The organism is Limnobaculum xujianqingii, assembly GCF_013394855.1.
Lineage (GTDB): Bacteria > Pseudomonadota > Gammaproteobacteria > Enterobacterales > Enterobacteriaceae > Limnobaculum > Limnobaculum xujianqingii.
On record NZ_JABMLK010000002.1, the window covers coordinates 633,625 to 691,295 of the forward strand.

39 protein-coding genes, 4 tRNA genes and 1 pseudogene (2 of these 44 only partly in view) are annotated in these 57,671 nt (G+C 44.6%); 20 read left to right on the plus strand and 24 right to left on the minus strand.

From position 1 onward, the window contains the following. The 8 genes from GOL65_RS16790 to GOL65_RS16825 form a co-directional block, all read right to left on the minus strand. Nucleotides 1-1,542 carry the 5' portion of a hypothetical protein gene (locus GOL65_RS16790; protein WP_140918308.1) on the minus strand. Its footprint begins 36 nt before the window's first position, so the window shows 1,542 of its 1,578 coding nt (coding positions 1-1,542); its start codon is at nt 1,540-1,542; its stop codon lies off the left edge, out of view. Further along, the gene (locus GOL65_RS16795; RefSeq protein ID WP_140918307.1) at nt 1,527-2,378 is read right to left on the minus strand and encodes a type II secretion system F family protein; all 852 of its coding nucleotides are present in this window, start codon (nt 2,376-2,378) and stop codon (nt 1,527-1,529) included. Before GOL65_RS16795 ends, GOL65_RS16790 begins: the two co-directional genes overlap by 16 nt. An 8-nt stretch (nt 2,379-2,386) precedes the next feature. Then, a complete protein-coding gene (locus GOL65_RS16800; protein WP_140918306.1) occupies nt 2,387-3,289 on the minus strand; it encodes a type II secretion system F family protein in 903 nt (300 codons plus the stop codon). Beyond that, complete coding sequence (locus GOL65_RS16805) at nt 3,286-4,572, minus strand: CpaF family protein (protein WP_140918305.1); 1,287 nt, start codon at nt 4,570-4,572, stop codon at nt 3,286-3,288. The genes GOL65_RS16800 and GOL65_RS16805 overlap by 4 nt, the downstream gene beginning before the upstream one ends. A gap of 72 nt (nt 4,573-4,644) precedes the next feature. Next, nucleotides 4,645-5,784 carry a hypothetical protein gene (locus GOL65_RS16810; protein ID WP_140918304.1) on the minus strand — a complete coding sequence of 380 codons (1,140 nt, stop codon included), beginning with the start codon at nt 5,782-5,784 and terminating at the stop codon, nt 4,645-4,647. Nucleotides 5,785-5,811: 27 nt separating this feature from the next. Next, the gene (locus GOL65_RS16815) at nt 5,812-7,269 is read right to left on the minus strand and encodes a type II and III secretion system protein family protein (protein WP_228723144.1); all 1,458 of its coding nucleotides are present in this window, start codon (nt 7,267-7,269) and stop codon (nt 5,812-5,814) included. A gap of 79 nt (nt 7,270-7,348) precedes the next feature. Then, nucleotides 7,349-8,212 (minus strand): hypothetical protein, encoded by an 864-nt coding sequence (locus GOL65_RS16820; protein WP_140918303.1) that lies wholly within the window; start codon nt 8,210-8,212, stop codon nt 7,349-7,351. A gap of 247 nt (nt 8,213-8,459) precedes the next feature. Further along, nucleotides 8,460-8,696: a Flp family type IVb pilin gene (locus tag GOL65_RS16825; protein WP_140918302.1), complete on the minus strand. Its 237-nt coding sequence runs from the start codon at nt 8,694-8,696 to the stop codon at nt 8,460-8,462. Nucleotides 8,697-9,175: 479 nt separating this feature from the next. Between GOL65_RS16825 and GOL65_RS16830 the strand changes: the two genes are divergently transcribed. Together GOL65_RS16830 and GOL65_RS22650 are read left to right on the plus strand one after the other, a co-directional pair. Beyond that, nucleotides 9,176-9,715 (plus strand): winged helix-turn-helix domain-containing protein, encoded by a 540-nt coding sequence (locus tag GOL65_RS16830; protein WP_140918301.1) that lies wholly within the window; start codon nt 9,176-9,178, stop codon nt 9,713-9,715. A gap of 1,406 nt (nt 9,716-11,121) precedes the next feature. Beyond that, entirely contained in the window at nt 11,122-11,304 is a 183-nt protein-coding gene (locus GOL65_RS22650) for an IS1/IS1595 family N-terminal zinc-binding domain-containing protein (RefSeq protein ID WP_456152047.1), read from the plus strand. A 231-nt stretch (nt 11,305-11,535) separates the two neighbouring features. On the opposite strand, the gene GOL65_RS16835 is transcribed toward GOL65_RS22650, so the two are convergent. From GOL65_RS16835 to GOL65_RS16865, 7 genes are all read right to left on the minus strand, one after another. Further along, nucleotides 11,536-13,527, minus strand: a complete 1,992-nt coding sequence (locus tag GOL65_RS16835; protein WP_140918300.1) for an O-linked N-acetylglucosamine transferase, SPINDLY family protein — start codon at nt 13,525-13,527, stop codon at nt 11,536-11,538. Between the two features lie 601 nt (nt 13,528-14,128). Then, nucleotides 14,129-15,298, minus strand: coding sequence for an MFS transporter (locus tag GOL65_RS16840; protein WP_140918299.1), 1,170 nt, complete (start codon nt 15,296-15,298; stop codon nt 14,129-14,131). 32 nt (nt 15,299-15,330) lie between these two features. Then, a complete protein-coding gene (locus tag GOL65_RS16845; RefSeq protein ID WP_140918298.1) occupies nt 15,331-16,602 on the minus strand; it encodes a hypothetical protein in 1,272 nt (423 codons plus the stop codon). A 39-nt stretch (nt 16,603-16,641) separates the two neighbouring features. Continuing rightward, on the minus strand, nt 16,642-17,826 hold the full coding sequence (locus GOL65_RS16850; protein ID WP_140918297.1) for an ROK family transcriptional regulator: 1,185 nt from the start codon (nt 17,824-17,826) through the stop codon (nt 16,642-16,644). Between the two features lie 211 nt (nt 17,827-18,037). Beyond that, nucleotides 18,038-19,288, minus strand: a complete 1,251-nt coding sequence (mdtM, locus tag GOL65_RS16855) for a multidrug efflux MFS transporter MdtM (protein WP_140918296.1) — start codon at nt 19,286-19,288, stop codon at nt 18,038-18,040. Between the two features lie 163 nt (nt 19,289-19,451). Beyond that, on the minus strand, nt 19,452-20,561 hold the full coding sequence (locus tag GOL65_RS16860; protein WP_140918295.1) for an acyltransferase family protein: 1,110 nt from the start codon (nt 20,559-20,561) through the stop codon (nt 19,452-19,454). Then, the gene (locus GOL65_RS16865; protein ID WP_140918294.1) at nt 20,558-23,104 is read right to left on the minus strand and encodes a penicillin acylase family protein; all 2,547 of its coding nucleotides are present in this window, start codon (nt 23,102-23,104) and stop codon (nt 20,558-20,560) included. The genes GOL65_RS16860 and GOL65_RS16865 overlap by 4 nt, the downstream gene beginning before the upstream one ends. Before the next feature lie 193 nt (nt 23,105-23,297). Here GOL65_RS16865 and mltB point away from each other — a divergent pair, with 193 nt between their 5' ends. Then, on the plus strand, nt 23,298-24,407 hold the full coding sequence (gene mltB / locus GOL65_RS16870; protein WP_140918293.1) for a lytic murein transglycosylase B: 1,110 nt from the start codon (nt 23,298-23,300) through the stop codon (nt 24,405-24,407). 669 nt (nt 24,408-25,076) lie between these two features. Beyond that, nucleotides 25,077-25,820, plus strand: a complete 744-nt coding sequence (locus tag GOL65_RS16875) for an SDR family NAD(P)-dependent oxidoreductase (RefSeq protein WP_140918292.1) — start codon at nt 25,077-25,079, stop codon at nt 25,818-25,820. Between the two features lie 89 nt (nt 25,821-25,909). Here GOL65_RS16875 and GOL65_RS16880 read toward each other — a convergent pair whose 3' ends face one another. The 3 genes from GOL65_RS16880 to GOL65_RS16890 form a co-directional block, all read right to left on the minus strand. Then, on the minus strand, nt 25,910-27,346 hold the full coding sequence (locus GOL65_RS16880; RefSeq protein ID WP_140918432.1) for a 6-phospho-beta-glucosidase: 1,437 nt from the start codon (nt 27,344-27,346) through the stop codon (nt 25,910-25,912). Nucleotides 27,347-27,370: 24 nt separating this feature from the next. Beyond that, nucleotides 27,371-29,344, minus strand: a complete 1,974-nt coding sequence (locus GOL65_RS16885) for a beta-glucoside-specific PTS transporter subunit IIABC (protein ID WP_140918291.1) — start codon at nt 29,342-29,344, stop codon at nt 27,371-27,373. Nucleotides 29,345-29,516: 172 nt separating this feature from the next. Next, nucleotides 29,517-30,251 (minus strand): MurR/RpiR family transcriptional regulator, encoded by a 735-nt coding sequence (locus tag GOL65_RS16890; protein ID WP_140918290.1) that lies wholly within the window; start codon nt 30,249-30,251, stop codon nt 29,517-29,519. Between the two features lie 830 nt (nt 30,252-31,081). Here GOL65_RS16890 and GOL65_RS16895 point away from each other — a divergent pair. Continuing rightward, complete coding sequence (locus GOL65_RS16895) at nt 31,082-32,365, plus strand: maltoporin (RefSeq protein ID WP_140918289.1); 1,284 nt, start codon at nt 31,082-31,084, stop codon at nt 32,363-32,365. A 283-nt stretch (nt 32,366-32,648) separates the two neighbouring features. Then, nucleotides 32,649-33,222, plus strand: a pseudogene (locus GOL65_RS16900) (hypothetical protein). On the opposite strand, the gene GOL65_RS16905 reads toward GOL65_RS16900, so the two are convergent. Beyond that, on the minus strand, nt 33,219-34,106 hold the full coding sequence (locus GOL65_RS16905; RefSeq protein ID WP_228723145.1) for a LysR family transcriptional regulator: 888 nt from the start codon (nt 34,104-34,106) through the stop codon (nt 33,219-33,221). The pseudogene GOL65_RS16900 and the gene GOL65_RS16905 sit on opposite strands and share 4 nt — an antisense overlap. A 102-nt stretch (nt 34,107-34,208) precedes the next feature. On the opposite strand from GOL65_RS16905, the gene GOL65_RS16910 reads away from it, so the two are divergent. The 10 genes from GOL65_RS16910 to GOL65_RS16955 all read left to right on the plus strand — a co-directional run bounded on the left by GOL65_RS16910 (nt 34,209) and on the right by GOL65_RS16955 (nt 41,776). Then, complete coding sequence (locus GOL65_RS16910) at nt 34,209-35,396, plus strand: MFS transporter (RefSeq protein ID WP_140918430.1); 1,188 nt, start codon at nt 34,209-34,211, stop codon at nt 35,394-35,396. Between the two features lie 216 nt (nt 35,397-35,612). Continuing rightward, on the plus strand, nt 35,613-36,101 hold the full coding sequence (gene pncC, locus GOL65_RS16915) for a nicotinamide-nucleotide amidase (RefSeq protein WP_140918288.1): 489 nt from the start codon (nt 35,613-35,615) through the stop codon (nt 36,099-36,101). A gap of 105 nt (nt 36,102-36,206) precedes the next feature. Beyond that, nucleotides 36,207-37,262, plus strand: coding sequence for a recombinase RecA (gene recA, locus GOL65_RS16920; RefSeq protein ID WP_140918287.1), 1,056 nt, complete (start codon nt 36,207-36,209; stop codon nt 37,260-37,262). A 37-nt stretch (nt 37,263-37,299) separates the two neighbouring features. Next, a complete protein-coding gene (locus GOL65_RS16925; RefSeq protein WP_179038465.1) occupies nt 37,300-37,752 on the plus strand; it encodes a regulatory protein RecX in 453 nt (150 codons plus the stop codon). A 139-nt stretch (nt 37,753-37,891) separates the two neighbouring features. Further along, nucleotides 37,892-40,519, plus strand: coding sequence for an alanine--tRNA ligase (alaS, locus tag GOL65_RS16930; protein ID WP_140918285.1), 2,628 nt, complete (start codon nt 37,892-37,894; stop codon nt 40,517-40,519). 278 nt (nt 40,520-40,797) lie between these two features. Next, entirely contained in the window at nt 40,798-40,983 is a 186-nt protein-coding gene (gene csrA / locus GOL65_RS16935) for a carbon storage regulator CsrA (protein ID WP_027275176.1), read from the plus strand. 288 nt (nt 40,984-41,271) lie between these two features. Beyond that, nucleotides 41,272-41,364, plus strand: a tRNA-Ser gene (locus GOL65_RS16940). A 21-nt stretch (nt 41,365-41,385) separates the two neighbouring features. Continuing rightward, nucleotides 41,386-41,462, plus strand: a tRNA-Arg gene (locus GOL65_RS16945). Between the two features lie 80 nt (nt 41,463-41,542). Beyond that, nucleotides 41,543-41,619: transfer RNA gene (locus GOL65_RS16950), tRNA-Arg, on the plus strand. An 80-nt stretch (nt 41,620-41,699) separates the two neighbouring features. Then, nucleotides 41,700-41,776: transfer RNA gene (locus tag GOL65_RS16955), tRNA-Arg, on the plus strand. A 387-nt stretch (nt 41,777-42,163) separates the two neighbouring features. Here the strand turns inward: GOL65_RS16955 and malG are convergent. The 3 genes from malG to malE all read right to left on the minus strand — a co-directional run bounded on the left by malG (nt 42,164) and on the right by malE (nt 45,949). Next, nucleotides 42,164-43,054: a maltose ABC transporter permease MalG gene (malG, locus tag GOL65_RS16960; protein WP_140918284.1), complete on the minus strand. Its 891-nt coding sequence runs from the start codon at nt 43,052-43,054 to the stop codon at nt 42,164-42,166. Between the two features lie 14 nt (nt 43,055-43,068). Beyond that, nucleotides 43,069-44,634: a maltose ABC transporter permease MalF gene (gene malF / locus GOL65_RS16965; RefSeq protein WP_140918283.1), complete on the minus strand. Its 1,566-nt coding sequence runs from the start codon at nt 44,632-44,634 to the stop codon at nt 43,069-43,071. An 85-nt stretch (nt 44,635-44,719) separates the two neighbouring features. Continuing rightward, nucleotides 44,720-45,949 carry a maltose/maltodextrin ABC transporter substrate-binding protein MalE gene (malE, locus tag GOL65_RS16970; RefSeq protein WP_228397327.1) on the minus strand — a complete coding sequence of 410 codons (1,230 nt, stop codon included), beginning with the start codon at nt 45,947-45,949 and terminating at the stop codon, nt 44,720-44,722. A 423-nt stretch (nt 45,950-46,372) separates the two neighbouring features. Here malE and malK point away from each other — a divergent pair, with 423 nt between their 5' ends. The 3 genes from malK (at nt 46,373) to malM (ending at nt 49,816) form a co-directional block, all read left to right on the plus strand. Then, nucleotides 46,373-47,482, plus strand: coding sequence for a maltose/maltodextrin ABC transporter ATP-binding protein MalK (malK, locus tag GOL65_RS16975; protein ID WP_130592003.1), 1,110 nt, complete (start codon nt 46,373-46,375; stop codon nt 47,480-47,482). Nucleotides 47,483-47,523: 41 nt separating this feature from the next. Then, a complete protein-coding gene (locus GOL65_RS16980) occupies nt 47,524-48,789 on the plus strand; it encodes a maltoporin (RefSeq protein ID WP_140918281.1) in 1,266 nt (421 codons plus the stop codon). 100 nt (nt 48,790-48,889) lie between these two features. Beyond that, entirely contained in the window at nt 48,890-49,816 is a 927-nt protein-coding gene (gene malM, locus GOL65_RS16985) for a maltose operon protein MalM (protein ID WP_140918280.1), read from the plus strand. Nucleotides 49,817-50,694: 878 nt separating this feature from the next. Here malM and malQ read toward each other — a convergent pair. After that, nucleotides 50,695-52,794, minus strand: coding sequence for a 4-alpha-glucanotransferase (gene malQ / locus GOL65_RS16990; RefSeq protein ID WP_140918278.1), 2,100 nt, complete (start codon nt 52,792-52,794; stop codon nt 50,695-50,697). A gap of 10 nt (nt 52,795-52,804) precedes the next feature. Then, on the minus strand, nt 52,805-55,198 hold the full coding sequence (malP, locus tag GOL65_RS16995) for a maltodextrin phosphorylase (RefSeq protein WP_140918277.1): 2,394 nt from the start codon (nt 55,196-55,198) through the stop codon (nt 52,805-52,807). Between the two features lie 378 nt (nt 55,199-55,576). Between malP and malT the strand changes: the two genes are divergently transcribed. Beyond that, a protein-coding gene (gene malT / locus GOL65_RS17000) for an HTH-type transcriptional regulator MalT (protein WP_140918276.1) crosses the window boundary here: on the plus strand, nt 55,577-57,671 show its 5' portion. 614 nt of this gene lie beyond the right edge of the window; 2,095 of the gene's 2,709 nt are visible here — the first part of the coding sequence; the start codon lies at nt 55,577-55,579; the stop codon falls past the right edge of the window.

Here is a 57,671-nt window from a genome sequence, read left to right on the forward strand (position 1 = left end):
TTTCTCTGCGGGAATTTTAAATATATTCACTTTCATATCTCTTATGAAATGAAAGGTAATTAATAGTGAGTCTTCTTCTTTCTGTTCAATACTTATCTTTTTAATATCTCTGTGTGTATTACCGATATGTCTGGTTATTTTAGATAAAACATTTGGTATGTTATTTCCCTGGCGAGTGTTGCTGAGAATGACTTGTAATGTGGTATTTTCATTTTGAGCTACTTTCTCAAACTGTATATTTCTCAGGGATTCCAGTGTCAGACGCGAGAAGCCAGCATGGGTGCCAAAACGCGCATTTGTCACTTCATTAATATTTCCCGTTTTGTTCCGATTAATCGGCGAGATTGATGGGGTAATAGTATTCGTGACGCTGCTTGTGCTAACACTTAGCCCGGACATGATCGGCGGCGGCTGGACCAGTTTTTCTATTGCCTGCGTATCCAAAGGTTTAATCTGAGACGATGTATTGGTTACTGATACGGGCGATTCCACTGTTTTTGTCGCAATGGTAGCCTGTTGTGGCCCTGTAACGGGTGAGCTTAGCTTCGAAATAGGTGCTGGTGTTTTAGCGGCTAAAGAAGGCGTAGCTTTGGATGTAACACTCTCCTTTTTGGGTTCTGTCACTGGCGAGCTTAGCGTCTGGATTTCAGATATTGCAGATGGTGACGTTTTGGTTGCTATTGCTTGCTGCTCTAATACCGGAAAAGGAGGGACTGTGGTACTTGTCAGTGATTCTGGTGGTGTTTCCTCTGCGGAAATCAGGGCTGTTGTCGTATCGAGAGATATCATCTCGGTATCGTTACGCTTAACGCGTGTTACGGTACTCATTAATTCAGAAATTAATTGTTCCGGTCTTTCACTTAAGCCATTTACGCGAATTAAATTGTCTGCTTCTTCATAATTGTCCATTTTGACTAATACAAAGACCAGATTATGTATTATCGAAGGTGTACTGTGCCCTCTGAGATATAACGGCATAAGATAACTATAAGCCTGTTGGTGTTTTTCCTTAAGGATCATCAACATAGCCAGATTGTTGACCACCTGCTCTTCCGGAACAAACAGCGCTCGGGCGGTATTAAATGATTGGTAAGCGGCATTAAACTCACCTTGCTGTGCCTGAAGCACACCCAGCATGTTATAGGCTTCACCATTTTTGGCATTCAATTTTAGTGCCGCAGTAATGGCTATCAGAGCTTGCTGATCTTTACCGGTAGCACTCAGGTTTTTAGCCTGTAACAGGTAGACTTTGTCGTTGGGTTTATTCTCAATTAAGGGTTCAAGGTAATGCAGTGAGGAATCATAATCACCCACAAGGTTGTAATATTCAGCTAATTTAAAGCGAACAGTAGGATCTTCTTTACGGCTTAATTTCTCACGATAGAGTTTTAATAAACCCTGATAATTATTGACCTTGGTGAGGATATATTCCTGTTCTTTTTCATTCAGCTGATTTTCACCCTGTAAACTCCTCTGACAGCCAGGAAGAAGTAATATACAAAACGTAACGCATACAATATTTCTGATTATGTAGTAGACCACAGTGCCACCATCCTTATAAATCCAGGGCCGCCAACCAGTGCTAAAATAGGGAACATAATAAATACGATCATCGGTAATGACATTTTTGCAGCCAGACTTGATACTTTTTCATCTATGGCAAGTAATTGCATTTCTCGCATTTCTTTCGAGAGATCTAACAGAACCATATAAACAGAAGAGCCAAATTTAATACTTTGCTGTAATGTGGAAGCCAGCATCCTTACTTCCTGACTGGGTACTTCTTCATTAAGCATATCCAATGCCTCTGACATTCCACTGACTTCCATTTTCATAATAACGCGTGTTAATAAAACAGAAATGTCCGGATTAATTGTGGCTGTATTAATAGCAAGGTAGCGAATAGCATTTTCAATTGTCATGCCGGACTGAACGCATACGGCCATCATGTCAATAACAAATGGCAAATCTTCAGAAATTCTTTTTACCCGTGATTTAATGATCATGTTCTTGATCTTATTGGGTAGTAAAATAATGGAAGCAATAAATATAAATAATATTAATGTTTTCATTATTTGAGATAAAACGACTATTTTTAAAGACTCTAATATTTGTACGGTTAAAACAACAAAGATTATTGCCAGTGCTTTAAACAGCATATTTTTATCAAGCATTGCAGCAAACACAACGCCTTTACTGCTTTTTCTTAGTAATCGTTCTGTGGGTGAATCGTCTTTTTTTTGCGTAACGGAGGGAGCTGCAGAATCAGTGGAGATTTCCAGCATTTTTTTAACTGAATCTTTTCTTTTTTCTTTATACAGATGTTGTGTAATACCAATAATACCGATTAAGAATAGCAATGCCAGTATATAAGCCATAATATCACCTAGATTTTATTCATCATCGACCAAACACAAAAAAGACCAAATAGTTCACTCGCTATGCAGTAATAAAGAATCATGCGTCCGGTAGGATCGTTTAGCAGAATGTCAAAGTTTTCCGGGCTGAGAAATTTAAGGAAGAAGAAGCCAATAGGAATCATGACCAGTATTTTAATTGATGCTCTTGGCTCTGCGGTTTTTGCATATTTTTTCCGGTACATAATCCGGGCATTGGAAATAAGTTTGCTCAGGCGGCTAATGACTTCTTTAACTTCACCACCGCCTTTCATATTAATTAATACCGCAATAATAAAGAAAAAATATTCACGATAAAAAAGGCGCTGGTAAGAGTCCATAAAAACGCGTTCTACATCTTCACCGATCTCTAATCGTTGAGAGACAATTTTGAACTCATCGCCCACGATACCTTCTATTTTTTGTCCGCACTGCTCAATAGCGTGCAGTAAGGAGTTTCCGGCACTGACTGAGCTGTTAATAATATTCAGGGCTTCGGCGAATCCCTCCTCAAACTCCAGTCTTGTTGCCTTTTTACTACGTAAATACAAACCATAAAGAGTTATAACAGCAAGTACCGGTAAAAAAATCTCAGTACTTATCCTGATATATTGATTATTGATAACCAGGCCACTAATTAATACGATAAAAAGAATAAGCGTATGTTTGAGGGTGACAGATTTATTTTTACCTTTTATATGGCGATAAAAATCATTCCATATATTGGTTATCGCCATACCATAACTATATCCACTCAGCTTTTCGCCAAATGTAATATTGGTTGAAAACGATTCAATATAATTAAGGCGTTTTAGTCTCTTACTCTGTCGATAATATAAGGTTATGTGAATAATGCCGAGTACAAGCAGGATAGCGAAAAAAAGTGCAATCATGATGATTTCCCAAATAATTGCTTCAGAGGTTCGATTAATTCATGGAATACTGCATTTCTGTAAACCGCAGAACGTTGCAGTAAACCGAATGAGTTATAGTTTCCTTTTATCCGACCATTTTCATCGCGTTCAGGTAATGCAGTAAAAGTGAAGATATCCTGCAGAATGATATTTTCACCTTCCATTCCCATCACTTCAGTAATGTTTATTACTTTGCGTGAACCGTCTGGCAGACGACTGACTTGTAATATTAAATTGATGGCTGATGCTATATTACGGCGAATAGCGACCAGGGGCAGGGCAGCACTGGACATCATGACCATACTTTCCAGACGAGCCAACGCATCACGAGGGGAGTTGGCATGTAAGGTTGACATGGAACCATCATGACCGGTATTCATCGCCTGTAACATTTCAAAGGCTTCTTCGCCCCGGCACTCACCAACAATGATACGATCGGGGCGCATACGTAGTGAGTTAACCACTAAATTACGCATAGTGATCATTCCACGGTTTTCTGAACCGGCCATACGCGTTTCAAGGCGAACAACATGCGGCTGGAGAAGGCGCAATTCGGCGGCATCTTCTAATGTCAGCACACGCTCATCATCGCCAATATATTGCGACAATGCGTTGAGTAAGGTGGTTTTTCCGGAACCGGTTCCGCCTGAGACGATGATATTTACCCGGCAGCGTGCGGCAATCACCAGGAAATTCGCCATCATCTCGTTAATGCTGCCATATTCAATCAGATCGGAAAGGGTCTTCTTTCCTTTACCAAATTTACGAATGGAAATTGAAGTTCCATCCAGTGCTATGGGGGATATAACCACGTTTAAACGACTGCCATCTGGCATTCTGGCATCTACCAGTGGCTGAGAGTCATCAATGCGGCGACCAACTTTAGAGACTAATCGACGAGCAATTTCCGTTAATTGTTCATTGCTGATAAATTTTTTATTTACGCGTTCAAGGCATCCGCCGCGTTCAACGTAAATATGGTTGGGACCATTGACCAAAATATCACTGATTGAATCATCCTCCATTAATTCTCGCAGAGGACCATAGCCGGTGATTTCATCGACAATACTTTCAGTGAGTTGGTTTAAAGTATGACTTGATAGATAACGACCCGATGTTGTCACGACTCGTTGAATGTTTTCTGAAATCTCTTTTGTCAGTAAATCTCGATCATTCCTCAAGTCATTGAGTTTTTCCAAATCAATGTTTTTTAATACCTGTTCCCGAATTAAAAGTAGTGTAGGGGAGTTCTTTTTATCCATATCGGTTAGCTCAGTTATTAACCCGGATTATCCATAACTCTATTTATAGAATTAAAATCTGTTGTCGATTGATTAGATTTTTTTGAAGAAAGACTTCAGGAAGCTCTTTGGACTGGACTCTACGTGCAAGGCTTTCTTACCCAACAACATGGCTGCAAATTGACGCAATTCCCCATCAATATTCTCATTCCTTTTCTTTGAGTCTTGTTGATAGGCGCGAGTGACATCAATTTTTTGTCCAAGATATTCTTCGATATCACTATCAGTGAGTTCGTTATTAATCTGGGGACGGTAGTTGTTCAGGCAAATAAACACTCTGGGCACATGGGATGTATTACCGGATAACCCGCTACGTGAAATATGGTCAATGACATTTTTCGCAATTCGCAGAGAAGATAAATCACGGGTAATTAATAACAACACGCTATGGGAATATTTTAGGATGTAGTCAAGCCGTTCCTGAGAGCAGTTATAAACCGGATTATCAATAAAGATCATATTAAAACGGTTAAAACTTTGGTCTTCATAGTGCCAGGGACGATCTTTCTGTTCCATTTTGACACTGATATTTTTATCAAAAGGCAAAATAGAACCATCCTTGGGTATGGCTCTTCCCAGAAGTAAGTCAAGGTCTAAACTTCCTGCGGCTCCCTGAACCATTAACAGGGGGATGGTGCTGGCTCTTCCGGCGGTTTGTAGTAAATCATAGCAAAATGATGATGCACCACTACCTCCTTTACATCCAAGAACGCTGAAGATAATCGAGCCGCGCATCAGAGTATTATTGGATTGTTCCAGTACGAATTCAGGTAGTTCAGGTAGTTCAGGTAACTGGCTGGCAAGATGAAGATATGATGCCCCCAGTTTGTTAATTTCCCGGGCAAAGATAATTGAGTCGTTATCTCCCAGCAGAATACAACGGGTATTTACCGGAACTAATAATGCGATTGATTGCTGAAGCTTAGTGATATCCGTGCAGTTTTCGATATCTGCGACAATGACATCCGCCCCCTGAGTAATGGTAACATCTGAAATACTTAAGAAACTCTGCATGATATTTTCTGTATCATCAATATCATACATAAGCAGAGTGCTATTGATTTCATCCAATATCCGTTTGCGTGAAGAGATAATCGCCACTTTGTGTTGAATTTCGGAATTAATAGCGCTGGCTTTATTCTGCTCTAATTTGTCATCGTTGAATAATTTCATATTTAAAATTCCAGATACATTGACTGCCTATTTAGAAAATCCACCGCGATTCAGGAAATTGTGGGTATTCTGAGAAAGTCTGTCTTCATATGTGACTTCATCTACGTTGACATTGAAGAACAGCTGGCTGCTGTTGCTTTTGTTGTAATCGGGTAAATAGATTGGTTGATTGGATGTGACAGGCCTGACAAGGTTAACCGTCGCAAATACTACCAGCTCGGTTTTCTCTCGTTGTGTACTTGAATTGCGTGCTAATGCACCAAGAATAGGAATTTCACCAATAAAAGGAACTTTGCCTAAGGTTTCTTTATCATTTTCACTTAATAAACCACCAATAACAAAACTGTCACCGTCGGCTAATTCAATGGTCGAGCTTGAACGACGAGTGACCAGAGTAGGGATGTTATAAGTATTGTAAGCATAGGAACCGGAAACGCTGCTGATCTCATTGGATAAATACAGTTTGATCTTCTGCTTTTTCTCTACCTTGGCAGCAATACTTAATTTTATTCCATACTCTTTATAAGTGACTGACGTTCCTTCGTTATTGTCATTTTTTGTTAGAATTGGAATTTCTCCGCCTACCAAAAAGTCGGCTGTTTCACCGGATAAGACGGTCAGATTCGGCTGGGCCATGATTCGGGCAACAGAATCATTCTGGATAGCATTAATCGTATTACTGATATTTTTAGAGTCGAACCCACCTTTAAATCCTATCAAACTAAAGACACCGGGGTTATTCGCCGTTGTTCCGCCAGTCATAATGCTGTCGAGAGTCAGGCTACTCCAGTCAATACCTAATGCATCAGTAAAACTCTTACTGACTTCAACAACCGTTAACTGAACATTAACCTGGTTGGTATTCAGAAGCTGCATACGATTGATGACATTTTCATATCGTCTGTTTTTCATGAAACCAATATCTTTCACTTTACTCGTTTCACCGATGTTTCTTGTCGAATCCTTTTCGTCGTCTCTTACGCCGCTGATGGTGGCGCCTACCAGGCGATAGATGGCATCCATACTTTCTTCATCGGAGACTGTACCGCTAATGATATAAGTCACTTTATCGGCATTAGCGTCACCAACAAAACGGGTTATTTCGATATTATTTCCGGGAAATTCTTTGCTGACCCTTTGGTTGAGGTCGCCGAGGAAAGGGTCAACACTGATATTACGTTTGAGTAATACTTTTGAGTTTTTTCCATAAACGATTAACTCAGAATTTCCGGTGCTTTTTGCATAGATAACGATATTTTTATCATTAATTACTTTGTAATCAGCGACGCGAGGATTAGAGACAAATACCGTCTCCAGACCCGCTGGCACACTGATATTTCTCGACTGGCCATATTTCAGGAAAATTGAATTTGCCGAGGCGGCATTGCTGATGGCAAAAAACAGGACTAATGCCATCAGCGAATATGACAGCATTCGGATAGTGGCCTTACCGAATATGAAAACGTGCATACATAACCTTTTCATTATTGATATCCCTTGATGATGCTTTGATCGAATAACCATGCCTTAGCGGCACCAAAAAACTACCAGTGAATGCGATTGTTTAACCACGTAGTTCATGGACGGTCTGTTTAGTTTCTGTACCACTGGAATTGGTATCAAGAATGACATCTTCTGAAACGGGCCACATGGCCTCAACATCCGGAAGAATGGATTTGTCGTTGATCGCATGTTCTTTCTGTGAGGCTGGAAATATGATTAGTTTCGCTTTATCTTCCAGGCCTTTCAGGAGTTTAACGTCTTTATCTTTGAGTTCAGTGATTAACTGGCTTCCGCTTTCTATGACCGGAACACCATTTCTATCAACGACTTTTGCAGGTCGAAGGGCAAGCACCCGGCGATCTTTTAGCAGTGGTTTAAGGCGTGTATCTTCAATGGATAAACTGGGAGAGACGATTTCTTCACTGCCATCGTTCAATATTTTTCTACCATAAGCCAGATAGATATCAACGCCCTGGCCAGCCTTAAGATTATCGAAAAGGTAGTTATCATTTTGAGATAACTGGAAGGTATAAAGTACATTTCCTGGCTGTAAAAACATGGCTAAATATTCAGGGGAATCCGGTTCAATGAGTGATGAAACAGGAATTAGTGCGCCTTCTGCAACCGCGGTATTCACAACCGATGTTGTCAGTGATTTAGTGCCTATTGAGTATTGTCTTTTTTCGTCACTGCCCTGAGAAATTTTCATTGTTTGTAAACGAAAATCGTCAGTATTTAATACGGTATTAGCCGTAATATCTTTTAAAGTGATGGCAACAGTAATGGTCTCTTGTGCCGGTTCTACTGGATTAGCGGTGACCTGAACGGGTGCTGGTTGAGGTTCGGGTTTGCTTAATATCAGGAAAAGGCCAATTATTCCAATAACTGTCATGATGATATAAATAACCAGGACATTTTTCTTCATTGTAAGACATCCCTAATCTCAAGAGTTATAACAAGTGTGATATATTAATTTTTGCCATTTGATAATTAATTATTTTTGGCATAGCTACCGCACGGATTTTACTTCCGGTGTTTTTATAAAGTTATTTTTTTATAAAAGCGTTGATAAGCGTTATCAACGCTTTTATAGTTAATGACACGTCAAACTTCATTTACCGTTAATATAAATGAAGTCGTTAATAATAAAGCGCACCCTGACCTGAAGCGCTTTATTCTGGTGATTCAATTAGCCCTTCAACGCGTTCCTTCAAGGTTTCAAATGTACCTGTAAGCATTTCGCTGACCGGACCAGTTGAACCGAAAACAACCATTACCACAGCAGTAACACCGGCAACAACGACGGCATATTCAATAGCCGTTACGCCTTTTTCGCTGTTAGCAAACTTTTTAATGGCTTGTTTCGCCTGTACCAGTTTGATATATCCACTTATAGTTATGTCATTCATTATGGTTCCTCCGTTTTTCCTTTTGTTTAATAAAACGTCTTACATCTTTCTGTCTTTTTTTACTTTATTTACATTACATTAATGTTGTTAATATAAAAAATGTTTATTTCTCTTGGTTTTATATTGATAACGCAGTGTCAACGATTGATTAATAAGCCATGATTTGAGTTAAATGTGAAATTTATATAAAACATATGGTTATGTTGCTTTTAACTATGCGTTAATAACTATTTTCGATTTTATTTTTAGTTATTTTATATTTAAATTTTTGTTTTTATCTGTTGTTATTTTTGTTCGCGAATAAAATTTGGATTACATCTAATTAACATGCTATACATTGATATAAAAACCGGACTTTCATCACAAAACATAGGTTTTGGTTTATTATTTCCTTGTGCTTACGTGTTGGTTGGATATATAAAATAGCGTGTTAATAATTTCGTAATAATCTATTTTATAAGTGTTATAGGGTGTTTTTTATGCTTGATGATTCGAAGGAAAGAAAGTTTTCTATCGATTTGCAAAATGGTTGTATAGCAATATTCATAGAATCAATGCCTAACGAAATTGTCATTTATATATATTATGATGAAGTTAAAGGGTATATTTTTAATATATTGAGAGAGTTAAGCCCGCTTGAATCGAGTATACTTTTTGTTCTCTTATCTAATTCTGGTCATATAATCAGCAATACTACTCTTCAACGGAGTGGCCTCAGTGATAAATTAATTACCAGTAATAATTTGCGGCAGCTAATCTTATCTCTTCGCTCTTTACTGATGGATTGTGATAAACCCCATCGTGTGATTAAAAATAAACCACGAATAGGATATGGGATTTATCATGTGCAAGTTTTTTACGAAACGATAGATTTATATCTCGCTCAATCCAAAGATTCAGATAAGAACGACCGCAAACATGCTCTTACTTGCGAAGTGGAAAGGGATAGAGATAAGGAAAAAGAAACAGAAAAAGACAGGGACAAAGATAATGTCTCTCAGTGTAAAAAAAACGAATAAATTTTAGGCAGACAATTCTCGGGTGCACTAAATTAACCTCTAAAGCTATTAGCATTCTCTCTTTTCTGTTCTTTTGTATCATCACCTGGATGGTTTCAAATCACAACAAAGCTTCTGATGATCTGGCAAATTTTTCGCTTAGCACACATAGTGAGAGCATAGTAAATAATAAATTGAAAATAATTGCTTTTCACCGGGGTAATGATTATGCGCCGTACATACAATCAATAAAAAATGCTTTTATGAAATACCTTGCTTTAGATAATAATCAGAAATCTGTCAAAATAATGATTTTCAGCTCTCATGGCTCGATCTTACTAAGTTGTATCTATGATCAAGAGCAATTTCTTTTTCAACATTTTCAGTTAACCGAAAAAAGATTCTCCTCAAATTTATCCATTGATGAAATTGCCCGTCAGTGTATGCATATCTCCACTCAACCATAGATTGAATCGAAATCGACCTGGTAGATGCCTTAAAGTTAGTTAAGTTGGTTTAAAAAAGAGAGACTCATGTAGCGTTAAGCCTGTTTCTATCGGCAATTTGCAGTAAGCGACATAACTTGCCATAAATTATATTTTATCACCTTTCAATTTATTGTAATTGGAAGCAAATAAATATTGTCTGTTTTTGATATTTCCCCTGAGCAGCCGATCTGGTTATTTCAGTATTTATGCTATGCATGCTGTTCCTCTGTTCCTGATTAATTATTTATTTAGTATTCATGTGATTAAATTATTTTTAAAATTTAAATGTATTTAATTAGTTATTAGTTATTAGTTATTAGTTATTAGTTATGCGTTACTAAATTATTTTTAACGTTGTTTTTTATCATTATTTAAAATAGAAAAATCTATTAGAAAAGTTTTATTAACTACGTATTAGACTAAATAACATTAATAATTTCAATTGAAGACAACGCTTTGGATTTAGTTATTGTTATTTTTATTTTCTTTGGAGTGTTGTGCTGGTTTTGTTATGTTGATTGATATTATTGTTTGTACTTTAATTTATTTGTCGCGTAAGAATTTATTATTTTAATTTTTTCATTTATTTTATGCTGACCCATTCTGAGGGAATGGAGATGATACTATCTATATACTTGTTTGTTCCCTTTGATAGTAGCTATAGAGAATAGCTATATTCATCTGCCATTAGGCAATGGCTAGCTTATTGATAATGCGTTTGATGCTATTGATTAAGTATATAAAAACACATATTTGAAATAAGACTTTAGCATGAAAATGAGCGGTGTTGATATGTAATCTTTGGTGGGAAATGGGTATGGAGAACCGTATTACCCGACAAGTATTGGTCAATTATCGATGTCGAAAACCAGTAAGTTTTTAGATGAGCAGGTATGTCCTGTTAATAAGAATGACAGACGGCTATCAGGAGAAAATGAAATGGTTATCAAAAATGTGCCTTGTTGCTACTGCTTACAAATACATTCAGTCAGAAAATATGGTAAGGCAAAATCGGGATATCAACGGTATATGTGCAGATCTTGTCAAAGAACTTTTCAGATAAAATATGTTTATTCAGCCTACAAAGATCGAGAGGAGAAATATACCAAAGCGGGTAAGTAAATCATCGATTTTTAAAACAAAAAATGGGCGGCGATATACGCTATCTATATGTTTAATTTGTGTTCAATGAAAACAATGAATGAACAGAAAATTGAAACTGTTGTCATTAAGAATCATAAGGTAAGAAAGTAGAACCAGTCATTTTTTGATGTCCCGATCGCTTTTGAGGATATCAAACGGAATGTCTTCTGCGCCCTCCATATCGAAGAGCGCATTTTCATTTTAAAAGTTCTATTGGCTTTGCAAAACAATCGGATCCCGTTTCGCATTGCCCTCACTATGCTGTTGCCAGATAGCCTGATACAACCGCTCTAAATCTCGGGTAAAGCGCTCAGTATCAAACAGTGGTGAAGTGGTGTGATTTGCCGCCAGTTTTTCTTTTAGCTGCTGAATGCGTGCCGGATCGTTAGCTAATGAGAGTGCTAACTGATAGTAATCCTCATCGGTTTCAGTGACTAACTCTGGTAATCCTATGGCGGTAAGCAAGCTTGCAGCGACTCGACTGGCGAATAGAGAACCAAGGCGGGTCACTAAGGGTACTCCTGCCCATAATGTGTCGCTGGCGGTGGTGTGTGATCCAACCGGGTAGGTGTCTAAGGCTAAATCTGCCAGCTGTAAACGACCTAGGTGCTGCTCTACGGGTAGGGTATCGGCGAAAATTATACGTTGCGGATCTATACCGTTTTTTACCGCTTCAGCACGTAGATTGTTCACAGGGATGGATGTGCTGGTAAGTAACCACAACACGCTGTTTGGTACGTTGTGCAGCAGTTTACACCAAAGGGCAAACGTCTCCGGTGTATACTTCATGATTTGGTTAAAACTACAGAAAACAAACGCATCTTCCGGTAAATTTTGCTCAGCACGGGTTGGGCGAGATCCAACTTTCTTTGTGTCATCATTAGGCTGATAACAGTGAGGCATTAATGCCAGCCTTTCACTAAAGTGTTCAGCGTGCTCGATCGGAGTTACTACCGGATCGCCAATAATGTAATCTGCCAGTCTAGGCTCACCTAATGACCCCGGATACCCTAACCAACTCACAATAACCGGTGCCGGGCGTAATGCCGTAATTTCCAGGCGGGTATTTTGCGTAAAGCCTTTTAAATCAACCAGAATATGTAAATTATCCTGAGCAATAGTTTTAGCGGCAGCACTGTCCGACATACTACTGAGGTCGATGACTTCAATATTCAACGCCCTTAACCGTTCAGTGTAAGAGTCTTTCCTTTGAGGGGAATAGGAATAAAGCCGAATAAAGAAATTATCCGTATTACGTTTCTCCAGAATGCCGGACATCAGGTGCATGGTAGCGTGATTATAGAAATCAGATGAGAGATATCCGATTCTTAATACGCTATCCGCGGGTAACGGAGCAGCCAGTGGCAGAGGAGGATGTTGTAATACCGCCTTTAGCTTAAATTGAGCAAACTTTTTTCCAATATCCCGGTGTTGAATTGGTGTTAACCCGGAGACATTTAATAGTGACCATGGCTCAAAAAAATTGAATTCGTTGCTGTTGGCTAAGCTGTGTAATGCAGTTTTGTCTAACTCTTCCAGATCATCCCAGTATGCACCACGGCGAGCGGCACGTTGTGCTGAACAGTAATTTCCAATCTTTTTGAACATATCAATAGCGGATTGAAACTCACCATCTTTCTCATACATCCCTGCCAGAATCGAGTAAGACTCAGCAAGGTTAGGATCAAACTCAATGGCTTTCAGTAGTACCTGTTTAGCTTTTTCTTCCTGATGGGTATCTCTGAGAACCAGGCCTAAATTTTTATAGGCTAAGGCATACTTAGGGGAGCTGGTGATAGCCTGATTGTAATAGTGCTCAGCTTTAACAAAATTCTTTTTGCCAAGTTCGATGTTACCAAGATTATTGGCTGCTTTGGCATGTCGTGGGTCCAGCTTTATAGCTTTAATAAAGGCCGTTTCAGCTTCGGCTTCTTTATTCAACTCCCGATAAACTAAACCAAGATTGAAATAGCATTCAGACGTTGGCTTAATAATGACCGCTTTGCGAATGAAGGTTTCTGCTTCGTTATGTCGATTAAGCAGATAGTAAACAATACCAAGTAAATGTACGGCATCGAAAAATCTTGGTGCCCGTTGTACTAACTGGCGCAGAATCCCCTCGGCTTTTAAGTATTCACTTTTGTTATATAGTGCGAGGGCTTCCTGATATTTTTGATTTAAAATTTGTGGATTACTCTTCATTGCCCCTCCTGGAGCTTTCGATATGAACAGCAGAATGGAATCTGTTTCATAACTTACGCGTCATACTTGAAGCGGTGTTGAAAATGATTGCTTAACTTAACGGAAGAAGCATTCGCCCTCAGTAAGTAATATCTTAGTTTACCAATAAAGGATGGGTTCGTCATTTTGATGAGCTAAAGAGGAAAGAATTTCAGCATAAAAAAGGACGAGATATTTCTCGTTTCTTTAGATTGATGACAAAGTCATATGTTTCAGTTTTATGTTTTAGCATAGCCAATCGGAGGGAGAGATTGCCGTTGGGGTCGACTTGGCGTAAGCCAACGACAAACAGGCAAAGCCTGTTTGAACAGCGCTTGCGCTGGCCCGAAGGGTGAAACACCGCTAGGTGTTTCATAACTGCCCCTAGGGAATCCAGGCCCGGAGCGCTCTTTAGCTAAGTACAGATGGTCTTCCGGCCGGGCACGAAGGTGATATGAGCAATATCGTTTTTACGGACGGAATATACACAATTAATGATTGATTAAGTTTGTTAGCAGTCTTAAGGGACAATATATTTCTCATCCCTTAAGACTTTCTTGATTATTTTACTATTATAATCCGACTATTTGGCGGCATTCGGCGCTTCTCTGACAAACCAGGAAAGCACCAAAAACACACAGACAAAGCCAATCAAGGTATTAAAGCCAAAGGCAATGCCATAAGTATCTGACAGCATACCCACCAGCCAACCAGCGAATGCGCCACCCAATCCTGATGCCACATAAATCAGCCCCAGCATACTGCCGCTTTTATCAGTCATACGGGTACCAATTGCTGAAGCGGTAGGGAACAGCACTGACATAGCAAAACCAAAGGCCATAAAGGCGTAGATCCACTCATATACCATCATGCGGCTGATAATCAGCGTTACCAGCGATAGGGCAGAGAATAGAATCAGGGTATTACGCTCTCCCAGACGCATATTAATAAAGCCGCCAATAAATCGTCCGACAGTAAATAGCACCGCGAAGCTGGCAATAACATAGGCACCTGTAGCAGTTTTCTCGGCTACGGTTGCGTTGGCGATATCCAGCGAGCTGTAAAAAATAGGGAAGAAGTTAAGGAAAGCCACTTCTGCCGCTACGTAAAACAGTAAGTAGACGATGACTAACATCAGGCGGGGATTGGTCAGAAGCTGCATGAAATCTTTAACGTTCATATCCATGCCGCCAGACTTTTCCAGTCGAAGCGTAGTCAGAACCAGCAATATCAATGCGACAATAACCGCCACAGCAATATAGAAAATTCGCCATGAAATGTTATGGCTGAACATCATATTCAGCACCAGTGGGGTGACAATCATGCCAACGCCAAACATGGCATTCGCCACGTTGAACATCATACCGGCACGTTCTTTATAAAAGGTTGGAATGACGGTAACGATAGACACCAACATTGAGCCAATACCCAGTCCGATAACCAGATAGAAGCCAAGAAATAGCATCACGGTAAATGCCATACTGGTGCCCACCAGGCCGATAGCCATACAGCTGGCACCAATGAACATCATAAAGCGCAGGCCTTTCTTATCGGTGAAGTAGCCGGTTAGCAGGCTGGCAATAAGAAAACCGTACTGAAAAGTAGAAATTAAGGTACCTATCTGTGACATGGTTAAACCAATGTCATGATGTACCTGTTCCAGAATGATGCCCTTGGTGTTTTGGATACCACCCAGTAGAAACATGGTGGTAAACAACAAAAAGAACACTTTCCATTTTTGTGAATTAGTCATGTTTTGTTCTCCCTGATGTCAGGATGAAAGTGTTAGCGTTTAGCTGATTGTTGACCGATGGCGGTAAACAGATCGTCGGTTGCCCATCCATAGCAGTAATACAGCAGGTCATCGCAGGCGCTGTTTTTAGCCGCTTTGACGGCTTCCAACAGGCCATCGGCATCGATATTCCACATCTGAATGCCGCTGAAAATCCAGGTGCCGGGTTGTGAGCGTTCACGAACGATATCGTTTTGCTGCTTAACGAAGGCGATAGGAAATCCATGTTGTTTAAACTGCTGATAGCTCAGGTCGTAAGGCAAATTGAATAACCGCAGGAAAGCGGAAAAAGCGGCTTCCTGTCTCTCTGGTGTTTTCGCCAGAAAATTAATCAGCCCCTGTACATCTGCGCCACCGCCCAGTTTGTGGTAAGGGAAATGTTTTAATGCCGGTGAGAGTTTAGTGAGCTGGGTGTAATCCTGACCTAGGATCCATGAGTAAGCTGGTGGCCACAGGTCAAGCCATAGCTTCAGCGAACCGTCGTGTTGATTGACATCGTGCAGCAGGTTTTTGACAAAATCACTGATGCTTTGTTGGCGGAACTGCTGCCAGCGTTTTAGCAGAGGGTCATTGAGCAAGTAATCCACCACTACGTCATACTCATGTTGTTTAAGCAGAATCACTAACTGACTAATAGTGAATATCAAATTATTGATATCGATATTCTGCTGCTGCATTTTTTTCCGGCAGTGTGGGCAAAAGCAGGTTAGCAGGCCACGAGGACTAACCGTTTTCCCTGCCCAGTCAGGAAAGCGAATACGGTCAATCAGATAGGTATCGTAACCGTAGGTTTTTTGCAGACTGTGGAAGGTTTTTTTCCACAGTTCAATCACGTCTGGCGCATTAGGGCACAGCCAGTGTTCAACCGGATCGCCCTGAAAATCAATCACCTGGTTATTTGCCAGATCGCCGGCAAAATCACCGTTAAGAATATTGACCCAAGGTATTACTTTCATCTCAGTGCCATCAGTGTGTTGTTTGATGATGGCTAACGGGTCCTGACCTGCCTGAATAGTCGGATCAACTCGCTGATGCAGTGCCCCCTGTTGGTAATCATTTAGTCTGGCGTGCAGGGTGCCGGTGCCCATCACTACCTGATGAACCGGATTATGGGGAAGATTACCCACCGGATAGGGGTTACGTTCAAATATGGTATTAACTTCCACAAACAGATGATCAACATCACCCATTTTTGCCAAACGGCTAATAATGTTATCCACGCCTTCATCAAGAATATCGTGAGGGTGGAGATGAATACCTGACATGGTGAAATCCTCGCTTGATAATCGTCTATTGAGCTGGCGCTAACTGAGCTGAGCATCAGACATAAATTGAATCGAGGGATAAACCTGATTCAATGCCAGTACGGCAATACCGTAAAGTGGAGCCTGAGTGCCCAGTTCGGATTGTTCTATCTGAATTAAGGTTTGTGAAAACGTATGTTGATTAATATGAGCCTGTATATAAGGCAAAAATTGTGGAGCCGACTGGGTTACGCCGCCGGTCAGAATGATTTTTTCCGGGTTAGCGATGGCAACAATATTCAGAATACCAATGGCTAAGTAGTCGGCCAATTCTCTGAACAGTGATTCCGCCAGAGGATCACCCTGTTGAGCCAGTTTGGATATTTCTTCAGCGCTCAATTCCTGCCCGCTGAGTTCCTGATAACGTTGGCTGATACCGGAACCGGAGGCATGGACTTCAAAGCAACCTTTATTACGCCAGTTATGTGAGAGGTGCTCCCGGCTAAACATCATATAACCGATCTCACCGGCGGCATTGTTAGCACCGCGAATGATTTTGCCATCCATTAATAACGCAGCACCTAACCCGGTACCGACGCCAATTAATGCGGCGCTATGAACTCTCTGGCATTTTCCACGCCACATTTCACCAATCAGGGCTGAACGGATATCGTTTTCCAGCACTACCGGTACCTTAAACACAGCGGAAACCTCATCAGCCAGCGGGATATTTTCCCATTCCGGCAGGTTTGGCGAACCTTCAAGGACGATACCGTGGTGGTAATCAACAATGCCTGGTGTGGCAATACCAATCACTTTTAGTTTATCGGCGCTAACAGCATGCTTATTGAGGAACTGGCGAATGGCGTGATTAAAGTGCTGTAAAAATTCAGCGCGAGTAGCCACCTTATAGGTTTCAGTTTGTGCCGTAGCCAGCAATTCGGCATTCAGGTTAAACAGAGACAGGGATATTTTGGTACCACCCAGATCGATACCAACGCCAACACCATGATTGGCATCAAAATTGACCATGACGCCTTTACGTCCGAGCCCACCTTCAGTCATCCCACTTTCATAGATGATCTTCTCATCCAGCAGCTCGGTAACAATTTCAGAAATAGTGGCTTTAGTGATACCGCTGATTTTTGCGATTTGCGCCCGGGATAGGGGAGTATGCTCGCGAATCACATTAAGCACTAAAGACTTATTCATCAGTCTCAGAGTATTCGGTACGTTAGGACTCATGTTAATCTCCAATTAGTTTTGAATCTAAACTAATTAAGTAAAAAAATAGGGTGAAACGTGTTTTTTTATAAAATAGACTCCAATATCACAGCTTGTAAAGTGTTTTGTCGATCTATTGGTTTGCTTTGTGAACTTTTGTGGCGTGCAGCACATTTTTGATGAGTGAGTGAAACTGCGGCACCTGTACCGCGTTTCACTTTTGGTGTTGGGTTTAGCTATTTTCGATATTAACGGCGAGCATGCGGTCGCGATCCTGAATACGCTTTAGTAGTTTCGCCAGACACCACACCACCAGAAACCCTGAGATAAGCGCCAGCAAATGAAAGGGGATTCTTCCACCCAGATTAAAATAGAGCCAGCGGGCCACTTCAATACAAGCGGCACAGGTACTGAGCACTACAATATTCAGCGATGCGGAAACCGTACCTTTGGGAAGATCGTTAGAGAAGAGGGTCAGGCGAAAAAGCGTTGGGAAAATAAGTCCAACACCAAATGCATACAGGCTGGTACCGAGAATAGACCATAGCCAGACATGTGGCATCAGCAAATTACCGGCGATAAGGGTGATAAGTCCTGCCAGCTGAAAGGGAATCGCGCGCCAGATAAATGCGGGTGAACTGGGGTCTTTGACAAATTTAGCCACGACAATATTTGCCAGAATAACTGCGCCAAATACCGGTACTTGCATCCAGGCAAACTCTGATGGAGTGAGACCTCCGTCATCTATCAGAATCACCGGAGAGACCGCTACCCAGCTCATCATTGGGATATAGCTTAATGAGATAGTCGTTACGCCGGTAAGAAAAATACGATTGCGAAAGACATTTTTGAAATCATTAACCACGGCAGTTGCACTAAACGGCTGGTCAGTTTTTTTGATGGTTTCCGGCATACTGAACAGCAATCCCAACCAAGCTATCAGTCCCATAACAGCAAGCATGCCAAATAGCACTTTCCAGTGAGTGAACTGCATCAGGGCGGCACCCACTAACGGGCCGATGATCGGTGCGATTAATACAATAGAGGTAATAATCGCCATCAGTTTAATGGCTTTTGTCTGACCAAAGGCCTCCTGAACGGTCACATAACCAACGGTTGCTATAAAGCAGATACTGGTGCCCTGAATAAAGCGTGCCAGTAAATATTGCTCCATTGACGTAGCAAACAGGGTAGCAAAACAGGCGAGAGTAAAAATAAGCGCACCCGTTATCAGTACCGGCCGACGGCCAATACGATCGGATAGTGGACCTAATAACCACTGCAAGGCCATACCGCCCGCCATATACAGACTAACCGAAGCTGGAGCTAAGTTAACATTAGCGTTGAAATTCCGTACTACATGAATGATACCGGGTTGAATCATATCGGTACTCAGGTAGGCGGTAAAATCATACAGAATCAGCGCCATGGGAAAGAATAGCGTGGTGCTATGGCGGGTAAAAAAACGAAATAATTGCGGCATAAAATATCGGCTCCTTCTCTTCCGGACGGGTTATTTTTATCTCTGTTTTTCCGGATACGGGGCGTTACTTTAACGTTCTGATACTAATTGTGCTTATCTCTGATTGCTATTTTCCAATGATACAGACAAATCTGCCGGGCAACTTTTTCTCATTTAGCTTTAATCAACATGACCGTTGAGGGAAAGGTTTTAGCTTCTCGATATATCGACCAATCACAAGCCCCACCAGCATAACGCCACAGGAGATAAACAACGTAGTAGTCAGCAATAGAAAGGAGTTTTGATAAATATAGGGTTGAACAATGCCATAGATAAACAGTAGCAAAGGGAAATGCAGAATATAAATTGTGTATGAACTTCTCGCCAACCGATAGCCCGGAAGGCGAATACGTATACGTTGAAAACTCATCAAATAGAACAGTAAGCCAAAACCCAGGCCGCACAGGGTACCGTACAGCGCCAATAGCAATTTTGGTTTATCTACATCGGCCGGTAACATAAATAACCCAATAGCAGCCAACAGAAGTAACACTAAGGTTATCAGCGAAAATATAGCGATTAAAACCCGGCCCTTAAGCTGAAATTGGTGGTTATGTAACAGTGCTGCGATGGCTCCGCCACACCAGATCAGGCTATACAGCAGAAAAGCATAATTCAGCAGGCTTAATGCCAGCAGTAACAGGATGGCAGCAAAGATCGCTATCCTGTTTTGCGGCCAAAGCATCAGGCCAAATAAAACATAAAACCAAACTTCAAATGGCAGCGACCAGAAGGAGAAGTTGCTGGCCGGTGTCTCAGTTAAAAAGCCATTCACAAACAGCAACACGCCGGTAAAGCTTTTGGCATCCAGCATCATTTTAGCCTGACTCATAGTATCGCTGATGACCGCCAGTTCACGACTGCCGGAGGCAAAAAACCAGGGAGAAATCAGATAGATTAATAGCAGCGCCCCACAACCAAAATAAAAAGGGGGAACAATGCGGTTTAAGCGGGAAAAAGCATAGCGCCTGATACTGAACTGATTATTTTGCTGAATGTTATAGCAGGCAGACTTACATATCAGGAAACCACTCAGGGCAAACAGTGACATCACCCAGGCATGAGCAAACAGATAGGCCGGTAGCATAATGGCCGGCCACACCGGATAGAGAAACAATAAATAGGCATGACAAAACAGTACCATAGCAGTGCTGAAACCACGCAGCATATCAAGCTGGTGAGAAACACTTTGCTCAATAGGAGTAAACCGCTGAAACAACGCCGTTAATGTCATGGAGCTTCAGGCACCGATAATGAGGTTTGTCCCGGCACAAAATTGACCGTTTTGGCACTGTACAGGCGCTGTTGACCCTCCTGACTGAAAGGCAGGTTTTGATACTCCCCCTTTAGCCAGTTATCAATATTATCAGCATAGTGTGGGCTGGCCGGATTAGCTGACTGACCCGCGTTATTCATTACCCAAACCGGATCGGGCTGGCTGAAATCTACAATCAAACGCATGGCAGGGATCAGCAGGGTATTAAAATCTTGTCCCATGGTGTAACTGGCAATATTGATAGTATTAATATTGCCCCCGGCAGGGTAAGGGCCCCGGTTCAGATAGCCATCGAGACGACCAATCATTTTTTGCTGCTCTTCCGGTAAGTAGGCCGCGATTTGAGATGAAAGGCTGTTCCACTTATAGCGATGTAGCTGCCCCCACTGCCAGCGGGAATAGTCGCTGCCAAGTTGTTGCTCTCCGTCTTGCATGGCAATAGCCAAAGCATGGGCTACAATCGCCGCTTTACCACTGCGGGCCGGATCTGCTTTTTGCCAGAACGGGCTGGCATTCGCTTTATTGTCATCCTGCCATAGTAAATGGTCAGCCTGAGCCGAATAGGATTTTGAGCTTTCAACAAAAGCATGCCAGGCCTGTGGATGACCGGTAAACTCATCGGCAAACAGCTGGTGGCTGAACGCTGATAAAAACAGATTATACAGTGCTGCTGCCGGGCTATTGGCATGTAGCTGACCGTCGAAATCCATCAGTCGGGATTGGGCCAGTTTCGCCTGCTGCTGTTCTGGTTCTGGCAGACGGGCGATGGCTACGCTGAGTGCAGGGTTGCTCAGATAAGCCTGCAGTTTGGCGACCATGGGATCTAACTGGTCATATTGCATTTGCTTCATGGTAGTGAGGTTATGCCGGGCGGTCGCATTCAGCATCGTCGATATGCGCTCGAAACGTTCCGGATGGGCCCAGGTTTGAGAAAAATTAACCGGATAACCTTTCTCAACGATACGGTTATTGGCGCTGGCTAACCAACTCTGTTTATTTTTCAGTGCTGATGGATAGCTTTTAGTTGGTGCGCTGCCTTGCCAGTCATATTTGCCATCCCAGCCCGGCGAAGGGAACAAACCCAGACCATTTTTGCGCAATGGATAGCTGCCGGTTAACTGCCAGCCAATTTGCTGCTTATCTGCCAGCAGCATATTCACCGAGATCACTTTAATCTGATTAGCTAATGCCATTGCCTGAGGCACTTGCCGTTGGTAGGGAATCGCCATCAGTGCATTAATACTGTTATCGTCATTTGTCGGCGAAAGAGTACTCAGCGCGATGCCATAACGGGATTCCACCTCCAGCGGCTGTAACAGATAGCTACGGCTTTTTAACGACTCATTAAGCAAAATACCGTGCTGAGTTTCATACATGTTTTCGGTCACATCAGGTAGCCCTTTAACATGGAAGACTTCCTGCGTTTGTTTTACCGGTAGCCATTTTCCCTGATACAGGTATTCAAAACCCTTACCAGCAGGGCGCATCTGTTCCAAAAACAGATCCTGATTGTCTGCCATCACCATGGTATAGCCCCAGGCGAGATTTGGGGTGGCTCCCAAAACAATTGCCGGAATTCCCGGAATAGCGGCTCCTGCCATTTGCCATTCAGGGGTTTCGATTTGGATCATGCTCCACAGGGAAGGCAACCCGATGGGCAAATGGGTATCATTTGCCAGCAGAGTTCCGCCATTTTGCGTCAGATCGGCTGTTATCGCCCAATTATTGGAAGCCATAATATCGTGAAGATGAATACTTTCCAGCGAACGGCTAACCAGTTTTAACTGGTCGGCTTCCTGCTGTAATGGCTGCAAATTAAGTCCCTGCAGTTTTTTTGCTTCACTGTGGGGAATGGGTTCATCAGGATAAACAGGAAACAACCAGGGCAGTCGCTCGGTGCCCAGCTGTTGGGCAACTATCAGGCTATCAATCTCTTCATGCAGGTTGCCTGCCAGACCAAAGTTAGCCAGAGACAAAATGAGAATCGCATCGGTGGCTTGCCATGCAGGGACCTGATAATCAGCGGCGGCTAAGTCCATCGGTAAACTATCCTGATGGGTATCCAACCACAGGTTTACGCCCTGAGCATAGGCTTGCAGATAGTGGCGGTTTTGGGCATTAGTTTGCTGGTAAAGCTTATCGGCGGCCTGACGAAAGCGCATTTTGCGCATAAAACTATCAATACTAAGGGCGCTTTCTCCCAGGTATTCGGATAATCGTCCTTCCGCCGTCAGACGCATTAAAACCATATGGTTAATACGTTCAGATGCATGGATATAGCCCCACACCAGATAAACATCATCCAGGTTCTGGCCCTTAATCAACGGAACGCCCATCTTGTTATAGCGTACGCTGACCGGCTCATGTAAACCTGCCAGCGTAACCTGACCATCTTTACGGGGAAGGGTATCGGAATAATAGAGATTGAGCAGACTGTGACAGCCGGTTAACAGCAATGAGCTGACGAGCAGACAATAGCGCAACGTTCCCTGTAATCTCATCTCTTACCCCATAAAATTTAAAACTCTTTGGCGATTATATCCGTTAGTGCTAATAAACCCAGCGATTCCTGACTGTTTTATCACCAGTTGATTCAAGGCTGTGCAACAGGTCTGGCATATTCCTGTTTGTTCACGGCAGATAATGCCTTACCATAGTCGCCATTCTTTTTCTGTCTGGTCATATGGATATTTGATGCGTTATTTGGCTGCTCTTTTACCTTTAGTTTTGTTGCTTTCTGCCTGTAGCAGCAAGCCTAAGTCTACCTCTCCTGTTATTGCACCGGTACCCGGAACAACACAGCTTCCAAGTGTATATACCGTAAGGGGCGGTTTTCAGCTTGAAGCTGAACATGCTAACCATTTGGCCGACGGCGATTTTGCCTATAATCCGGCTACATCTCGTTTTATTGACAAGATGGTGCAGGTACACGATTTTGACCGTCAGCAACTACAAAGCGTCTTAGGCCAGACCAAACGACTGGATTACGTCATCAAATTGATGGACAAACAGGCACCGTCTACTACGGTAAGCACCGGTAAACCATCAGGACCAAACGGCTCATGGATTCGCTATCGTAGTAAGTTCATTACGCCGGACAACGTACAAAACGGCGTTGTTTTCTGGAATCAATATGAAGGTGCGCTGCAACGCGCGTGGCAGCAATATGGTGTTCCACCAGAAATCATCGTTGGTATTATCGGGGTAGAGACCCGCAGGGGTCGTGTGATGGGTAAAACTCGCATCATTGATGCGCTGGCAACCCTGTCTTTCGACTATCCGCGTCGCTCTGAGTATTTTACCGGCGAGCTGGAAACTTTCCTGCTAATGGCGCGTAAAGAAGGTAACGATCCACTCTCTTTACGTGGTTCTTATGCTGGCGCTATGGGATATGGTCAATTTATGCCATCTTCATTTAAGGACTATGCGGTAGATTTTAATGGCAACGGTCATGTCAATCTGTGGGATCCGGAAGACGCTATTGGTAGCGTAGCCCATTATTTCCAGGCACATGGCTGGAAGAGAAATGCATTGATTGCTGTACCTGGCGTAGGTGAAGCCCCTTCACTGAAGCACGGTTTTAACACTGTGTATCCGCTTTCCACGCTAGCTGCCGCAGGACTAAGACCACAACGCTCTCTTGGCGGCTATCAGGAAGCCAGTCTGCTACGTTTTGATATGGGCACCAACTATGAATACTGGTACGGTTTACCCAACTTCTACACCATCACTCGCTATAACCATAGTACCCACTATGCGATGGCGGTATGGCAGTTAGGTGAAGCGGTTAAACGAGCCAGGTAATTATTTATTGTTGGGCGTAGGGGAACGCGGTTGTGCTCCTCTACGGCTAACAAATTAGTATCGGTGGATATTCCGGCCGTAATAGCAATAAACTAATATCGCCATATTGCTCGGCCGGAAGACCATCAGTACTTAGCATCTGTGGGCGTCGGGCCTAGATTCCCTAGGGGCACTTCGTTGGCTTACGCCAAGTCGACCCCAACGGAAATCTCTCCCTCCGTTTGATATCGCAATATTTAAAGCCTGTAATTTATATTGCAGGCTTTAAATATTTTTGCTGTTTGAGTAACAAAATTTATAACTATATGAGCCAAATTTCGATTGGTGGCAACGTTAAAATAGCTAATCGTTGGGAGGGACGGGTGTTGGGGTCGACTTGGCGCAAGCCAACGAAGCGCCCCTAACCCGGCCAGGCCCAACGCGCTCGGTAGTTAAGTACAAATTGTCTTCCGGCCGGGCACGGTGGCCATCGGCGTTCATAGCTTTTACGGCCGGAACATCCACCACAATAAAACTAGAATGAAAACACCCGTTTCCCCACCGCAATGTTTCTATATTGTGAATAAATTGTAATCAAATCCCTCTTTATGTGAAACATCCTCCCCGCCAAAGGCGTATCAATTAACAGGACAAAATAACGTTAATAAAACAGTTACAGGGGAGGTCAGTATGAGTTTTCAGGGGAAAGTCGCCATCGTCACCGGGGGTAGCAGCGGGATTGGTCTTGAAACCGTTAAGGCATTCGCTAAACGAGGTGCGTCTGTTGTGATCGCTGATATCAGCGACAGCGGCCAGAAAGTGGCGGAATCATTAAAGGCTGAAGGTTTGGATATTCTGTTTGTTAAAACCGATGTGACCAGTGAAAAAGATCAGGAAAATCTGATTCACCAAACCTTAAGTCATTTTAAACGTCTGGATATTCTGTTTGCTAACGCAGGTATAGCCAGAGATAACGCCATCGATATGCTAAGCCTTGATGACTGGCAGAAAACCATCGATATCAATTTAACTGGGGTATTTCTCAGCAATAAAACAGCCATTCGTCATTGGCTGGCGGAGAAGCAACAAGGGGTTATTGTTAACTGTGGTTCCATTCATAGCTTCGTCGGTAAAAAGCATGTTACCGCCTACGCCGCCGCTAAAGGTGGCGTTAAACTGCTAACGGAAACTCTGGCTGCGGACTATGCCGGTAAAGGTATTCGGGTCAACGCGGTTTGTCCTGGTTATATTGATACGCCATTGCTGAGCGCATTAACCTCTGAACAAAAAGATGCGCTGGTGAAATTGCACCCACAAGGCCGCCTTGGTCGTCCTGAAGAAGTGGCGAACGTAGTGATGTTTTTGGCTGGTGATAAAGCCACTTTTGTTAACGGTGCTTCGGTTCTGGTAGATGGTGGTTACACTGCACAGTAATTTGGTGTTGAAACGAACTTTCTGCGAACAGTAAATATCGCTGATTGGTGAAGAATACACACCAACCAGCGATATATTTTAGCGATGGGTTACAGGGTTTCGCCGTTACTGGCGATGACCTTACGGAACCAGTCAAAGCTGACTTTCTTCGAACGCTTCATGGTTCCACTGCCGTCATCATGCTTATCAACGTAGATAAAACCATAACGTTTGCTGTACTGCCCGGTAGTAAAGGAAACACAGTCGATACAGCCCCACGGAGTATATCCCATGACTTCAACGCCATCATAAGTAATCGCTTTTTTCATCTGCTCAATGTGGGCCTGCATATAAGCAATACGATAATCGTCGTTAATCTTGCCGTCGGCATCTGGCTTATCAATCGCACCAAAACCATTTTCCACAATAAACAGCGGTTTTTGATAACGTTCATACAGAATGTTTAATGAATAGCGCAGACCAACCGGGTCAATCTGCCATCCCCATTCAGAGGTTTTAACATAAGGATTCGGCACACTGCCCTCAAAGCCAGACAGAGCGCTACCGGTGCCTTTGGCATTAGCCTGTACCGCATTGCTCATGTAATAGCTCAGGCCAATGTAGTCAGCACAACCATCACGCAGTATCTGTGCATCCTGTGGTTCCATTGCAATATGAAAACCCTTACGCTCCCATTCACGTAATATATAGCTTGGGTAATAGCCGCGCATATGCACATCACTGAACAGAAAACGCTCATGCATGGCTTCCTGAGCATACATAACATCGTCCGGATTACAGGAATATGGATATAACGGAACGCAAGCAATCATACAGCCAATCTGGAATTCAGGATTAATGGCATGGCCTAACTTGACCACTGCTGCGCTGGCGACGAACTGGTGATGTAGCACCTGATACATCGCCTGCTCAGGATTGTCTTCCTGATTGAAAATTACACCTGAGCAACAGTAACCAAACAGCGGTATTTTATAGTTACGCTGATTGTTAATTTCGTTAAAGGTCATCCAGTACTTCACTTTGTGCTGATAACGACGCATCACCACTTCACTGTAGTGAATAAACAAATCAACGACTTTACGGTTTTTCCAGCCGCCATATTCGGTAACCAGATGCCAGGGCATCTCAAAGTGCGACAGGGTAATCACCGGCTGAATATTGTATTTCAACAGCTCATCAAACATGTCGTCGTAAAACTGCAGGCCAGCTTCGTTTGGCTGTAACTCATCACCTTTAGGGAAGATGCGTGACCAGGCGATAGAGGTGCGAAAACATTTAAAGCCCATCTCGGCAAACAGTGCAATGTCTTGCTTATAGTGGGAATAGAAATCCACCGCCTGATGGTTAGGGTAGAGATAGCCATCAATGATGCCGTCAGTAATGACCCGGTCTACGCCATGTCGTCCGCCGGTCAGAACGTCAGCGATGCTGATCCCTTTACCGCCCTGATCCCAGCCACCTTCAACCTGGTGGGCTGCAACGGCGCCTCCCCATAAAAAATCTTTGGGTAATTGATGTTGTTTCATATTTTGCATCTCTCTTAGTCCTTACTATCTGGTAACCGTAATCAGTTCATCACCGCTATTCACATCATGATGTTGTGGGTTAATCATCGAGAACTCTTCCGAGTTGGTTACCACAATCACTGTCGTCGCATCGATATTCTGTGAGGCCAGATAAGCCATATCAAATTCAATCAGCAACTGACCTTGTTCTACTTCATCACCTTCAGCTACCAGCGCGTTGAAGCCTTTTCCTGCCAGTTTTACCGTATCGAATCCCACATGAATTAATAAGTCGATACCTGACTCTGAGCGTAGACCAATAGCGTGCTGAGAGGGGAGAACGGTTTCTACCCGCCCGCTGAACGGCGCATAAACTTTGCCTTCTTGTGGAACAATGGCTACCCCCTGACCCAACAGGCCGCTGGAGAAAGCTTCATCTTTCACCTCGGAAAGCTCAATGGCGGTTCCTTTTAGCGGACTGGTGATTGGCGCACTTTCACCGGCAGCCAGCAGTTGAGAACTATCATCTTCTGACCGATCCTGAACTTCATCGTCCTCTTTAAATCCTGCCAGCCAGGTAAATACTGCTCCGAGTACAAAGGCAACGGTAATGGATAATAAGAAACCGAGGAACTGAGGCATATGACCAGTCTTAAAAAACACCGGTAAAACCGCAATGCCCGGCAGACAGTAACTCCAGGAGACGGCATTAAACCAGCCTGCAATAGCACCACCGATGGCCCCAGCCAGACAGCCGCACAGCATCGGGCGCTTCAATCGCAAAGCCACGCCGTAGATAGCTGGTTCAGTGATACCAAACAGGCCAGTAATTCCGGCAGAAAGGGCGACTCGCTTCATTTCGCTATTTCTGGATTTCAGATAAACACCCAGTACCGCGCCAGCCATCGCAAATACCGGAGAGGCTTGCAGACCGGTGAAAGTGTCATAACCCAATGTGGCGTAGTTACCTACGGTAACCGGTGTAATCCCCCAGTGTACGCCAAGCGTAACCAGCGGCATCCACATGGCTCCAACCACAAAACCGGCAATAGAAGGATTAAGGTGATAAAGGTAGTTATAGACGTTACCAATACCACCACCGATAGCGTTACCAATTGGGCCAAACACCAACAGCGTTAGCGGAACCATAATGGCAATACAGAACATCGGCGTGAACAGGTTACGGATAACCAGCGGCAGCAAGCGCTCAAAGAAGCGCTGAACGTATGACATCGCCCAGACCATCAGAATGATGGGAATAACCGCGGCGGTATAGCTCAGGTACTGCACCGGAATGCCAAAAAAGTCCAGATTTGGCGCAGTAACCGGGATACCGGCTAACTGGGTCAATACGGTTGCCATTTCGGGATTGCTCAGCGCTTCCTGCATTAGCTTATGAATGGCAGGATCGGCTGAGTTCAGCGTGGCGATTTTATTGGCCGTCAGCATATTCATATAATCGGGACATACCAGCGCACAGGCAGAAATCACGGCGGTAAATGGATTGACGTTGAATTTTTTTGCTGCGGTAAAGGCCACCATTACTGGCAGGAAGGTAAAACCGGTCCAGGAAACGAAGTTGAGTATGCGGTAAGTACCGCTGGCCGGATCCATCACTTCAATAGCGCTCAGGAAGGAGATAATCCCCTGTAATATCCCACAGGCGGCTAATGGATAGATAAAGGGTACAAAGATACTGGAGATAATATCCATCAGTCGGCTAACTATCCCAACCTTTGGCCCTCCGGTAGCGCTGGCTTTTTCATCTATGTGAATCAGCTTCATGACTTCCTGATAAGCATCACCAACATGGTTACCGATAACCACCTGTAACTGACCACTGGATTCAAGAACGGTAATAACGCCTTTTACCCGACTTAACGTTGTTTTATTTACCTTAGAAAAATCCTTTAAAATAAACCGTAAACGAGTTGCGCAATGTGTGAGATTAATCACGTTCTCATCGCCACCAATTAACTTTACAATTTCCTTTGCCGATTGGGCATAATCAATTGCCATTATATATTCTCCTGCCATCAGGTACGAATAACCTTTGATACACTCTCGTGTTTCGCCAGATTATATGAGGATTTATTATTCTGTTTCCTGAAGCCTAGCAAAAAGAAATAGAATGTCACGATATAACAATTTGCTAAAAAAGTAATTTGTTACACAGATAAAACAAGCTGTTTTATTTTTTAAGATAGGTTTTGGCTAAATGATTTCCAATTGCTTCCAGCATATAAATAACCGGAACCTGAGTAGTAATATTATATTCACCGGATATTAAAGTTTGGGGCATATGATAAGAAAGATTAAAGTCAGCCATTCTGGCTAAAGAAGAGGTTTCGCTATTGGTGATACTAATTATTTTGCAATGATGCAAACTAAATTGACTTGCCAGACGCAGTATTTCCGGTGTTTCTCCCGAAACAGAAAGAATGATAGCAATGGCATTTTTAAACATATCGCTACTAATAGGATAGTAGGGATCGTCAATATAGTTACTGAACTTACCCACGTTAGAAAAGAAACGGGCACCGTACTTGCCTAATGAACCAGAGGTTCCGGCACCAACAAACACAATGCGTTCCGCATTGATAATTTGAATAACTGCTTGATTAATCAGCTCATCAAACTCTTCATTGTTGATACTTTTAAAAAAACTGAGGATTTCACTGACGCCAAAATTAACCGGTTGATGAACTTCTTGCTCAAGATAGAGTTTAAAGCGAATACGAAACTCCGAATAACCATCGCACCCCATCTTTTTGCAAAAGCGTAGTACCGTGGTGGTGGAAACTTCCGCCGCATCAGCCAGTTCACGGATAGTCATGTACATCACTTTATCTTTATTCTTAATGGTATAGTTATAAACGATGAGTTCCAGGCCATTAAGATTTGCTATTGCGGTGTGTGTAAACATAGATAAACCCGTGTATTAAGTGCGTTATAAGCCATAAACACAATAGCAGATTTTAGCTTTGATAACATACCTGAACATCACATAACCATCAGAAATATAGCGAATAAGTACGGACTATAATCAATGATTTTATGTAATTAACTCTAAGCCAGTAATGGTTTGGTCAATGGCTGATGGCGTTGCTTTTTGATTATCAATAAATGAAATGGGCGTATTAATTTTATCGACCTATCTATATCTTGTGAGGTGATTCACAAGATCGGAAATTGATTATCAGGCTAAATAAGCGATATTTATTTTATATGGTGAAATCAAATAAATAAAAATATGTTAAATAACAAAGGTATTTTCATTTTAAACGTTATTTAAAACACCCTGTTTTACCCATGTGACAAGTTACAAATAAATAAAATATTACATGTGAATAATGCGAGTGACAGCTTTAAAAGTTTTATGCTAGCCTCTGCCGTAAATAAAACTTATCTATTCGAGCTATTTATATTTCCCACTAAATAAATAGCTAATTAATATTTATTTACTCAAGTAAATTTATAAGGATGGCGTCTATTCTGGAAATATAAATCTGCTGATATCACCTGAGTAATATTTAAATTGATCAATACTAACGCATATTAATGATTAATGTGTGTGGGGTGAGCTCGTTTCATCGTATAGGTCGGGTTTATTTATTGCGGAAATATCCTGTCTGATTTTGTCGCCGAAGTGACGTTATACCAACAAAGAAGGTTCTGCCATCGCTGGTGATGGATGTAATGAACCCGAAATAACTATGCGCTGCCGTTTGAGTGGCGATACAAGGAGAACAGACAATGGCAGGATTTAACCGGTTACCTCTTTCACTGACCATCGCCGCGGGGTTGTTTACTACTCAGGCACTGGCGGTAGATTTTCATGGCTATGCCCGTTCTGGTATTGGCTGGACAGGCAGCGGTGGCGAGCAGCAGTGCTTTAAAGCGACAGGAGCTCAAAGCAAATATCGTTTGGGTAACGAATGTGAAACCTATGCAGAACTTAAACTGGGGCAAGAACTGTGGACAGAGGGCGACAAAAGTTTCTACTTTGATACTAACGTAGCCTATTCCATCGATCAGTCTAACGATTGGGAAACCACCTCACCGGCATTCGTAGAGGCTAACGTCAAAGGTAAGAATTTGATCGAATGGCTACCTGGTTCAACGCTGTGGGCGGGAAAACGATTCTATCAGCGCCATGATGTGCACATGATCGACTTTTACTATTGGGATATTTCTGGTCCTGGCGCTGGTTTGGAAAATATCGATCTGGGCTTTGGTAAGTTGTCACTGGCGGCCAGTCGAAACACCGAATCAGGTGGCTCTCAGGCCTGGATTATGGGCGAGAAAGATGAAATCCCTACCGCTAATGATGTGTTCGATGTGCGTCTGGCCGGTCTGGAGACTAACAGTAATGGCACTCTGGAGCTGGGTTTCGACTATGGTCGGGCCAACGCTCGTGATGGCTATTCACTGGATAACAATGCTTCGAAAGACGGCATGATGTTTACTGCGGAACATACGCAAAGCATGTTTGGCGGCTTCAATAAGTTTGTGGTTCAGTATGCCACTGACGCAATGACTTCCTCTAATACCAATACGGTCAACAAAGGGCATGCAGAAGGTGCCAGCGTAAATAATGACGGCAGTATGGTGCGTATTCTTGATCATGGTGCCATTCAAATGGGTAACGACTGGGACATGATGTATGTTGCCATGTATCAGGATACCGATCTGGATAATCAAACCGGTTCAACCTGGTACACCGTAGGGGTTCGTCCAATGTATAAGTGGACGCCAACCATGAGTTCACTGCTGGAAGTAGGCTACGATAACGTCAAGTCACAGCGCACCAGTGAACGTAACAGCCAATATAAAGTGACACTTGCCCAGCAATGGCAGGCGGGAAGCAGTATCTGGTCTCGCCCGGCTATTCGTGTATTTGCAACTTATGCCAACTGGGATGAGAAGTGGGGTTATGACAACAGTGGTAATGCCTATAAAGATACCAAAAGCATCAGCTACAGCCGTGGTAATGATGATGAAGTTACCTTCGGCGTTCAGTTTGAAGCCTGGTGGTAATTAACTGTTGTGTATGGCCTGCAACCATCGTTACAGGCCTGTATTTTTACGACATCGAATCCTTATGTTCCAACATGGTGAGAAAAAGCTTCATTGGTAGTATTAGGACGAAAGGGTAAGCGCCTTTTTCGACTGTTTCCCTGATTGGGGTGTGCGCCAGACATGGGCGCACTTTTTTTATCTGAACATTCTCATCTTAAATGATTTGTTGCAGACCAACAGATTAACGCACTGATTTTGTTGTATCATCAACCTATGGCTGACGGTCAGTGAAGAGGTGGCAATGCACAACTTACCAACGGAAAATACCCCGGAAAAACATCAATTATCTGAATCAGAGATTCATCAACACTATGTGACTCTACAGGCACGTTTGCAAAGTGATGCGCCATTAACCCTGTTACATATTGGTAGCCAAAAGACGTTGGTGTTTTCTGGCGTCAAAGATCGGTTGATACCGCTTCAGATATTAAATATTGGTAGTGATAAAACCGCCGCAGATTACTTTCATCATCAACCACCTACTCCGGATGAAATGGAAAATGCCATTATGGCGGTCGAAGATGAAGTGATCCGTATTCGAGCAGCTATACCCGAAGGGGCACAGCTCTGTACTAACGATTTATCTATTCGGGATATTGCATTAATCGCGGGTCTGGCAGAACAACCTGAGCTCACTATGTCTCTGGACACCATGGAGCGCACTTTCGATCGTCTGGCCGCGGTGATGCTGGGCAGACCTGCTGCTTCAGAAGGTATTCCTGGAGAGATATAGCTTTGCCGCGCGTTTGCTGATATTACGAGAGTTTATGCACCATTTAGGTTTTCCTGATATCACTATTGTGACAAAAGACTAAAGGGTTAAGCGCTGTTCAATAAAGTCGATAAATAGCTTTATGCGACTGGAAAGAGCGGTATTGCGATAATAGACCGCCTGCACCACTTCCCTAGGGTGCGGGCTTTGCATTTGCTCTGCTAAAATCACCACCAGGTCTCCTTTTTCAATATCCCGTTGAACCATAAAGTTAGATAAACAGGCAATGCCATTACCTTCCAGACAGAGCTGACGTAATACTTCGCCATTGCTGACGGCAATATCTGGTGTGATATTAATCCCGCTACCTACCGACCAATTGTTTAAAGCGGAAGGGGGGATAAATCCCAACAAGTGATGAGACAGCAACTGCTGGGGCGTTTCGGGAACACCGGATAACTGTAAATATTCAGGGCTGGCTACCAGCCAGAGTTTTGAATGGCCTAAAACGCGGGCATGCAGGGTGGAATCTTCCAGTTTACCAATGCGAATAGCCAGATCGGTGCGTTTTTCCAGCAAGTTAATGATGCCATCGCTGGCACTCAGCTCAATATCAATGAGCGGATAACGTTGCGAAAAATCCTTAATATGCGGTGTTATCTGGTGAAGAATAAAGGGGCTGGCGGAGTCAATACGTAAGCGTCCGGACGGTTTTTCATGGCGAATCTTCAGCCACTCTTCGGCTTCGGACAATTTCTCTAATCCCACTCTGACCTTTTCAATAAACAGGCTTCCTTCTTCCGTTAATTCTACCCGTCGGGTTGTGCGGGAAAACAGGGTGGTATTTAACTGTTTTTCCACTCTGGCAACAGCGCGGGAGACTTTAGCAACCTGAATATCTAATTGTTCTGCTGCGGCAGAAAAACCACCGGAGTCAGCAACCGCAATCAGGATAGTCAAATCGTCAGAATGAGTGATTATTGTCATAATTGATAAAATCTTTTGCTTTTAGTGATGTTTATTGAAAAAGAATCTATCAGCACAATGGCGTCAGTCAAGTCAATCTGAGGAACTTTTTCCATGTCAAAAATGCCGCTTGCCTTATGGGCGCTGACCCTGAGTGCATTTGCTATTGGTACTACAGAATTTGTTATTGTTGGTCTGATTCCAACCATCGCCGGTGATTTACAGGTATCACTACCATCTGCGGGGCTTTTGGTCAGCCTGTATGCGTTAGGGGTTGCCGTTGGTGCTCCGGTATTAACTGCACTGACCGGACGCTGGAAGCGCAAAAAAGTATTGTTGGCTCTGATGGGGCTGTTTATTGCCGGTAATCTGCTGGCATGGAATTCCCCCGGTTATGAAACCTTAATTGCCGCACGTATTCTTACCGGATTAGCGCATGGCGTTTTCTTCTCTATTGGTTCTACCATTGCTACCGGACTGGTTGCCAAAGATAAAGAGGCCAGTGCTATCGCTCTGATGTTTACCGGATTAACCGTTGCACTGGTTACCGGGGTTCCTTTAGGTACCTGGATTGGTCAACATTTTGGCTGGCGGGCAACTTTCCTGGTGGTCTCTGTTCTGGGTATTATTGCCCTGTTGGGGAGTGCTGTTCTGATCCCTGCCGATTTGAAACAGGCTGCTCCGGCAAAACTGTCTGCCCAGCTTAAGGTGTTAACTCAGCCACGTCTGTTATTGGTTTATGGTATTACCGCAGTAGGTTATGGCGGTACCTTTATTGCCTTCACTTTTTTAGCGCCTATTTTACAGCAAGTGTCTGGTTTTCAGGCGGGTTCAGTTGCCGGGATCATGCTGGTCTATGGTGTCTCTGTCACCATTGGGAATATTTGGGGCGGTAAACTGGCGGATAGTATGGGGCCTGTTCGCGCACTGAATATCATTTTTGCTGCTCTGGCATTAGTACTGTTTGTCTTTACCTTTACTGCAAACAGTCAGATTGGTGCGCTATTAACGGTATTTGTTTGGGGAGCCTTTGCTTTTGGTAATGTTCCCGGATTACAAGTCTATGTTGTTCAACTGGCGAAGAAATACACTCCGGATGCAGTTGATGTGGCATCTGGTCTGAATATTGCCGCTTTTAATATCGGTATTGCTATTGGTGCCTGGTTGGGTGGACATGTAGTGGCAGACATGGGATTAATGGATACCCCATGGATTGGCGGACTCATCGTAATATTGGCTCTGGCAATGACACGCTTATCAGGTTTTCTGGATAACCGCAGCACAACGCAAGCAGCGGCCTGTCAAATTTAATGCAGCAGAAAGAATTTATTAACTGAATTAAAATCGACAACGATTCAATAGATTAAAAACTGGAAGAGGTTTCGCATATTAATACCGGCAGGTTTGATTCCCTGCCAGCAGTTCAGATATGGTAATCTTCTGTAGGGCAAACAAAGCCTGAGACCTCTGTTCTCAGGCTTTGTTGCGAATAGCCCATATTAAGGTAATTAGCGCAGGAGAGGATCCATCTTGAACACCAGAACATGTGAGTTGAGTCAGCGGATAGGCCAACACCTTGCAGCTACAGGCCAGTGGATCACTTGCGCTGAGTCTTGCACCGGAGGTTTGATTGCGGCTTATTTTACTGAGATAGCAGGGAGTTCAGCCTATTTCGACCGCGGTTTTGTCACTTACAGTAATCTGGCTAAACAGCAGTTACTGGGAGTTAATCAACAGACGCTATCCCAATGGGGAGCCGTTAGTGAACAAACGGTGAGAGAAATGGCAACCGGTGCGCTAAAGGCGGCTGGTGCCGATATCGCTATTTCGGTTAGCGGTATTGCCGGACCCGACGGTGGCAGTGCTGAAAAGCCCGTTGGTACCGTTTGGTTTGGCTGGGCGAATCGGGAGGGGCTGGTGATTGCCCGCAAAAGGCGCTTTAATGGCAACCGCCACCAGGTCCGTCAACAGGCGGTAGAATATGCCCTGACGGTGGTACTGGAAAAATTTATTTAAAACTGACTTGATACTGTATGATTATACAGTATAATCATTTCATCGCTTTAGAGATAAAGTCTCGTATTACTTTATGACCACATTTGATAACCACGGAGCCGCATAATGGATGACAACAAACAAAGAGCGCTTGCCGCCGCATTAGGACAGATTGAAAAGCAGTTTGGTAAGGGTTCTATCATGCGTTTGGGTGACACTCAATCTCTTGATGTTGAGTCTGTTTCCACCGGCTCCCTGAGCCTGGATGTTGCACTGGGCATTGGTGGTTTACCAATGGGCCGCGTTGTTGAAATCTTCGGGCCAGAATCTTCCGGTAAAACTACACTAACCCTGTCTGTTATTGCTCAGGCGCAAAGAGAAGGCAAAACCTGTGCCTTTATCGATGCTGAACATGCTCTGGACCCTATTTATGCCGCCAAACTGGGTGTGCAGGTTGATGATTTACTGATATCTCAACCAGACACCGGTGAGCAAGCGTTGGAGATTTGTGACGCGTTAGTTCGTTCAGGTGCTGTTGACGTTATCATCATTGACTCCGTTGCTGCGTTAACACCAAAAGCTGAAATCGAAGGCGAAATGGGTGATTCTCACGTTGGTCTGCAGGCTCGTTTAATGTCTCAGGCACTTCGTAAGTTAACCGGTAATATTAAGAATGCTAAATGTCTGGTGATCTTCATTAACCAGATTCGTATGAAAATTGGCGTTATGTTTGGTAACCCTGAAACCACCACCGGTGGTAACGCGTTGAAATTCTACTCTTCTGTTCGTCTGGATATTCGCCGTGTAGGTGCAATTAAAGATGGTGAAGAAGTCGTAGGTAACGAAACGCGCGTTAAAGTGGTGAAAAATAAAATTTCTGCACCATTCCGTCAGGCAGATTTCCAAATTCTGTACGGCAGCGGTATCTCTAAAGAGAGCGAGCTGATCGATTTAGGCGTTAAACATAAGCTGGTTGATAAATCTGGCGCATGGTATGCCTATAACGGTGACAAAATTGGTCAGGGTAAAGCAAATTCAATGAAATTCCTGCAGGAAAACCCGGCGATTTCTAACGACCTGGAAAAACGCCTGCGTGATTTATTGCTGACTGCTAACCCGTTTGTACCAGCAGGCGCAGATGCTGAAGATGATGCTGAACTGCCAGAAGGCGAAGAGTTTTAATCTCAGCCGTAAGTTTAAGCTATAGAGTTGATTAGCTATGAAATCACTATTACCACGAGCCATGCGGTTATTAGCCCAGCGTGATTATAGTGAACAAGAGATGCGCCGTAAGCTTGCGGCGCACTCTCCTTTTGATCGTACCGCAGAAAAAGAACCCATCGATCAAGCCATTGAATATTGCCATCAGTACAACTGGCTTAATGATGCGGAATACTCTCGTAAATTTATTCTCAGCCGCAGCCATAAAGGCTATGGTCGCCAGCGCATTCAATCGGAGCTACAGCAAAAGGGCATCGATCGGGACGATATTTCCCGAGCCATGCAAGAGTGTGAAATTGACTGGTATGAGAAGGCTAAAAAAGTCGCCACTCAACGTTTTGGTGACGATATTCCAACCGACTGGAAAGGACGCTCAAAAATGCAGCGTTATCTGGCCTATCGTGGATTTGCTCAGGACGAAATTCAATCAGTTTTCAGCGATTCTGAATAATAAATCCTCTGCTGATTTACTTCCCATCAAAGAAATTTTATCTTATGGCTACTTTTAATTCGTAAAACAGGCCGTTTACTTCCTTTTTTCGTGCTTAACTTACGTATCGCCTTCATTTTAGCCAGATATTGGAAATTATATGAGCAAGAGCACCGCTGAGATCCGTCAAGCGTTTCTCGATTTCTTTAATAGTAAAGGGCACCAGGTTGTCGACAGCAGCTCTTTAGTGCCACATAACGATCCAACACTCCTGTTTACCAACGCAGGAATGAACCAGTTTAAGGACGTATTCCTTGGACTGGACAAGCGTGCCTACACTCGGGCAACGACTTCTCAGCGCTGTGTGCGCGCCGGTGGTAAACATAATGACTTAGAAAACGTAGGTTATACCGCTCGCCACCACACCTTCTTTGAAATGCTGGGCAACTTCAGCTTTGGTGACTACTTTAAGCACGACGCTATCAATTTTGCCTGGGAGCTACTTACCGGCGCTCAATGGTTTAACCTGCCAAAAGAGAAACTGTGGGTAACCGTGTACGCAACGGACGATGAAGCTTACGAAATCTGGGAAAAAGAGATCGGCATTCCTCGTGAAAGAATTATCCGTATTGGCGATAACAAAGGTGCAGCTTACGCGTCAGATAACTTCTGGCAGATGGGCGATACTGGCCCTTGTGGTCCATGTACTGAGATCTTCTTTGATCATGGCGATCACATCTGGGGTGGACCTCCGGGTTCACCAGAAGAAGATGGCGACCGCTATATTGAGATCTGGAATATCGTATTTATGCAGTTCAACCGTCAAACCGACGGTACCATGCAGCCACTACCGAAGCCTTCGGTTGATACCGGCATGGGCTTAGAACGTATTGCTGCTGTTTTACAACATGTTAATTCTAACTACGATATCGATCTGTTTCGTACTCTGATTGAGGCCGCGGCTAAAGAAACTAAAGCCACTGATTTAACCAGCAAGTCTTTACGGGTTATTGCTGACCATATTCGTTCTTGTGCTTTCCTGATTTCCGACGGCGTAGTGCCATCGAATGAAGGTAGAGGCTATGTATTACGCCGTATTATCCGCCGTGCTGTACGTCATGGGCATATGCTGGGCGCTACAGAAACCTTCTTCTATAAGTTAGTGACTCCATTAATTAGCGTCATGGGTAATGCTGCTGATGAACTGCGTCGTCAGCAGTCTATGGTTGAACAAACGCTGAAAACGGAAGAAGAGCAGTTTGCCCGCACTCTGGAGCGTGGTTTGACGCTACTGGATGAAGAGCTGAGTAAGCTGACCGGGGATACACTGGCAGGTGAAACCGCATTCCGTCTATACGACACCTTTGGCTTCCCACTGGATTTAACGGCTGACGTTTGCCGTGAACGTAATATTAAAGTTGATGAAGTCGGTTTTGAAAAAGCGATGGAAGAACAGCGCCGTCGTGCTCGTGAATCCAGCGGTTTTAGCGCTGACTACAGTAAGTTAATTCGTGTTGACGGTGAAACCTGCTTTAGTGGCTATGAGCGTCTGGAGCAATCATCAAAAGTTATCGCACTGTTTGTTGCCGGTAATGAAGTTAAAGAAATTAAGAGCGGTCAGGAAGCGGTAGTGGTGCTCGACAGTACACCGTTCTATGGCGAATCTGGTGGTCAGGTTGGCGATCAGGGTATGCTGAAATCAGCGAATAGCACCTTTGATGTGCTGGATACCCAAAAATATGGTCAGGCAATTGGCCATGTTGGTCGTTTGGCTCAGGGTGAACTGAAAGTAGGTGACAGCGTTGATGCCGTAGTGGATAGCGTACGTCGCGGACGCATTCGTCTTAACCACTCAGCAACTCACTTGTTGCATGCTGCATTACGCCAGATTTTAGGTGAGCACGTTGCTCAGAAAGGTTCTCTGGTTAATGACAACTATCTGCGTTTTGACTTCTCTCACCCTGAAGCAATGAAGCCAGAGCAGATTCGTGCCGTTGAAGATTTAGTTAATCAGCAAATTCGCCGTAATTTGCAGGTAGAAACTAATATTATGGATTTGGAAGATGCCCGGGCTAAAGGCGCTATGGCGTTATTTGGTGAGAAGTACGATGATAAAGTTCGCGTACTTTCCATGGGTGACTTCTCAACCGAATTGTGTGGTGGTACTCATACTGAAGCCACCGGTAATATTGGTCTGTTCCGTATTACTTCTGAATCAGGTATTGCAGCCGGCGTGCGCCGTATTGAAGCGGTTACCGGTGAAAACGCTATTGTTTCTATGCATCAGCAAAGTGATGTGCTGAGTGAAGTGGCATCATTGGTTAAAGGTGACAGCAACAGTCTGATCGAAAAAGTGAAGAGCTTACTGGAACACGCCAAAGGCGTTGAGAAAGAGCTTCAACAGTTGAAAGACCAACTGGCAGCTCAGGAGAGCTCATCGCTGGTCAGCAAAGCGGTTGACGTGAAAGGGGTTAAGCTACTGGTTAGCAACCTGCAAAACGTAGAACCAAAAATGTTGCGTACCATGGTTGATGATATTAAGAATCAACTGGGCTCAGGCATTATTGTATTGGCAACAGTACATGATGATAAAGTCAGTTTGATTGCTGGTGTTACCAAAGATCTGGTTGATAGAGTAAAAGCAGGCGATCTGATTAGCCCTGTTGCTCAGTTAGTGGGTGGTAAAGGCGGTGGTCGTCCTGATATGGCCCAGGCGGGCGGTACAGACGTGTCTGCATTACCCGCTGCGCTGGCAACGGTTGAAAGTTGGGTTGCGGCTAAACTATAAAATAAGCAATTCCGCAGGTTTGTATGATTATTCACTTTTGTCATATTGGAACCTGCGGGATTGTCTGATATTTTTAGTTGGAACAAATTAGTACAAAATTACAAAAGTTAGCTAAACTTAGGCATATACGTGTTCTTATCTTGATTATTGGCTGAATGAGTCAGTGATGCTAGTTAATCTATCGGATTTATAGCTTACGTTCTTAGGGCATATCATGGATAATGGGCAGGATGCACAAAGAGATGCAATGGTCTGTTTAATCTGTCAAGGAGCAAAGAATGCTTATTCTAACTCGTAGAGTTGGTGAGACGCTGATGATTGGTGATGAAGTAACCGTTACTGTTCTGGGCGTAAAAGGTAATCAAGTTCGTATTGGTGTTAACGCACCGAAAGAAGTATCTGTTCATCGTGAAGAGATCTACCAGCGAATTCAGGCTGAAAAGTCACAACAATCGACTTTTTAACCAATCAACGCGCCTTACTTGCGGTTATCGAAAGTAAGGCGCGTTGCTTTTTGCTAAATTCCTCCGTTTTTTTGTTATTACATTTTTTTATATTCTTGTTTTACCCCTTGGTTTTAGCCACAAAAGCCGGATTTTTTGCTGGCAAAATGTTCGTGTTGTTTGCTTAGTGCACAAACGAACCTAATGAACGAAAAAGTATTTGACTTATAAGTCCGGGAAAGTAATATGTGCGCCACGCAGTCTTGATAAACATTTTAAACGTTTAGCAAACTGTAGATAGTAAAACACGGTGAGGTGGCCGAGAGGCTGAAGGCGCTCCCCTGCTAAGGGAGTATGCGGTCAAAAGCTGCATCGAGGGTTCGAATCCCTCCCTCACCGCCATTTACTACATTGTTAGAATCTGCACCCGTAGCTCAGCTGGATAGAGTACTCGGCTACGAACCGAGCGGTCAGAGGTTCGAATCCTCTCGGGTGCACCATATTTTACAGTGTTGTTTTAGTAACAGCATTCGTATCAAAAACAGATAGCATCGTAATATCTGTTTCAAAGAATCAAAGAGCACTCGTAGCTCAGCTGGATAGAGTACTCGGCTACGAACCGAGCGGTCAGAGGTTCGGATCCTCTCGGGTGCACCATACTTTACATTGTTGTTTTAATAACAGCGTTTGTAACAAAAACAGATGCCGTCGTAGTGTTTGTTTCAAAGAATCAAAGAGCACCCGTAGCTCAGCTGGATAGAGTACTCGGCTACGAACCGAGCGGTCAGAGGTTCGAATCCTCTCGGGTGCACCATCTTGAAGTTTACAGATACCGAAAGGTATCTTTTTTTATGTCTGAAATTTGATATCTCCCCATCTTCTATTGGTTTTTCCACATTTTATCTGCTGATTCACAATGTTATTTCTATCCCTGTATGACAAGATAATCATACTGATGTGTTGGGATGGTCATAGCATCTGTGGGGAAAATACCGCACCAGAAACCCCTGACGGGCTTTTTCTCTGTATGACTTATCCTGATGAACTAATGCTGAAATTATCGCTTAAACGGGATTACAGAGCGTTATATCAGTCTGGTAATAACATCGAAGTATCTTATCGAGATTTACCAATAAAAAAGCGGTCTGTAAGACCGCTGAAGTGAGACAAAGACAACAATGAGGGATGTAGCTTAAAAACACTATCCTTTTACGCCACCTGCCGTCAGACCACTGACTAACCAACGCTGGGCCAACAGGAAGACAACGGTAATAGGGATAGCGGACAACACGGCGGCAGCAGCAAAATCGCCCCACAGATAGTTTTGTGGATTGAGGTACTGCTGCATTCCTACTGCCAGCGTATAACTGTTCACATCGCGTAACAGCAATGACGCTACTGGTACTTCGGTAATGGCAGCAATAAACGATAAAATAAACACCACGGCCAGAATTGGCGCCGACAATGGCAGCAGAACTAAACGGAAAGCCTGCCATGGGGTAGCCCCATCTAATGCAGCCGCTTCTTCCAGGCTACCATCAATGGTTTCGAAATAGCCTTTAATGGTCCATACATGTAGGGCGATTCCACCCAGATAGGCAAAGATGACTCCGCCATGGGTGTTGAGTCCCAACATAGGAACATATTGTCCCAGACGGTCAAACAACGCATATAACGCCACTAAAGAGAGGACTGCCGGGAACATCTGAAAGATCAGCATGCTTTTTAGCAGCGTGCTTTTACCGCGAAAGCGCATACGGGCAAAAGCATAGGCACAGGTAGTCGACAGGGCCACAATGCCGATTGATGTAATCACCGCTATTTTGACCGAGTTCCATAACCACAATAGAACCGGGAAGGGCGGTGGCGTCACTTTACCGTTAGCGTCGGTGATGCTGAACCCCAGCGCCAGTTTCCAGTGCTCCCAAGAGATTTGTTCAGGGATCAAGCTGCCGGTAGCAAAGTTACCTGAACGCAAAGAAATCGCGATCACCATCAGTAGTGGAAACATAATCAGCGCAATAAAACACAGCAGCAGAAGATGGGTAAGACCGATACGTAATCGCTGAGATTTAGGTTGAACCATTGCCATATTATTCTCTCTCCTTAATCAAAGTTCATACGTGATGCTTTGAGGTTGATAACCGCCAGCGCACCCACCAGTAAAAAAATCAGGGTGGCTATAGCAGCCGCCAGGCCAAAGTTTTGCCCACCGCTGCCTTCAAATGCCATACGGTAAGTGAAGCTAACCAGTAAGTCGGTATAACCCGCTGGCGTGGTGGTGCCTATCCGGTCAGGACCACCGTTGGTAAGCAACTGGATTAATACGAAGTTATTAAAGTTAAACGCGAAGCTGGCAATCATCAGCGGCGTTAACGGCTTAATTAATAATGGAAAAGTGATACGGAAAAAGTTCTGGAACAGGTTTGCCCCATCCATTGCTGAAGCTTCATATAAATCATCAGGAATAGTTTTCAGCAGCCCCATACACAAAATCATCATATAGGGATAGCCCAGCCAGATATTGACGATCACAATCATGCTGCGGGCCATGGTTGGATCATTAAACCAGGCCGGTTTGATGCCAAATAGTGCCTCCAGCATCATATTGATCTCACCAAAGCTTTGGTTGAACAACCCTTTAAAGATCAGAATCGAGATAAAAGAGGGAACGGCATAAGGCAGAATTAATAGTACCCGATAAATGGCACGGCCTTTCAACGACTCCCACTGGACAACACAAGCTAATACCATGCCTACGGCTACGGTAAACACGACGGTCAGCAGTGAGAAAGCGATAGTCCAGATAAAAATAGAGATAAAGGGTTTTTGAATGCCTTCATCAAACATGACGGTCAGGAAGTTTTTCCAGCCGACAGTAACGGTAAAACCAGGGCTCAGTACTTCGGTTTGCCACTGTCCCTGAGCATCTATGGCCTGATAAAAGCCGGTGTCTTCATTAGGTAGGTAGCGAACGCCGGTTTGCTGGTTGAGTAGAGTTTTTTGGTCCTCTGCCAGCACATACAGCGATTGAATTTCAGAAAACTGGCGCAGTGAACTCATGCGCAATACTCTTTCTTCTGGCAGTTGAACTGATAACGTTCCGAGCTGCTTGTTGTTCTGAATAACAACACGTAAAGGTGCGGCTTCTTCTGTTGGTGCCGCGGTGGCTTTTTCTACTTTCAGGGTCAGAGGTGGTTCATTGAGATCGAAAGGCTCAGAGAGCAACATCTCATTTTGTGTATCATTCAGGAACAGACGCCATTTTTGACCTTCCGGATAGAGTGAAAAGTTATAGGCATGTCCGGAAGTAAACTGATTTTGCAGTAATACAGATTGAGCACGTTCAAAGGTTAGTTGGTTGACGCTGCTGTAGTTAGTAAAGGCAATAGCGATGGTACAGGCTAAAGGAAACAGGACAAACAGTCCCATTCCCGCCAGACCCGGATACACATAGCGCCAGGCATAAGTGCGTGGGTTAGCAAACACATACAGGCCCAAACCCACCAGTATCAGTGTCAGAATGGCAAACAGATATTCGCCCTGAGCATACATCAGCACCACCAGATAGCATGCAAACAACGCGAAGAGTGTAATGACCAGCCATTTCAGGCCGTTACCCAGGCTAAACCCTTTGTTTCCTTGTGGTAATTCGGTTTGAATAACAGACATGACGAACTCCTTTAGGTGGCCCGGGATACTATAAAAATCCGGTGATTAGCAGCGACGCAGTCATCTGCGCCGCTGTTTTACTGATTTACTTGGTAATACGGGTTTCAACATCTTTTAATGCGGCAGGAACAGTCTGACGGCCATGAATAGCATTCAGAATAGCGCTACGTTCGGCATACCAGAATCCACTCATTTGTGGAATGTTTGGCATGATTTCACCTTTTTGCGCATTGTTCATGGTGGCGGCGATGCGTGGATCTTTTTCCAGTTTTTCCTGATAAGATTTCAGCGCCACGGCACCCAGCATTTTATCGTTATTAACCAGCGTTAATCCTTCATCAGTCAGCAGGTAGTTTTCCAGGAATTCTTTTGCCAGATCTTTGTTTGGACTGGCGGTATTAATCCCGGCAGACAGTACACCAACAAATGGTTTAGATGGCTGACCCTTAAAGCTTGGTAACATAGTTACACCATAATTCACTTTAGCTTTGTCCAGGTTGCCCCATGACCATGGGCCATTGATGGTCATCGCGGTATCGCCCTTAATGAAGGCGGCTTCAGCCACGGAGTAATCGGTATCCGGGCTGATATGTTTGTTTTTGACCAGATCTACCAGGAACTGTAATCCAGCTTGTGCACCGGGATTATTTACCCCAACGTTTTTCACGTTATAGTGGCCGTTCTCCAGCTTGAAGGCATAGCCGCCGTCAGCAGCAATAAGTGGCCAGGTGAAGTAGGGTTCTTGCAGGTTCCACATAATGGCGCTTTTACCTTTAGCGCGCAGTTTGGTATCCAGTGCGGTAACTTCTTCCCAGGTTTTTGGTGGCTCTGGCAGTAAGTCTTTGTTGTAGATCAGCGATAAGGATTCTACTGCGATTGGGTAACCAATCAGTTTGCCTTTATAACGCAGCGCATCCCAGGTGAATGGTGCAACTTTGTCCTGCAGGGCTTTAGATGGGGTTACTTCTGCCAACAGGCCTGATTCAGCATAACCGCCAAAACGGTCGTGAGCCCAGAAAATGATGTCAGGGCCATCGCCTGTTGCGGCAACTTGAGGATATTTCTCTTCCATCTTATCCGGGTGTTCAACAGTAACGCTGATACCGGTATCTTTTTCAAATTTCTTCCCGACTTCAGCCAGACCGTTGTATCCTTTATCACCATTGATCCAGATAACCAGTTTGCCTTGTTCAATTTTGGCCATTGCCGAGCTGGAGAGGCAAAGTGCCACCAGAGCAGATAGGGTTGCCACCTTAGAAACCGCCAGTGGACGTTGGGTATGACGACGTGCAGCTTTTAGTATACGGAACATCATAGTTATCCTTCTTTCAATTTAGTCAGGTAGTCCGGATAGCAATCGGTATTCGGTTGCCAGGGCAAAGACATTTACACAGTGACTATGTTGCAGCCTTGAGTGAATAAAACACATCCTCCTCTTTTCTATGCCCTCCAACACCTTTGTGTGATGTGCGTTGCAATTACAACGCGTTTTGTGCGCCTTATCACATAAAATTCATGATTAATTTGTGAGTAAATTTACAATCTTTCGTTCATCGAGGGGGAAATCATCTCCCCTGTGTTTCTCTCATCCTCCCACCTCCTCCCCCCTCCTCCCCCCATAAAAAACCTTTCGGTGGATGATTTGTGCTTGCGATTTTTTATGCAATATCGCAGCCATACCAATTTATCGGTTGGTCGAGTATGACCACAGAAACCGACAAACAGAGAGGAGCTAATTATGGCCAATGTCACGCTAAGCAATGTAAGTAAGGCGTTCGGTGATGTTGTCATTTCCAGGGACATTAATCTTGAAATCGATGATGGTGAGTTCGTCGTATTTGTAGGCCCGTCAGGCTGTGGCAAATCTACTCTGCTGCGCATGATTGCCGGACTGGAAGATATCACCTCCGGCGAACTGACCATCAACGGTAAAAGAATGAATGAGGTGCCACCGGCACAGCGTGGAATCGGGATGGTTTTCCAGTCTTATGCGCTGTATCCCCATCTTTCTGTGGCAGACAACATGTCTTTTGGCCTGAAACTGGCTAAAGCACCTAAAAGCGAAATTAAGCACCGGGTCGCTCAGGTTGCAGAAATGCTGCAACTGGGTCATATGCTGGAACGTCGACCAAAAGAACTATCGGGAGGTCAACGTCAGCGTGTGGCGATTGGCCGTACTCTGGTGGCCGAGCCGGAAGTCTTTCTACTGGATGAACCGCTTTCTAACCTGGATGCCGCTTTGCGCGTTCAGATGCGTATCGAAATTTCCCGTCTGCACAACCGCCTGAAGCGCACCATGATTTACGTTACGCACGATCAGGTAGAGGCGATGACGCTGGCGGACAAAATAGTGGTGCTGGATGCCGGACGTATTGCTCAGGTGGGTAAACCGCTGGAGCTGTACCACTACCCGGCAAATCGCTTTGTGGCTGGGTTTATTGGTTCACCAAAAATGAATTTCTTGCCGGTAAAAGTCACCGCAACAGCCATTGAACAAGTACAAATTGCATTACCAAACGGGCAGTTGGTTTGGCTGCCGGTAGACAGTCATGGAGTTCAGGTGGGGACCAATATGTCTCTGGGGATCCGGCCTGAACATTTAACAACCAGTGAGATTGCAGATGTCACGCTGGAGGGAGAAGTACAGGTAGTAGAGCAGTTAGGCAATGAAACACAGATCCATATCCAAATTCCGTCGATCGGACAAAACCTGATTTACCGTCAGAACGACGTTGTTCTGGTAAAAGAAGGCTCCACCTTTGCCATTGGTTTACCGCCACAACGCTGTCATCTATTTCACAGCGATGGCAGGGCCTGTCAACGGTTACACAGAGAGCTGGGCGTTTAAATAAACATATAGCCACCTGGTGGCATCATAGGAGAACTACGATGGTCGTGTCCCGCAAGTTACAACTTTCTTTAGCCGTTGCAGCAGGAGTTTTTGCAACTCAGGCACTGGCTGTTGATTTTCATGGTTATGCTCGTTCTGGTATTGGCTGGTCAGGAGATGGTGGTGACCAACAATGTTTCCAGTCTACGGGCGCACAAAGTAAGTACCGTTTAGGTAACGAATGTGAAACCTACGCAGAACTGAAATTAGGGCAGCAGTTATGGCAAGAAGGCGATAAGAAGTTTTATCTGGACACCAACGTTGCCTACTCAATCGATCAGGCAAACGACTGGGAATCAACCGATCCGGCATTCCGTGAAATTAACGTGAAAGGTGAAAACCTGATCGACTGGTTGCCAGGTTCAACCATGTGGGCCGGTAAGCGTTTCTACCAGCGTCACGATGTTCATATGATCGACTTTTACTACTGGGATATTTCTGGTCCGGGAGCAGGTCTGGAAAATATCGATCTGGGCTTTGGTAAATTGTCGATGGCAGTTACGCGTGATACCGAATCAGGTGGTTCTCACGGCTGGATTGACGGACAGGCGGATGAGATCCCTACCTCTAACGACGTGTTTGACATTCGTTTAGCCAACCTGAATACCAACCCGGATGGCGTACTGGAGCTGGGTGTTGATTATGGTCGTGCCAATGCTCGTGATGGTTATTCTTTAGCTGATGACGCTTCGAAGGATGGCGCGATGTTTACCGCTGAACATACACAAAGTATGTTAGGTGGCTTTAACAAGTTTGTAGTTCAATATGCAACAGATTCAATGACTTCCTGGAACTCTGGTCACTCACAGGGTGCCAGCGTAAATAACAATGGTAGTATGGTCCGCGTATTGGATCACGGTGCCATTTCTCTGGCACAGGATTGGGATCTGATGTACGTAGCTATGTATCAGGACACCGATCTTGATAACAACAATGGCTCAACCTGGTATACCGTTGGTGTACGTCCAATGTATAAATGGACACCAATTATGAGCACATTGTTGGAAGCAGGCTATGATAATGTGAAGGCTCAGAACACTGGCGATCGTAACAGCCAGTATAAAATTACTCTGGCACAACAATGGCAAGCAGGTAACAGCATTTGGTCTCGTCCGGCCATCCGCGTATTTGGTACCTATGCAAATTGGGATGAGAAGTGGGGATATAACGACGGTGTTGCAACTAATGATACCTCGACTAAAACCTACAGCCGTGGAAATGACGATGAGTTCTCCTTCGGCGTTCAATTCGAAGCCTGGTGGTAATAACATCTGATGTCCCAATGACAGGCGTGAATGATTTATTATTTAGCGCCTGTCATTTTTCTGTTGTATGAGTATTTTGCTACTTTCAGAGGGAAAAATAATGAATAACAAATATCTGGCCTTATGTTTAGCTCTGGCACTTGGCAGCGGCATGGTCGGTCAGGCTCAGGCGGTATCGCTGTTCAGTGATAGCGTTCAGGCCCCGGAGAGCGTGACAACCGCTCCTACACTTTCTGGCAGTAAGCTGCAGCAGTTGCCATGGCAGCCGCTGGTTCCACCTACATCCCAAACGATTAAACTGGATGCAAGCTCACCTCAACTATCTCAGGGTGACATTCGCGGAGCAGTAGCCACCATTGCATTGCCCGCTAATCGCGGTACTTTGGAAATAACCTTATCCAGCCTGGTAGACAACAAAAGCGTTTATGCACCTAACGTTTTAGTGTTGGACGAGCAAATGCGTCCGGCTGCGTATTATCCCAGCGAGCGATTTGCTTATGCGGGTCCGGAGGTTATGGATACTGACCGCCTGCAAGGCACATTACGCCTGACTCCGGCTTTAGGCCAACAGCAGATCTATATGCTGGTGTACACCACCAATAAAGACCTGCAACAGACCACCAAATTAACAGCTCCGGCCAAAGCTTATGCTAAAGGCGTGGGGAATGCGGTACCGGATATTCCGGACCCAATTGCTCAGCACAGTGAGCAGGGCACACTGAAAGTTGTTGTGAAATCCGATCAGCAAAACGGCAACGTAATGATTGGCCAGTTGATGCCAACTTCTTCGTCGGATACCGCAGCAACAGCCGTTATTCCTGCGCCAGCGGCAGCACCGGTAGCGAAGCCTCATGCCGCGCCGGAAAAAGTACTGACGGATACCGAAGAGTACTTTAACCAGAGTATTCGCACAGCGGTGAAGCAGGGTGATATTGATAAAGCGCTGAAGCTGCTGGATGAAGCGGAGAGATTGGGATCGACGACGGCGAGAGAGACGTTTGTTGGGAGTATGAAGAGTAAGAAGTAATTTGAATTAGGTTTAGAGAAGGTTTCGCCTGTAAATAATGTGTCGTTTGCTCGGCTACTATGTGGTGGTCGGGCATGATTAAACTTTGAGTCAGTTTCGCCGCCTTTAGCTCAGCGTTTATTTTGCCAGCGGTGCTTGCGTCGAGCAAAGGGGCGTTGAGGCGAACGCCCCTCTGCACTCCCCGCGCCTGCGCAGCCGACTGTTGACCGCCGCGTTGCGGCGGCAACCTCAGCCAATAAAAAAGTCAACGCACCGGCGCAGAGCCGCTCCAGACGTCGCTGCGCCTCGACCAACATCCATGTTGGTCGTGCTACTTTTTTATTGTCTGAGGCAACATTCGGATGCTTTAACCTGAAGGGCAAAGGGCAAAGGGCAAAGGGCAAAGGGCAAAGGGCAAAGGGCAAAGGGCAAAGGGCAAAGGGCAAAGGGCAAAGGGCAAAGGGCAAAGGGCAAAGGGCAAAGGGCAAAGGGCAAAATATAAAAATTAAATGCCTGAATGAAATATTTGGTTGGCAGTTAGCATTGTCAATCGGAGGGAGAGGCCGCCGTGGGGGGCGACTTGGCGTAAGCCAACGAAGTGCCCGTAGGCGGACTAGGCCCGACGCACTCCAAACTAAAGTACAGACGGTGTTCCGGCCGGGCACAACGGTGATATCCGCAACATTGTTTTTACGGCCGGAATATCCCCAGCGCCAAATCATCCAAAAGCCAATTGTCGGTAAGGCCGACATACACCCGGCTTAAGTACAAACGGTCTTCCGGCCGAGCACAACGGTGATATCCGCAACATTGTTTTTACGGTCGGAATATCCTCAAAACCAATTAAACATAAAGGGCCATCAAATGATGGCCCTTTATGTTCACTATTAGCCCTACGGCTATTTCAATTTCGACTTCCGGCTCGCCGCCAGCAACCTCTTGCTATTCAAATCATTCAACAAACGACGTATCGATGAATCAGCGAACATATTCTCCAGCGAGTCCGTCAGCTTACGACGCCAGTTTGGATATTCCTTATAGGTACCCGGTACGTTCACCGGTTCTGACATATCCAGCAAATCCTCTAACTGAATACCCACCAGAGCACTCTCCGTCAGCGCTAAATACCGCAACAAACCGCGATTAAGCTCCGGAGACATAGGCATATCTTTTACCGTCTTACGCATACTTTTTGGCACACAGTTATAACGATGTAAACTGTTCAGAATACCCTGTTTGGTAAGCTCACGTTCCTGATAGATCTTCGCCAGAGCTAGCGGGTTAGGGTAGAGGCCTAACTGCTTACCCAACGTTAAATCACCACATTGCCAGTAACCTTTCAGCGTTGGCATATCATGGGTGGTTGCTGTTGCCATCGCCTGTGGCAGATAGTTTTCCGGTGGGGTTAACTGATTTTGTTCATCCTGCTCAAAAAACAGAATTTTATAAGAGTACACGCCACAGGTGCTTAATTTACTGACGATATCCTTAGGCACAATCCCTAAATCTTCACCAATCACCATACATTGATGCCGCTGACTTTCCAGCGCCAGAATCGCCAGTAAATCATCTACCGGATAATGTACATAAGCACCGTTTTTAGCGCTTTCTCCCTGAGGGATCCACCACAAACGCAATAATGACATCACATGATCGATACGTAATGCACCGCACTGAGTCATATTGCCACGTAATAAATCAATGAACGGCTGATAGGCACGCTCCACCATTACATGAGGTCTCATTGGTGGTAGCGCCCAGTTTTGCCCCAGCGGACCAAGAATATCCGGTGGCGCACCGACGGAAGCGCTAAAACAATACAGCGAGCGATCTTTCCAGGCATCGGCACTCTCCTGAGCCACACCCACCGCCAGATCGCGATATAAGCCAATCGACATCTTCAACTTACGGGAAAGGCGATAGCACTCACTTAACTGCTGGTGCGCCAGCCACTGTAACCACAGATAGAATGACACTTCAGAAGCATGATCCTGAGCGAACTGACTGACTTCTTTATTCTGACTATCCTGATAGCCGATTGGCCATTGATACCATTGCCATGAATGACCAGCCTGTACCAAATAAACCGACAACGCATCAAAAATTGCCTGATAGCGTAGATCATCACCACCCTGAGCCACAAACTCATTGAATTCCAGCTGAGACTTATCTCTTTCCGGACGGGTAATAAATTGCTGATAAGCTAACTTCAGTGCCGCCAGTTTTAATGACATCACACCGGTGTAGTCAACCCATTCAACTTTACGCAGCTCGGCTAATTTTTTCTGAGTAGCGGCCTGTTGCCACCATTTTTGCGCTTTAGTACTGTGCTGAAAATCCTCCACCTGATTGATATCAATATAGATAATATTCAACCAACGGCGAGAAGAAGGACTATAAGGGCTGCAAAATTCAGGATTGGCAGGATAGAGGGCATGAATAGGATTCAGCCCGACAAAAGCTCCGCCTTGTTTCGCGATACTTTTTAGCAACTGCTGGACATCACCAAAATCACCAATCCCCCAGTTGCGATCGGAGCGTAGGGTATACATCTGAACGCAGGTCCCCCACAGCTTTTGGTGATGGTGAAGGGGGGCAGGCTCATAACAGCGCACTGGTGCTACAATCACCTGACAGTTCCATTGTTGCTGGCCCTGAATCAGCGTTAGCTGATGGTAACCACAGGGCAGATCGGCCGGTAACTTTAACGGTTTACCCTTAGCCACTTTGCCCTGCCGTAATTCTCCCTGTTCTAGTGCAAGCTGCCACTGAGCTTCAAAACTCAGTGGCAAAGAGAACGTGCTGTTTTGCTGTAACACAATAACCGGGGGGAGCGGCTCCCCCTCCTTATTATTTGGCAGGGTGAACTGCATTGCCGATAGCAACTGCTGTTTCACCTCATCACTGATGATTTCTGGTTGGCCATAGGCATTCAGATAGCTATCTGATATGCCTGCGGCCGCTGCCGTTTGTTCCAGGAGTGACTCTTTTTTTTTCATACATACCTGCTTATGCTTTGCGCTGCCAAATACGCTGCTGATAGTCACGGATAGAACGGTCAGAACTGAACATACCAACACGAGCAGTATTCAGAATCGTAGTTCTTGTCCAGAGGTCCCGATCGACAAAGTGTTCGCCCATACGTTTTTGTGCTTCGCAGTAGTCGGCGAAATCAGCCAGAACCAGATAAGGGTCACCGCCGCTGCCCAGACTGTTTAACATCAGATCGAAGGCATGTTTATTGCCCTGAGTGAAGAAACCACTGGAAAGCTCTTTCAGAATCGCATCCAAATGCTTATCTTTTTTACGCCATTTCAGCGGATCATAACCGGAGGCTTTTAAGGCATTAACCTGCTCAACGGTATGGCCGAAAATAAAGATATTTTCGTTGCCAACTTCCTGAGCGATTTCTACGTTAGCACCATCCAGCGTACCAATGGTCAGCGCTCCATTCAGTGCCAGCTTCATATTACCGGTACCTGACGCTTCTTTACCTGCAGTAGAGATCTGTTCCGACACATCAGCGGCAGGAATAATCAGCTCAGCCACCGATACCTTATAGTCAGGAATAAATACCACCTGCAGCTTCTGATTAACCAAAGGATCGTTATTGATCTTCTCAGCGACACAGTTAATGGCGTAAATAATATTTTTTGCCAAGTAATAACCTGGTGCGGCTTTAGCCGCAAACAGAAATACCCGCGGTGGAATATCCAGTGCCGGGTTATCACGCAGTTGACGATAAAGAGAAAGAATATGCAACAGATTAAGGTGCTGACGTTTGTATTCATGCAACCGCTTTATCTGTACGTCAAATATGGCACCAGGGTTAATCACCAAACCGGTAACCTGCTTCACATAACGCGCCAGGTGCAGCTTGTTGTCATCCTTGATTTGTTGATAGCGCTGACGGAAAGCGGCATCACCAATAAACGGTTCCAGCTTTTTCAACTGGTCTAAATCCGTAACCCAACCGGTGCCAATAGAATCATCAATCAGTGATGCCAGTGACGGGTTACACTGTTTTAACCAGCGGCGTGGCGTGATGCCATTGGTGACATTATGGAATTTATTGGGCCATAACTGGTTATATTCGGGGAACAGATCTTTCACCACCAACTCAGAGTGCAGGGCAGCAACACCGTTTACCGCAGAACCCCCAATGACGCACAGGTTACCCATGCGCACCTGACGGTTATGAACCACGCACAGTTTTTCCCATACTGCTTTATCTTTAGGCCAGGTTTTTTCTACCAGTGGCTTAAAGTGAGCATCAATTTGCTTAATGATGGCAAAGTGACGCGGCAGCAGACTTTGCATCAGCGAAGCGCTCCAGCATTCAAGGGCTTCTGGCATCAATGTATGGTTGGTGTAAGCAAAGGTTTTGCTTACGATAGACCAGGCCTTATCCCAACTCATTTGATGCTCGTCCAACAGAATGCGCATCAGTTCAGGAATGGCAATGGTTGGGTGAGTATCATTTAACTGAATAACCTGATAGTCCGCCAGTTGCTCAATTTTATGCCCAGCCAGATGGTGACGGCGCAGAATATCCGCAACAGAACAGGCGCACTGGAAGTATTGCTGCATCAGACGCAGGCGTTTACCCGCAGTATGGTTATCATTTGGATAGAGAACTTTAGTCAACTTCGCCGCTTCAATACCCAGACGTTCGGACTGAAGGAATTTACCATCGTTAAATAGCGTCAGGTCAAAAGGTTCGCTGTGGGTGGATTGCCATAATCTTAAGGTTTGAACCACCCCGTTTTGATAGCCGACCACTGGCAGATCCCAGGCTTCACCTATCAGTGTTAGTGCAGGTTCCCAGCGCTCAACACCTTTTGCATTTTTAACCAGTTTGCCGCCAAAGTTAACATGTACATTTAACGTCTCATTACGGCTGAACCATGGGTAATGCTCTCGCATCCAGTTATCAGGGGACTCATGCTGGTGTCCTTGTTTAAATGACTGGCGGAACAAGCCATATTGATAATTCAGGCCATAGCTGATGGCCGACTGACCAATGGTTGCCATTGAATCCAGAAAACAGGCTGCCAGACGACCCAGCCCACCGTTGCCCAACGCTGGGTCCACTTCTTGCTCCAGTAGATCGGTGAGCTCAACGTTATAGTCGGCCAGCGCAGTTTTTATCTGTTGATACAGCCCGAGGTTAAGCAGGTTATTCCCGGTTAAACGGCCGATCAGAAATTCCATTGAAATATAGTTAACCTGCCGCTGCTGAGTATTTGGCGCGGTAGCCTGCAGCGGTAGTAACTCGTTTAATGTCCGGCTGAGCGCTTGCCACCACTGGTGTTGAGTCATCTGTTGCGCTGATTGCAGACCAAAGCTTCGCCATTGACGGGCCAGACTGTCATGAAACTGCGCGGTATTAAATGTTTGCATAGTAGGTAGGGCCTCTAATTTTGTTAATTATATAGTAGCGCTCATGCTGTCATTGATGCAGGTGGAGAGCATCATCCCGAGGGGGATTAGTTAGGGAGGAGGAGTGGGGCGTAGTTGGGCCATATTCATACGATGATTTTTCTATTCTCAAGGTCAAAATTATCGATTAGGGGGCGGATAAAAATAGAGTATGCGACTAATATCAGACATGCATCAAAACAGAAAGTTGGAACTGTGACGTAAGGCCTTTTCAGGCAACCACAGGTTAGCGTTATATTGTGGTACTGTTAGATGTGTCGGACCGGGCGTGCAAAGTAAATTATTTGTGCTATAACTATTTGTATTTACATGTGTTAATTAAGATTCGAGTCTGATTATATGCTAATTCCATCAAAGCTCAGTCGTCCAGTAAGACAAACTCACGCAGTGATGCGCGATCGTTTAGTTAATAAGTTGTCCAATGCATTTGACTATCGTTTGATATTGGTAACGAGCCCGGCAGGCTATGGAAAAACCACCATGGTCACTCAATGGGCGTCTGAGATGCCTTATCTGGGGTGGTACTCGTTGGACGAAAGCGATAATCAGCCACAACGCTTTGCCAGCTATTTAGTCTCTGCAGTGCAGCAGGCGACCAATGGGCACTGTGAAAAAAGTGAAATTCTCACCCAAAAACACCAGTACACCAGTATTACCGCACTGTTTGCTCAGCTGTTTGTTGAGTTATCTGAGTGGCAGCAACCATTGTATCTGGTCATTGATGACTATCATCTGATCACCAATGACGTTATTCATGATGGAATGCGTTTCTTCTTACAGCATCAGCCAGAAAATCTTACTTTAGTGATCCTGTCGCGCAATCTTCCCGCGTTGGGAATTGCTAAATTACGGGTTCATGGTCAACTGCTGGAGATTGATAGCCAGCACCTGGCATTTACCCATGATGAAGCTAAAGATTTCTTCGACCACCGCCTTGATGCGCCGGTATCGGCAGAAGAGTCCCACCGGTTGTGTGATGAAGTGGCCGGCTGGGCAACGGCATTGCAATTAATTGCGCTTTCTACCCACCAGTCCGGACATTCGGTTAAGCAATCGGCTAAACGCCTGTCAGGGCTTAATATTCGCTATTTATATGATTATCTGGTGGATGAAGTACTTGATCGTACCGATGCAGTAACCCGTTCGTTTTTGCTGCGTTGTTCGGTACTGCGTTCGATGAATGCAGAATTGATAACCTGCATTACCGGAGAAGACCGAAGTCAGACGCGGCTGGAAGAGACCGAACGTCAGGGATTGTTTATTCAGCGTATGGACGATCGGGGAGAGTGGTTTAGTTTTCATCCTTTGTTTGCCAGTTTTTTACGCCAGCGCAGCCAAAATGAACTGGCTCAGGAGCTTCCTGAAATCCATAAGGCGGCAGCCCAAGGGTGGCTGAGCATGGGCTATTCCGGTGAAGCTATTTATCACGCATTGAGTGCCAATAACCTTGAACTGCTGCGGGATATTTTATTACAGCATGCCTGGTCGCTGTTTAATCACGGCGAGCTGGAGCTGCTGGAAGAGTGTATCAACGCGCTGCCTTACGATTATCTGATTGAAAAACCAAAACTTATTTTGCTACAGGCCTGGTTGGCACAGGGCCAACACCGTCATGCGGAAGTTAATCTGTTACTCACTAAAGCGGAAAAAGAGATCGCAGCAAAACAGATTGAGATTGAACCCTGGCTGTATGCAGAATTTGACGTTTTGCGTGCACAAATCGCCATTAATTCTGAAGCACTGGATGAAGCAGAAATGCTGGCGATGACGGCAATTGAAAACCTGGCGCCAGACAGTTACTACGGTCGAATTGTCGCTACTTCGGTAATTGGTGAAGTTATGCACTGTAAGGGTAATCTGACCGAAGCGCTCAGTATGATGCAGCAAACTGAGCAGATGGCCCGTCATTTTGAGATTTACCACTATGCATTATGGGCGTTGTTACAGCAAAGTGAAATTCTGCTGGCTCAGGGCTTCGTACAGGCAGCTTACGAGATACAGGACAAGGCTTTTGCGCTGGTGGAAGAGTTCAATCTGCAACAACTGCCAATGCATGAGTTTTTGTTACGTATACGCGCTCAGCTGTTATGGCAGTGGTCACGTCTTGATGAGGCTGAGCTGGCTACCCGTCAGGGAATGGAGATTTTAGATAATGGCCAACAGCAGTTACAGTGTCTGGCGCTGCTGGCGAAATGCTTTTTAGCCCGAGGTAATCTGGACAATGCCCGTCATTATCTTTATCGCTGTGAAAACCTGTTAAGTAATGCCCAGTACCACAGTGACTGGTTAACCAATGCCGATAAACCGCGGGTGATTTACTGGCAAATGACCGATGATCGGATTGCAGCAGCCAACTGGTTGCATCGAACCCAAAGGCCAACCGGTGCCTATAATCATTTTCAACATGGGCAGTGGCGCAATATTATTCGTGCTC

What these genes read in the sequence shown, in the direction of transcription:
- GOL65_RS22650 (WP_456152047.1), top strand. Translation starts at nt 11,122, where the DNA reads ATGGTTATCAAAAATGTGCCTTGTTGCTACTGCTTACAAATACATTCA.
- GOL65_RS16825 (WP_140918302.1), bottom strand. Translation starts at nt 8,696, where the DNA reads ATGAATGACATAACTATAAGTGGATATATCAAACTGGTACAGGCGAAA.
- GOL65_RS16875 (WP_140918292.1), top strand. Translation starts at nt 25,077, where the DNA reads ATGAGTTTTCAGGGGAAAGTCGCCATCGTCACCGGGGGTAGCAGCGGG.
- malQ (WP_140918278.1), bottom strand. Translation starts at nt 52,794, where the DNA reads ATGAAAAAAAAAGAGTCACTCCTGGAACAAACGGCAGCGGCCGCAGGC.
- mltB (WP_140918293.1), top strand. Translation starts at nt 23,298, where the DNA reads ATGCGTTATTTGGCTGCTCTTTTACCTTTAGTTTTGTTGCTTTCTGCC.
- GOL65_RS16850 (WP_140918297.1), bottom strand. Translation starts at nt 17,826, where the DNA reads ATGAGTCCTAACGTACCGAATACTCTGAGACTGATGAATAAGTCTTTA.
- csrA (WP_027275176.1), top strand. Translation starts at nt 40,798, where the DNA reads ATGCTTATTCTAACTCGTAGAGTTGGTGAGACGCTGATGATTGGTGAT.
- GOL65_RS16845 (WP_140918298.1), bottom strand. Translation starts at nt 16,602, where the DNA reads ATGTCAGGTATTCATCTCCACCCTCACGATATTCTTGATGAAGGCGTG.
- GOL65_RS16980 (WP_140918281.1), top strand. Translation starts at nt 47,524, where the DNA reads ATGGTCGTGTCCCGCAAGTTACAACTTTCTTTAGCCGTTGCAGCAGGA.
- GOL65_RS16895 (WP_140918289.1), top strand. Translation starts at nt 31,082, where the DNA reads ATGGCAGGATTTAACCGGTTACCTCTTTCACTGACCATCGCCGCGGGG.
- GOL65_RS16800 (WP_140918306.1), bottom strand. Translation starts at nt 3,289, where the DNA reads ATGATTGCACTTTTTTTCGCTATCCTGCTTGTACTCGGCATTATTCAC.
- malE (WP_228397327.1), bottom strand. Translation starts at nt 45,949, where the DNA reads ATGATGTTCCGTATACTAAAAGCTGCACGTCGTCATACCCAACGTCCA.
- GOL65_RS16805 (WP_140918305.1), bottom strand. Translation starts at nt 4,572, where the DNA reads ATGGATAAAAAGAACTCCCCTACACTACTTTTAATTCGGGAACAGGTA.
- GOL65_RS16835 (WP_140918300.1), bottom strand. Translation starts at nt 13,527, where the DNA reads ATGAAGAGTAATCCACAAATTTTAAATCAAAAATATCAGGAAGCCCTC.
- GOL65_RS16905 (WP_228723145.1), bottom strand. Translation starts at nt 34,106, where the DNA reads ATGACAATAATCACTCATTCTGACGATTTGACTATCCTGATTGCGGTT.
- GOL65_RS16815 (WP_228723144.1), bottom strand. Translation starts at nt 7,269, where the DNA reads ATGAAAAGGTTATGTATGCACGTTTTCATATTCGGTAAGGCCACTATC.
- recA (WP_140918287.1), top strand. Translation starts at nt 36,207, where the DNA reads ATGGATGACAACAAACAAAGAGCGCTTGCCGCCGCATTAGGACAGATT.
- GOL65_RS16795 (WP_140918307.1), bottom strand. Translation starts at nt 2,378, where the DNA reads ATGGCTTATATACTGGCATTGCTATTCTTAATCGGTATTATTGGTATT.
- GOL65_RS16885 (WP_140918291.1), bottom strand. Translation starts at nt 29,344, where the DNA reads ATGGCAATTGATTATGCCCAATCGGCAAAGGAAATTGTAAAGTTAATT.
- malM (WP_140918280.1), top strand. Translation starts at nt 48,890, where the DNA reads ATGAATAACAAATATCTGGCCTTATGTTTAGCTCTGGCACTTGGCAGC.
- GOL65_RS16840 (WP_140918299.1), bottom strand. Translation starts at nt 15,298, where the DNA reads ATGACTAATTCACAAAAATGGAAAGTGTTCTTTTTGTTGTTTACCACC.
- mdtM (WP_140918296.1), bottom strand. Translation starts at nt 19,288, where the DNA reads ATGCCGCAATTATTTCGTTTTTTTACCCGCCATAGCACCACGCTATTC.
- GOL65_RS16830 (WP_140918301.1), top strand. Translation starts at nt 9,176, where the DNA reads ATGCTTGATGATTCGAAGGAAAGAAAGTTTTCTATCGATTTGCAAAAT.
- malF (WP_140918283.1), bottom strand. Translation starts at nt 44,634, where the DNA reads ATGTCTGTTATTCAAACCGAATTACCACAAGGAAACAAAGGGTTTAGC.
- GOL65_RS16890 (WP_140918290.1), bottom strand. Translation starts at nt 30,251, where the DNA reads ATGTTTACACACACCGCAATAGCAAATCTTAATGGCCTGGAACTCATC.
- alaS (WP_140918285.1), top strand. Translation starts at nt 37,892, where the DNA reads ATGAGCAAGAGCACCGCTGAGATCCGTCAAGCGTTTCTCGATTTCTTT.
- malP (WP_140918277.1), bottom strand. Translation starts at nt 55,198, where the DNA reads ATGCAAACATTTAATACCGCGCAGTTTCATGACAGTCTGGCCCGTCAA.
- GOL65_RS16865 (WP_140918294.1), bottom strand. Translation starts at nt 23,104, where the DNA reads ATGAGATTACAGGGAACGTTGCGCTATTGTCTGCTCGTCAGCTCATTG.
- malK (WP_130592003.1), top strand. Translation starts at nt 46,373, where the DNA reads ATGGCCAATGTCACGCTAAGCAATGTAAGTAAGGCGTTCGGTGATGTT.
- GOL65_RS16910 (WP_140918430.1), top strand. Translation starts at nt 34,209, where the DNA reads ATGCCGCTTGCCTTATGGGCGCTGACCCTGAGTGCATTTGCTATTGGT.
- GOL65_RS16925 (WP_179038465.1), top strand. Translation starts at nt 37,300, where the DNA reads ATGAAATCACTATTACCACGAGCCATGCGGTTATTAGCCCAGCGTGAT.
- GOL65_RS16820 (WP_140918303.1), bottom strand. Translation starts at nt 8,212, where the DNA reads ATGAAGAAAAATGTCCTGGTTATTTATATCATCATGACAGTTATTGGA.
- GOL65_RS16810 (WP_140918304.1), bottom strand. Translation starts at nt 5,784, where the DNA reads ATGAAATTATTCAACGATGACAAATTAGAGCAGAATAAAGCCAGCGCT.
- malG (WP_140918284.1), bottom strand. Translation starts at nt 43,054, where the DNA reads ATGGCAATGGTTCAACCTAAATCTCAGCGATTACGTATCGGTCTTACC.
- GOL65_RS16860 (WP_140918295.1), bottom strand. Translation starts at nt 20,561, where the DNA reads ATGACATTAACGGCGTTGTTTCAGCGGTTTACTCCTATTGAGCAAAGT.
- GOL65_RS16880 (WP_140918432.1), bottom strand. Translation starts at nt 27,346, where the DNA reads ATGAAACAACATCAATTACCCAAAGATTTTTTATGGGGAGGCGCCGTT.